47 protein-coding genes and 7 pseudogenes are annotated in these 53,319 nt (G+C 38.3%); 31 read left to right on the forward strand and 23 right to left on the reverse strand.

All coding sequences use genetic code 11. From position 1 onward, the window contains the following. The first annotated feature begins 190 nt into the window (after positions 1-190). The 3 genes from DKZ56_RS02515 to rlmH all read left to right on the forward strand — a co-directional run bounded on the left by DKZ56_RS02515 (position 191) and on the right by rlmH (position 2,395). The gene (locus DKZ56_RS02515) at positions 191-1,459 is read left to right on the forward strand and encodes a S1C family serine protease (protein ID WP_208651167.1); all 1,269 of its coding nucleotides are present in this window, start codon (positions 191-193) and stop codon (positions 1,457-1,459) included. Positions 1,460-1,624: 165 nt separating this feature from the next. Continuing rightward, positions 1,625-1,789 carry a CxxH/CxxC protein gene (locus tag DKZ56_RS02520; protein WP_208651169.1) on the forward strand — a complete coding sequence of 55 codons (165 nt, stop codon included), beginning with the start codon at positions 1,625-1,627 and terminating at the stop codon, positions 1,787-1,789. 126 nt (positions 1,790-1,915) lie between these two features. Beyond that, a complete protein-coding gene (rlmH, locus tag DKZ56_RS02525; protein ID WP_208651171.1) occupies positions 1,916-2,395 on the forward strand; it encodes a 23S rRNA (pseudouridine(1915)-N(3))-methyltransferase RlmH in 480 nt (159 codons plus the stop codon). Between the two features lie 642 nt (positions 2,396-3,037). On the opposite strand, the pseudogene DKZ56_RS15455 reads toward rlmH, so the two are convergent. Beyond that, positions 3,038-4,045: pseudogene (locus DKZ56_RS15455) on the reverse strand (recombinase family protein); the annotation flags it as partial. A 337-nt stretch (positions 4,046-4,382) separates the two neighbouring features. On the opposite strand from DKZ56_RS15455, the gene DKZ56_RS02535 reads away from it, so the two are divergent. After that, on the forward strand, positions 4,383-5,351 hold the full coding sequence (locus tag DKZ56_RS02535) for a serine hydrolase domain-containing protein (protein WP_096550003.1): 969 nt from the start codon (positions 4,383-4,385) through the stop codon (positions 5,349-5,351). 557 nt (positions 5,352-5,908) lie between these two features. On the opposite strand, the pseudogene DKZ56_RS02540 reads toward DKZ56_RS02535, so the two are convergent. Then, a pseudogene (locus DKZ56_RS02540) lies at positions 5,909-6,298 on the reverse strand (ATP-binding protein); the annotation flags it as partial. A gap of 82 nt (positions 6,299-6,380) precedes the next feature. On the opposite strand from DKZ56_RS02540, the pseudogene DKZ56_RS15460 reads away from it, so the two are divergent. After that, positions 6,381-6,574 (forward strand): annotated as a pseudogene (locus DKZ56_RS15460) (DDE-type integrase/transposase/recombinase); the annotation flags it as partial. Between the two features lie 36 nt (positions 6,575-6,610). Here the strand turns inward: DKZ56_RS15460 and DKZ56_RS02545 are convergent. Further along, complete coding sequence (locus DKZ56_RS02545; protein WP_208651173.1) at positions 6,611-7,525, reverse strand: tyrosine-type recombinase/integrase; 915 nt, start codon at positions 7,523-7,525, stop codon at positions 6,611-6,613. 735 nt (positions 7,526-8,260) lie between these two features. Here DKZ56_RS02545 and DKZ56_RS02550 point away from each other — a divergent pair. The 4 genes and pseudogenes from DKZ56_RS02550 to DKZ56_RS02565 all read left to right on the forward strand — a co-directional run bounded on the left by DKZ56_RS02550 (position 8,261) and on the right by DKZ56_RS02565 (position 11,513). After that, positions 8,261-8,989 (forward strand): YqcI/YcgG family protein, encoded by a 729-nt coding sequence (locus DKZ56_RS02550; protein WP_425471037.1) that lies wholly within the window; start codon positions 8,261-8,263, stop codon positions 8,987-8,989. Between the two features lie 57 nt (positions 8,990-9,046). Beyond that, complete coding sequence (locus DKZ56_RS02555; RefSeq protein ID WP_016839582.1) at positions 9,047-9,679, forward strand: LysE family translocator; 633 nt, start codon at positions 9,047-9,049, stop codon at positions 9,677-9,679. A 344-nt stretch (positions 9,680-10,023) separates the two neighbouring features. Then, positions 10,024-10,369, forward strand: a pseudogene (locus tag DKZ56_RS02560) (transposase); the annotation flags it as partial. Positions 10,370-10,636: 267 nt separating this feature from the next. Beyond that, a pseudogene (locus DKZ56_RS02565) lies at positions 10,637-11,513 on the forward strand (IS982 family transposase). Between the two features lie 171 nt (positions 11,514-11,684). Here DKZ56_RS02565 and DKZ56_RS15895 read toward each other — a convergent pair. The 7 genes and pseudogenes from DKZ56_RS15895 to DKZ56_RS02600 all read right to left on the reverse strand — a co-directional run bounded on the left by DKZ56_RS15895 (position 11,685) and on the right by DKZ56_RS02600 (position 16,279). Then, positions 11,685-11,960: a diguanylate cyclase domain-containing protein gene (locus DKZ56_RS15895; protein WP_208652138.1), complete on the reverse strand. Its 276-nt coding sequence runs from the start codon at positions 11,958-11,960 to the stop codon at positions 11,685-11,687. Between the two features lie 14 nt (positions 11,961-11,974). After that, positions 11,975-12,181 (reverse strand): antibiotic biosynthesis monooxygenase, encoded by a 207-nt coding sequence (locus tag DKZ56_RS15900; RefSeq protein WP_425471045.1) that lies wholly within the window; start codon positions 12,179-12,181, stop codon positions 11,975-11,977. A 129-nt stretch (positions 12,182-12,310) separates the two neighbouring features. Next, a pseudogene (locus DKZ56_RS02580) lies at positions 12,311-12,406 on the reverse strand (NAD(P)H-binding protein); the annotation flags it as partial. Between the two features lie 150 nt (positions 12,407-12,556). Further along, positions 12,557-13,264 carry a LutC/YkgG family protein gene (locus tag DKZ56_RS02585; RefSeq protein WP_208651176.1) on the reverse strand — a complete coding sequence of 236 codons (708 nt, stop codon included), beginning with the start codon at positions 13,262-13,264 and terminating at the stop codon, positions 12,557-12,559. After that, on the reverse strand, positions 13,261-14,685 hold the full coding sequence (locus tag DKZ56_RS02590) for a LutB/LldF family L-lactate oxidation iron-sulfur protein (protein ID WP_208652139.1): 1,425 nt from the start codon (positions 14,683-14,685) through the stop codon (positions 13,261-13,263). The genes DKZ56_RS02585 and DKZ56_RS02590 overlap by 4 nt, the downstream gene beginning before the upstream one ends. A 13-nt stretch (positions 14,686-14,698) precedes the next feature. Continuing rightward, positions 14,699-15,415 carry a (Fe-S)-binding protein gene (locus DKZ56_RS02595; RefSeq protein ID WP_208651178.1) on the reverse strand — a complete coding sequence of 239 codons (717 nt, stop codon included), beginning with the start codon at positions 15,413-15,415 and terminating at the stop codon, positions 14,699-14,701. A gap of 144 nt (positions 15,416-15,559) precedes the next feature. Beyond that, positions 15,560-16,279 carry a FadR/GntR family transcriptional regulator gene (locus DKZ56_RS02600; RefSeq protein ID WP_208651180.1) on the reverse strand — a complete coding sequence of 240 codons (720 nt, stop codon included), beginning with the start codon at positions 16,277-16,279 and terminating at the stop codon, positions 15,560-15,562. A 207-nt stretch (positions 16,280-16,486) separates the two neighbouring features. Between DKZ56_RS02600 and DKZ56_RS02605 the strand changes: the two genes are divergently transcribed. The 6 genes from DKZ56_RS02605 (at position 16,487) to DKZ56_RS02630 (ending at position 25,090) form a co-directional block, all read left to right on the forward strand. Then, complete coding sequence (locus DKZ56_RS02605; RefSeq protein WP_208651182.1) at positions 16,487-18,154, forward strand: L-lactate permease; 1,668 nt, start codon at positions 16,487-16,489, stop codon at positions 18,152-18,154. Positions 18,155-18,227: 73 nt separating this feature from the next. Further along, positions 18,228-21,656 (forward strand): pyruvate carboxylase, encoded by a 3,429-nt coding sequence (gene pyc / locus DKZ56_RS02610; RefSeq protein ID WP_208651184.1) that lies wholly within the window; start codon positions 18,228-18,230, stop codon positions 21,654-21,656. Positions 21,657-22,078: 422 nt separating this feature from the next. Further along, positions 22,079-22,402: a DUF378 domain-containing protein gene (locus tag DKZ56_RS02615; RefSeq protein WP_208651186.1), complete on the forward strand. Its 324-nt coding sequence runs from the start codon at positions 22,079-22,081 to the stop codon at positions 22,400-22,402. A gap of 130 nt (positions 22,403-22,532) precedes the next feature. Beyond that, positions 22,533-22,745: a YuzF family protein gene (locus tag DKZ56_RS02620; protein WP_208651188.1), complete on the forward strand. Its 213-nt coding sequence runs from the start codon at positions 22,533-22,535 to the stop codon at positions 22,743-22,745. Positions 22,746-22,808: 63 nt separating this feature from the next. Further along, positions 22,809-23,699 carry a manganese catalase family protein gene (locus tag DKZ56_RS02625; RefSeq protein ID WP_208651190.1) on the forward strand — a complete coding sequence of 297 codons (891 nt, stop codon included), beginning with the start codon at positions 22,809-22,811 and terminating at the stop codon, positions 23,697-23,699. A gap of 227 nt (positions 23,700-23,926) precedes the next feature. Beyond that, positions 23,927-25,090, forward strand: a complete 1,164-nt coding sequence (locus tag DKZ56_RS02630; protein WP_208651192.1) for a DUF418 domain-containing protein — start codon at positions 23,927-23,929, stop codon at positions 25,088-25,090. Between the two features lie 180 nt (positions 25,091-25,270). On the opposite strand, the gene DKZ56_RS02635 is transcribed toward DKZ56_RS02630, so the two are convergent. Both DKZ56_RS02635 and DKZ56_RS02640 read right to left on the reverse strand, forming a co-directional pair. Further along, a complete protein-coding gene (locus DKZ56_RS02635; protein ID WP_208651194.1) occupies positions 25,271-25,573 on the reverse strand; it encodes an AzlD domain-containing protein in 303 nt (100 codons plus the stop codon). After that, positions 25,570-26,280: an AzlC family ABC transporter permease gene (locus tag DKZ56_RS02640; protein WP_208651196.1), complete on the reverse strand. Its 711-nt coding sequence runs from the start codon at positions 26,278-26,280 to the stop codon at positions 25,570-25,572. Before DKZ56_RS02640 ends, DKZ56_RS02635 begins: the two co-directional genes overlap by 4 nt. A 118-nt stretch (positions 26,281-26,398) precedes the next feature. On the opposite strand from DKZ56_RS02640, the gene DKZ56_RS02645 reads away from it, so the two are divergent. Both DKZ56_RS02645 and DKZ56_RS02650 read left to right on the forward strand, forming a co-directional pair. Then, complete coding sequence (locus tag DKZ56_RS02645; RefSeq protein ID WP_208651197.1) at positions 26,399-27,268, forward strand: LysR family transcriptional regulator; 870 nt, start codon at positions 26,399-26,401, stop codon at positions 27,266-27,268. Between the two features lie 15 nt (positions 27,269-27,283). Continuing rightward, positions 27,284-27,781: an LURP-one-related/scramblase family protein gene (locus DKZ56_RS02650; RefSeq protein ID WP_208651198.1), complete on the forward strand. Its 498-nt coding sequence runs from the start codon at positions 27,284-27,286 to the stop codon at positions 27,779-27,781. Between the two features lie 190 nt (positions 27,782-27,971). Here the strand turns inward: DKZ56_RS02650 and DKZ56_RS02655 are convergent, their stop codons facing one another. The 3 genes from DKZ56_RS02655 to ahpC form a co-directional block, all read right to left on the reverse strand. Continuing rightward, entirely contained in the window at positions 27,972-28,298 is a 327-nt protein-coding gene (locus DKZ56_RS02655; protein ID WP_208651199.1) for a winged helix-turn-helix transcriptional regulator, read from the reverse strand. A gap of 175 nt (positions 28,299-28,473) precedes the next feature. After that, positions 28,474-30,006: an alkyl hydroperoxide reductase subunit F gene (gene ahpF, locus DKZ56_RS02660; RefSeq protein WP_208651200.1), complete on the reverse strand. Its 1,533-nt coding sequence runs from the start codon at positions 30,004-30,006 to the stop codon at positions 28,474-28,476. Between the two features lie 14 nt (positions 30,007-30,020). Beyond that, positions 30,021-30,584, reverse strand: a complete 564-nt coding sequence (gene ahpC / locus DKZ56_RS02665) for an alkyl hydroperoxide reductase subunit C (RefSeq protein WP_208651201.1) — start codon at positions 30,582-30,584, stop codon at positions 30,021-30,023. 303 nt (positions 30,585-30,887) lie between these two features. On the opposite strand from ahpC, the gene DKZ56_RS02670 reads away from it, so the two are divergent. The 7 genes and pseudogenes from DKZ56_RS02670 to DKZ56_RS02705 all read left to right on the forward strand — a co-directional run bounded on the left by DKZ56_RS02670 (position 30,888) and on the right by DKZ56_RS02705 (position 37,277). Continuing rightward, positions 30,888-31,511 (forward strand): NUDIX hydrolase, encoded by a 624-nt coding sequence (locus DKZ56_RS02670; RefSeq protein WP_208651202.1) that lies wholly within the window; start codon positions 30,888-30,890, stop codon positions 31,509-31,511. A gap of 432 nt (positions 31,512-31,943) precedes the next feature. Then, complete coding sequence (locus DKZ56_RS02675) at positions 31,944-33,464, forward strand: malate:quinone oxidoreductase (protein ID WP_208651203.1); 1,521 nt, start codon at positions 31,944-31,946, stop codon at positions 33,462-33,464. Between the two features lie 100 nt (positions 33,465-33,564). Then, positions 33,565-34,254 carry a DNA/RNA nuclease SfsA gene (sfsA, locus tag DKZ56_RS02680; protein WP_208651204.1) on the forward strand — a complete coding sequence of 230 codons (690 nt, stop codon included), beginning with the start codon at positions 33,565-33,567 and terminating at the stop codon, positions 34,252-34,254. A gap of 90 nt (positions 34,255-34,344) precedes the next feature. After that, positions 34,345-34,524 carry a hypothetical protein gene (locus DKZ56_RS02685; protein WP_208651205.1) on the forward strand — a complete coding sequence of 60 codons (180 nt, stop codon included), beginning with the start codon at positions 34,345-34,347 and terminating at the stop codon, positions 34,522-34,524. A 587-nt stretch (positions 34,525-35,111) separates the two neighbouring features. Beyond that, positions 35,112-35,873 (forward strand): annotated as a pseudogene (locus DKZ56_RS02695) (ABC transporter substrate-binding protein); the annotation flags it as partial. Positions 35,874-36,179: 306 nt separating this feature from the next. Continuing rightward, the gene (locus DKZ56_RS02700) at positions 36,180-36,392 is read left to right on the forward strand and encodes a DUF1540 domain-containing protein (RefSeq protein ID WP_208651207.1); all 213 of its coding nucleotides are present in this window, start codon (positions 36,180-36,182) and stop codon (positions 36,390-36,392) included. 87 nt (positions 36,393-36,479) lie between these two features. Then, entirely contained in the window at positions 36,480-37,277 is a 798-nt protein-coding gene (locus DKZ56_RS02705) for a nucleotidyltransferase domain-containing protein (protein WP_208651208.1), read from the forward strand. Here the strand turns inward: DKZ56_RS02705 and DKZ56_RS15910 are convergent. The 7 genes from DKZ56_RS15910 to DKZ56_RS02735 all read right to left on the reverse strand — a co-directional run bounded on the left by DKZ56_RS15910 (position 37,274) and on the right by DKZ56_RS02735 (position 44,355). Beyond that, entirely contained in the window at positions 37,274-37,609 is a 336-nt protein-coding gene (locus DKZ56_RS15910; RefSeq protein ID WP_222837134.1) for a DUF5658 family protein, read from the reverse strand. The genes DKZ56_RS02705 and DKZ56_RS15910 overlap by 4 nt on opposite strands. A 120-nt stretch (positions 37,610-37,729) precedes the next feature. Then, on the reverse strand, positions 37,730-37,897 hold the full coding sequence (locus tag DKZ56_RS02710) for a YfhD family protein (protein WP_016838500.1): 168 nt from the start codon (positions 37,895-37,897) through the stop codon (positions 37,730-37,732). Positions 37,898-38,079: 182 nt separating this feature from the next. Continuing rightward, positions 38,080-39,222 (reverse strand): alanine/ornithine racemase family PLP-dependent enzyme, encoded by a 1,143-nt coding sequence (locus DKZ56_RS02715; RefSeq protein WP_208651209.1) that lies wholly within the window; start codon positions 39,220-39,222, stop codon positions 38,080-38,082. Beyond that, entirely contained in the window at positions 39,219-40,307 is a 1,089-nt protein-coding gene (locus tag DKZ56_RS02720) for an N-acetyltransferase DgcN family protein (RefSeq protein ID WP_208651210.1), read from the reverse strand. The genes DKZ56_RS02715 and DKZ56_RS02720 overlap by 4 nt, the downstream gene beginning before the upstream one ends. Before the next feature lie 329 nt (positions 40,308-40,636). After that, positions 40,637-42,046 (reverse strand): glycoside hydrolase family 18 protein, encoded by a 1,410-nt coding sequence (locus DKZ56_RS02725; RefSeq protein WP_208652140.1) that lies wholly within the window; start codon positions 42,044-42,046, stop codon positions 40,637-40,639. A gap of 158 nt (positions 42,047-42,204) precedes the next feature. Further along, positions 42,205-42,966 (reverse strand): peptidoglycan editing factor PgeF, encoded by a 762-nt coding sequence (gene pgeF, locus DKZ56_RS02730; protein WP_208651211.1) that lies wholly within the window; start codon positions 42,964-42,966, stop codon positions 42,205-42,207. Positions 42,967-43,104: 138 nt separating this feature from the next. Continuing rightward, positions 43,105-44,355, reverse strand: coding sequence for a PLL family lectin (locus tag DKZ56_RS02735; protein ID WP_208651212.1), 1,251 nt, complete (start codon positions 44,353-44,355; stop codon positions 43,105-43,107). A 459-nt stretch (positions 44,356-44,814) separates the two neighbouring features. On the opposite strand from DKZ56_RS02735, the gene DKZ56_RS02740 reads away from it, so the two are divergent. The 5 genes from DKZ56_RS02740 (at position 44,815) to DKZ56_RS02760 (ending at position 49,469) form a co-directional block, all read left to right on the forward strand. Then, complete coding sequence (locus DKZ56_RS02740; protein WP_208652141.1) at positions 44,815-46,035, forward strand: ABC transporter substrate-binding protein; 1,221 nt, start codon at positions 44,815-44,817, stop codon at positions 46,033-46,035. A 127-nt stretch (positions 46,036-46,162) separates the two neighbouring features. After that, positions 46,163-47,038 (forward strand): branched-chain amino acid ABC transporter permease, encoded by an 876-nt coding sequence (locus tag DKZ56_RS02745; RefSeq protein ID WP_208651213.1) that lies wholly within the window; start codon positions 46,163-46,165, stop codon positions 47,036-47,038. 12 nt (positions 47,039-47,050) lie between these two features. After that, positions 47,051-47,989, forward strand: a complete 939-nt coding sequence (locus DKZ56_RS02750; RefSeq protein WP_208651214.1) for a branched-chain amino acid ABC transporter permease — start codon at positions 47,051-47,053, stop codon at positions 47,987-47,989. Continuing rightward, positions 47,986-48,762, forward strand: coding sequence for an ABC transporter ATP-binding protein (locus DKZ56_RS02755; protein WP_208651215.1), 777 nt, complete (start codon positions 47,986-47,988; stop codon positions 48,760-48,762). The genes DKZ56_RS02750 and DKZ56_RS02755 overlap by 4 nt, the downstream gene beginning before the upstream one ends. After that, complete coding sequence (locus tag DKZ56_RS02760) at positions 48,762-49,469, forward strand: ABC transporter ATP-binding protein (RefSeq protein WP_208651216.1); 708 nt, start codon at positions 48,762-48,764, stop codon at positions 49,467-49,469. Before DKZ56_RS02755 ends, DKZ56_RS02760 begins: the two co-directional genes overlap by 1 nt. Positions 49,470-49,540: 71 nt before the next feature. Here DKZ56_RS02760 and DKZ56_RS02765 read toward each other — a convergent pair whose 3' ends face one another. Next, entirely contained in the window at positions 49,541-50,260 is a 720-nt protein-coding gene (locus tag DKZ56_RS02765) for a DUF6904 family protein (RefSeq protein ID WP_208651217.1), read from the reverse strand. Between the two features lie 361 nt (positions 50,261-50,621). Between DKZ56_RS02765 and adh the strand changes: the two genes are divergently transcribed. Both adh and DKZ56_RS02775 read left to right on the forward strand, forming a co-directional pair. Further along, positions 50,622-52,157 (forward strand): aldehyde dehydrogenase, encoded by a 1,536-nt coding sequence (gene adh, locus DKZ56_RS02770; protein ID WP_208651218.1) that lies wholly within the window; start codon positions 50,622-50,624, stop codon positions 52,155-52,157. A gap of 26 nt (positions 52,158-52,183) precedes the next feature. Then, positions 52,184-52,546, forward strand: a complete 363-nt coding sequence (locus DKZ56_RS02775; protein ID WP_208651219.1) for a DUF779 domain-containing protein — start codon at positions 52,184-52,186, stop codon at positions 52,544-52,546. The last annotated feature ends 773 nt before the right edge of the window (positions 52,547-53,319 follow it).

The raw sequence follows: 53,319 nt of genomic DNA on the forward strand, positions 1-53,319 counted from the left end.
GGAAAGCGTCCCCGGAACGGAAATCAATTTTAATAACATATCAAAAAAACATCATTTTCTCCTTGGAGAAAATGATGTTTTTTTAGATTTGTCCCAACTTTTTTTTATCAAATTTTTAAGTGCATATTCATGTAATTTGTTTAAAATAGTTGTATCATAATATCGATGAGTGATAGAAAGGAGAAAGACTATGAGTTTTTATCAAAATAATAATGATTCAGATAAGGATTTCTCGTACTCTCCTTTACAAGAACAATTAAAACGCGAAGAAGAGGAAAAGAAAAATCGGCATCATCATAAAAAAGGAAAAAGCGCTTTCGGCTACTTTTTCAGTGGCTTTTTAGGCGTCGTGGTAGGGGCACTGCTCGTTTGGTTTTTAGTTTCTCCTTCAGAAGGTGAAGAGATAAGTACTTCTATCAAAAATAGCAGTGAATCGCCAAAAATTACACAAACGGCAACAGAGGTCACGACGGATGTAACGCAAGCCGTTGAGAAAGTATCGAAAGCAGTTGTCGGCATTACCAATATTCAAGAAGTATCAAACTTTTGGACTCGCCAATCCCAAGAAACAGAAGCGGGAAGCGGTTCAGGGGTTATTTATAAAGTGGATGGAAATAAAGCTTATATCGTAACAAATAACCATGTAGTTGAAAATGCTAAACAATTAGAAGTTACTTTAGCAGATGGAACAAAAGAAAAAGCGGAACTAGTGGGAAGCGATATTTGGACAGACTTAGCGGTTGTAACGATTCCAAGCAAAAATGTAGAAGCAGTTGCCCAATTCGGAGACTCTGACGTATTAAAACAAGGCGAAACGGTAATTGCTATTGGAAACCCATTAGGATTAGATTTCTATGGTTCAGTCACAACAGGAGTAATTTCCGGAAAAGACCGCTCCGTTCCGGTTGATTTAAACGGCGATGGATATGAAGATTGGGAAACAGAAGTATTGCAAACCGATGCCGCAATTAACCCTGGAAACAGCGGTGGGGCTTTAGTGAACATTGCCGGTGAATTAGTCGGCATTAACTCCATGAAAATCGCAGAGTCAGCTGTGGAAGGTTTAGGCTTTGCCATTCCAATCAATACAGTCATTCCGATTATTGAAGAACTTGAGAAAAATGGAGAAGTGAAACGCCCAACAATGGGAATTGGATTGCTTGATTTAACGGAAGTGCCTGCTTTCTATCAAAAAGAAACATTAAGATTGCCTGATAATGTAACAACAGGGGTAGTAGTGACAGAAGTGGTGCCTGGTTCTCCAGCAGATAGTGCAGGCATTGAAAAATACGACGTCATTGTCGAAATGGATGGCAAACCAATCGAAAACGCCATCGATTTGCGCCAGCATTTATACAATGAAACGAAAATCGGCGATACGGTAAAAGTGAAAATTTACCGCCAAGGAAAAACGATGGAATTGCAAGTGAAATTATTAACAGATGGCACCAAATTATAATTGTGGATAAATTCAAGTTATCCACATGATTTGTTCACAAAGGAGCAGGAAGGAAAAAGCCCAATATTTCCTGCTCTTTTTTTATTTGCTACAATGTTTTGTGGATAAAATAAGAAAAATGTGAATAAGTCTGTGGAAAAATAACTTTGAAAGGAGGAAAGGCTGATGAAAAAATATTGCTGCGAAATGCACGTAAATCATGCATTAGACGTAGTTGTTGCTGAAACCAAGGAATATCCGCTCTTAGAAAAATTAGAGGAAGAAGCAAAGTTATCCACAAAGTGCGACTACTGTGAAAATGAAGCAAAATATATTGTATCAAGAAAATAACTTTACACAAAATATAGATTTGATTTGTGGATATGTGTAAAACTTTTGTGGATAACTTGTTTATAAATAGGAAGTAGATGTGGATTTTCTGTGAATTTGTGAAAAGGATCATTAAAGGTGGAGAAAATGAATATTTCAATCATTTCAGTAGGAAAGTTAAAAGAAAAGTATTTAAAAATGGGAATAGATGAATATGCAAAACGCCTTTCGAACTATGCAAAAATCGATTTAATTGAAGTGGCCGATGAAAAAGCGCCTGAAGAATTGAGCGAGGCGGAAATGGAGTTGGTGAAAAAGAAGGAAGGAGAAAGGATTTTATCTAAAATTCCAGATGGTACATATGTGTACGCCCTTGCCATCGAAGGAAAAATGAAAACATCCGAAGAATTTGCAGAAGGCTTGGAAAAACTGATGACCTATGGTACAAGCAAAATCGCCTTTGTCATCGGCGGCTCCCTCGGTTTACATAAAGATGTATTCAATCGGGCAAATGAAAAAATCAGCTTCGGCCGCATGACCTTTCCCCATCAACTCATGCGGCTTATCTTGCTGGAGCAAATCTACCGCGGTTTTCGGATTATGAAGGGAGAACCGTACCATAAATAGAGGCAAAAATTGTTGTAGGTAAGTTGGTAATTCTTTATCGGAAGCGGGTATTGAAAAGGTGTGTTCATTATCCGTTTCGCGATATAACAAGTGGATTAGTGTAAAAGTTTTCGATATATTCATTTCAGTAAAATCAAATTCAAGTTCTATATTTTTTATGGTTCTGGTTCTATCTTTTTGCTTGATTGTTATATTTTCAATTAACAGCTGGAGTAGCTGTTTTTGATTTTCCCTAGATGTCTTCTTGTAAACAGATAGGAATTTTATAAGTAAATTTTCGATCAACTCTGGTTGGATTACTTTTGAATCGATAGAACCTAATTGTATTATAATTTCATTTTTCTTTAGTTCTAACTCTCTCTTTTCATTGGAGACCTTTTGTAATCTTTCTTGCAGTATATCCACAGGGAGAGTGTTTTTCTCAAAGGCTTCCATATACTTTGTTTGTAACTGTTCAATTTCCTTTAATCGCCTTTCAATCCCTACTAGTTCTTTATTAAGTTGGCTTATTAAATTAGCAGAACTAGAACTAATGTCTAGGAGAGTCTTATACAACTTTTTCTTATTAGAACTGAATTGTTCAATTTTCTTGATAACTGTATCTTCTGCTTCATATGCCTTAATGGAATTTGCTTTACAAGCAGCGGATCCTTTATTATGAAAATCGCTACAGACGTAATAACGGTGTTTTCGTTTCGTTCCATCTCTTCTTGTATGTGTTGTAATGGATGGAACCATTCCTTGACCACAATCAGGACAGCGTAAAAGGCCACTAAGTAAAAATGGTTCGTTTGATTGACGCTGCTTAAATGATTTACTTTTTCTCCTTGCTCGTACAACGTTCCATAGTTCGTCCGAAATTATAGCTTCGTGTTTTCCTTCAACTAGGATGGGGTTTGGATTTTTCCCTTTTCTCCGTTTGGTGTCCCAATTCTCAACTTTTAGCCAACTGATTTTACCGTTATATACAACATTGTCTAGGATTTGTGCTACACCGTTAATAGAAAAATGCCGGTTTCGCTTCGTTCTAAATCCTGCTTTATTTAAGTAGTTAGAAATTGCTCTTAGGCCTTTCCCATTTGCATACATATGATAGATTAGCTGTATTATCTTAGCTTCCTCTTCATTGATAACAAGCTCTTTCTTAACAGTGTCATATCCAAATACAACTCCGCCGTTCCATCGACCTTCTAATGCTCGTTGTTTCATTCCTAGTTTTACATTTTCGGATAAAGTATTACGCTCCATTTCAGCAATAGAAGCCATAATTTGAAGTACTAGGCGACCTATTGGACTACTGGTATCAAAGTTCTCCGAATAGGATATAAATTTCACGTTGTATTTTTCAAACTTATCTAGAATCATGAGTGTGTCTAACATATTTCTAGAGAGTCGAGATATTTTCCATACTATAACGGCATCAAATCTCTCATTTTCAACATCTTTAATTAGCCTCTGCATTTCAGGACGTCCATTTACCGATTTACCGCTAATTCCTTCATCGACATACTCATCGACTACTTCCCATTTATAAACTTGAGCATATTGCCGAAGTGTTTGAAGTTGTGCTGCTATACTGAAACCTTCTTTTGCTTGTTCTTCTGTACTAACGCGGGCGTAGATTGCTACTCTTTTTATTTCTGGTGTCATATTTATCCTCCTTTGCCTTTATAATACTATGAAAATATTGGAAAGGGAAAAAGGATTCAAGTTTCTATTTGTTTATAGCAAACCTAGTAAAAATAAATTGTAACCAAAAAAATAGATATGTTTAAGGAATTATTAATATGATGTTGAGTAAAAACGGAGTTGTAGAAAGCAAACTTATAATAACAGGAAGGATAGGTTGTTGAGAAAAGTTCAAAAAAAGAATTGAGAATAATTTTATAATAGATTATTCTTTATTACATCAATATTGATCAATCACTTTAATGAAAGGAATGTATTGATATATTTGACGTCAATGTATTAATACGAAAAGGTAAGTATGAATAATAATCCAATTACTAATTTTACGTATTTAATAGAAAATGATTATTCAAATATAGCAGGCATTGCTATTTCAAAAAATGGAAGTATGGTTTTTGAGCAATATTTTCATGAGTATACCAAGGATGATGCATTGCATGTGGCTTCTGTAACAAAAAGTATAGTATCAGCTCTTATTGGCATTGCAGTAGATAAAGGATATGTTAAAAATATAGAACAGAAAGTATTAGAGTTTTTCCCGGATTATACGATTAAGCGTGGCGAAAAAACAATACAAAATGTCACTATTAAAAATTTATTGACGATGACTGCACCATTTAAATACAAGTCGGAGCCGTATACAAAGGTCTATTCGAGTGATGATTGGGTAAAAGCCGCATTAGATTTACTAGGGGGAAAAAGCGATATTGGGGAGTTTAAATATACTACCGTTGGAATTAATATTTTGTCCGGTATTCTTACAAACGCAACTGGTCAGTCAGTGATTAATTTCGCTACAGAAAACTTGTTTAAACCTCTTGGAATAAAGGAGCCAAATAATGCATTTATACAAAACAAAGAAGATTATTTAGCTTTTCTCAAGGATAAATATGTAACTGGTTGGATGGCAGACCCTAAAGGTGTAAATACCGCCGGTTGGGGGCTTACTTTAACGCTAAGGGATATGATGAAGATAGGTCAGTTATATTTAAATGGTGGTTTATGGGACGGTAAGCAAATTTTATCTTCCAAATGGATAGATGACAGCACAAGTGAAAAGAGCCGATGGGGAGAGTTGTCATATGGTTACTTGTGGTGGATTGTTGATGATGGCTATGCAGCTTTGGGTGATGGCGGAAATATAATTTTCATAAATCCTAAAAAGAAAATAGTAGTTACTATTGCTTCTCGCTTTATGCCACGTGCCAAGGATAGAATTGAATTGATTAGAAAGCATATTATGCCATTGTTCGATCGAATAGTGTAAAGAGATTATGAAGTTTTCTTCTTAAACTATCAGGTGAGTTTGAGGATTATATTCAGAAACCAATAGACTTAGTTATACTAAATGATATTAAACCTGCTTTAAAGCCAACTATTCTAACGACTATTACATTTTCAGAACAGGATAAATAACTGGAGTATTAATTAGCAGTCTATTCGTTAAAAATAGACTGCTAATTAGCTTCAGACTAAGAAAGAATACAAATTTAACAGTAAAATGCCAACAAGTTGTTAAATAAGTTCATGACTTATCTCCTCAAATAAATCTTCATCAAACTCGTAAACTATTCTCTTGATCGTTCGATCTTTAGGTTTTTCTCCATTATTTACTTGAATTTCTTTAATAAGAAATCGGAGTAATTCTTTTTTATCATAATCGTCTAATAGGTTATAAAATGAATTAAAATCATTAGCAATGTGGTTAATTAATGGTAATAAGTCACTGCTATTCTTTAATTCTATCTGCTTTGTTAATAGTTGTATTTTGCAATAGAAAAGTGCAGAGAAATGCAATTAAAAATGCAGAGGTTTGCCACCCATTTAATTCCTTTTCGACAATGCGTGGGACAGTCTATAGCTCTCGCCGTGAAAAGAGATGATATGGGCGTGATGAATTAGCCTGTCCTCTAACGCTGCTGTTAAACGAGAATCTGTAAAGATCCGGTTCCATTGACTAAATTCTAAGTTAGATGTAATAATTACGCTTTTCTGTTCATAAAACTCCGATATAATTTGGAATAATAATTCAGCTCCTTCTTTACTAAATGGTAAGTATCCCATTTCATCTAAAATGACCAAATCAACCTTCTCCATCCGTTTTCTAAATGCTGATAAACGGTTGTTACGTAAAGCTTGCTCTAATTCCTCAACTAGGTGGGCAACACGGTAAAAACGAACCTCATAACCTAGTTCACAAGCTTTTCTCCCTAGTCCGTTTCGTCTTTGCAAAATCGTTATCCAAACACCTTCTGAACTGCTTGTTCCGGTTCTGGTGCAAAAATTTCAAGACAATTATCATGCAGCCGATTCGGATGGGAACACTATTGACTTTTTCCTTAGTAAAACGACAAATCAGCCAAGCGCTTCTTGAAAAAAGCCTTGGCTTTTTCACATGTATCCGCTCCGCGTGTCATTGCTGTAGATAATATCCAGTAGCAATGGAAGAGTTAAAGGAAGAAAAAAGGGATGCCAGAAAGCATCCAAATTTGATTCATCCGATGACGGATTGGTTCATCCATTCCTTCAGAATTTCGGCAACGCCTCCACGGCATCCGCCAAATCGCTGTAACTGTCTTTCAAGTATCTTGATGTCGTGGCGATATTGCTGTGGCCGGCGAGACGCCGCACTTTTTCGATGTCGTTGTTCGTCGCTTTTAACATCCACTTGCAAAACGTATGGCGAAACATATGGGGCGTCAGTTTTTTATTCGGCAGGCTGTAGCTTTCGATCATTCGCTGAATGCCTCTTACAGAAAACTTCGGAGAACGCTGGCTGTAAAAGACGTATGGCGATTCGGCCACATGCGGTTTCTTTTTCGCCATTTCCGCACGAAACTTAAGCCAATCCTCGAGTTCTGTCAGCAAGATATTCGAAATCGGTACCGTTCTTACCTTCATCCCTTTTCCCACGATCCGAATTCGTCTCATCTCTAAATCTAAGTCCGTTAATTTTAAATTTGATAACTCTTCCACTCGCAATCCCGCATAGGTAAGCAAATACACTACCGCACGGTCCCGACGATATTTCTCCTCGGGATCAACTCCCCGGCTTTGCACCGGTTTTTTCCGCATTCGATGCAACAAGTCCTCAAATTCTTCTTCCGTGAGCCACATAATCTTTTCGTTCTCTTCATCGGCCGATTTTAAATCCTGGATGTCTTTCATTGGGTTCTGTTCGATCTTATGATGTTCGACCGCCCACGCATAAAAGCTTCGCAGCGAATTGAGCCGGCGGTTGATCGTAGAGATGGCCAACGGTTTTCCCTCGGACGGGTTCAACATTTGCTGGATCCATTTGCGGATGTCAGCCGGCGTGACGTAATCGCCCGGACGGATATGTAAATCGTTGAAAAAGATATTCAAATCATTTGTATAGGAGATGATCGTGTTTGGGGAAGCACCTTTTTCCTGAAGGTATGTAACATACTCATTTAGCATCTTTTCCACCCTTTCACTTATACGACGAGTTTAAATAGATTCAAAGAGTGAATAATCGCTTTAAAAAATAACATTATATGACGAGTATATCATAAAAAAGAATAGATTGTTAGACATATAATGTAGATTATATGACTAGTTTGGATGATGTATAAAATTTTGTGTAACGCATTTTGTTAGAAGAAAAAGGTAGGATATTCTCTGATTTGGCTAAAAACAACATTCCAGAGAAAGGAGAACCCTACCTACGTCTAAAAGTATACCGAATTTATGAGGATTTGCCGAAGCACAGGAAGCCCTTCAACGAATGTTTGAAGAACGTTATCGTTAACCAAATATTGTGAATAAACAAAATAAGAGGATTCTCCCTTTCCACACAAAAGACTGAATATTAAGTCCTTTGTGTGGAAGAAATAGCCCCCACTCTATTCTAAATCCATTTCAGAGTACCCTATCTATCTTACATTACACAAAATTCTGTCTGTTCCAATATACGGTAGATTATACAGTATTTTTATAAAAACAACTTCATATACGGCGAATTATACGGTAATATATTATGGTGTAAAGATAATTCGTATTATTAATACGTTAAATATCTGTATTTAATCACGTATACAATTAATTGAAGGGTGAAAAATATTATGGAATTATTTGCTATGGATTAAAGATTTTGTGCTATACTTTTTATTAGGAAAAATAGAAAATAAATGTAGAATTTTGACAAGGAATTGAGTGGAGTTGAGTAGAAAAGTGTTGCAACGAGCCATTTCAATGTTAACCAAATCAGATCTCAAATATGGTAATAATATACCAGAATGGCTAAAAGATGAATATTCTTATTGGGAAAAAGTTGTTTCTGATAAGAATTTCCCTTGCCACTTTGGAACTATCGCTGAGAAAAAAGGCGATTTAAGATATTTTTATATAGAAAATCATGATTTAAGCCCTCTACCGAATGTATTAAGAGAGTTTTTGAAATTATCAAGAGAAAATGAGCATAATAAACATGCTTTGGTTGTTTTTGTGCAACCTGAAATTCCAGAACAGTCATTTGATTACTATGAAAATTATTTTTGGAATATTTTAAAATATCTACATGAGAATGATGAAAAAGAATGGAATGCAAATATTCCAACTGATCCAGATGATCCACTTTGGGAATTTTGTTTTGATGGAGAACCTATTTTTGTATCAGCTAATATGCCAGCATATAAACATAGAATTACTAGGAACATGGGAAAAAGCCTTATATTGATCTTTCAACCTAGAAGAATTTTTGCTGATATTACTCCAAAGGCTATTGATTTAATTCGATCAAAAGTAGAGTCGATAGAAAATCTCCCAATCCATCCGGATCTAGGAAGATATGGAGACGAAAGCAACAGAGAATGGAAACAGTATATAATCACTGATGACAATAATCCAAGAAAAGGGGTATGTCCATTCCATCCTAAATCTTGATAATCAGAATTACTGATTTGTACATCATACTAAGTTTATAAAGGTGTGTGGGGTTTTATGGCATTGTATCTTACTTATGTTATTGTGGGCCTTTCTATTGCCATGCCAATTGGAGCCATTTCTGTAGAAATGATCAAGCAAGGTCTCAAGAATGGCTTTTGGCATGGTTGGGCTGTTGGATTAGGAGGTATGACGATTGATTTAGCTTTAATCGCAGCATTTTATTTCGGATTAGCCTCCATTTTGAAGCAACCGTTTATTCAAATCCCGATGTGGATTGTTGGTGCAGTATTTTTGTTTTTAATTGGTTATGATTCTATTAAAAATGCGGATCATGATATCACATTATCAGGTGAAAAGCCAACAAAATCTTGGTTTTCTTCATATAGAAATGGTTTTCTTGTTGCGATATCTCCAGGGAATATAGTGTTTTGGCTAAGCGTATTCGGGTCGGTTCTTACCAACTCATATGATATGGCGAATCCAATTAAATTTATCACCATTGGGACGGGTGTGTTAACCGGAATTTTACTACATGACATTGGCTTATTAACCATTGTTTCTACTACAAGAAAGTTAATGAGCCGTTCGATGATAAAAGTAAGTTCTATTATTGCTGGTATAGTGTTAATTGGTTTTTCGGGTTATTTTGTTTATGAAGCTATTTCTGCAGTTAAACAATTGATTTAAATTATTTGGTGTTTGTCGACGGTAAATCTGACAGAATGAAGGTTGACGAGTTACCACATTTATGGTTTCTCATGTAAGAGCATAAGGAATTTTTGCCCTCACTGAAGGTGTGGAATCAGGCAGGGCCTGATAAAACGTAACAAAGAGGCTGTCCCAAAAGATCGGTAAAACGACCTTTTTGAGGACAGCCTCCTGCTTTTTCTTTTACATTATTTGGATATTTTTTGTTCTCTCAAAGGATCTGCTTCTTCTCATCCCCGTATGTTCTCCCTTTTTCTTTTTATTGGGTGGACGGTGGCCGCCCACTTTTTCAAATTGTGTGCAACACAAATCCCCCCCATTCCATGGTAATTTCTTTAGGGCAATGGGATATTGAGTTTGTGTTAGGCGATGCCGCGTATGGCAGCGAAAAGATTCGACAAACAGCCGAACAAGCAGGAATCTTATTCCTTTCTCCCATCAACCGCCGAAAATAGCGAGGAACGGAAAGATGCCTATGGCCGGGTTCTTCCTGTCTTTTTGAAAACGAGGTTTGGCCAATGGCTGTTTGGGCTTCGCCGCGGGATTGAACGGGTATTTAACGAGCGAAAGAGTGATGGGGTGGAACAGCCACGATGGTATGGATTTCATCGATATTTACTACATGTGTTATGCTGCATCCTTATGCATAACTTCGAGTTTTTACTCTAGTTTTGCAACACCATCATCAATTTGATGAACGGGGATATTTTATAATTCTAGATACATTTGAGTTCCGATAATCTTGATTATGTTGCATCTCAAATTTCTCAATGAAATGAGGATGTCCCAAAAGTGTTCGCATAGCGTTCGCTTTTGGGACATCCTCATTTTAAATAAATAAATTCTAATTAATAAAATCAGATAAGCATAAAAATAGCCCTTGCATGAGATCTTCTTAAAATGAAAGTGCGACCAAACATCAAAAGGAGAATCCCCATGCAAGAGCACTTTCATCTTACAACAGATCGAGCCAAACTTCAAAAACAATATGCAGCGATTTTATTCTTTGTATCCGCTCAACTGTCGAGCATCCAGATTCATCTTCAACGTCGAAATCGTCATTGGTTGAAACAGAAAGACGAAGTCATCATCACCATCCATGTCCTTGGAAAGTTGCTGGGCTTCACTTCCGAACGGGCTTGGCACCAGTTTGTGATCGGGAATTTGTTTCCCAAGGCCTTGTTCCCTGAACGTTCTCGGTACAACCATCGCTACCGAGCGCTTGGCTTTGCGACCAAGTGGATACGGCACCAGCTGGCCAAACGCGGGCAGACCATGCGTATGCGGTCGTGGACAGCTTGCCGATCGATCGGTGTCATTCATCCCGAATGTATCGTGCCAAACGGTTTCGTGGAATTGCCGATATTGGCTATTGTGCTTCGAAAAAGATCGCTTTCTATGGGTTGAAACTTCATCTGCAGGTCACCGACCAAGGGCTTCCGATGGGATATGTCGTCACTGAAGCGTCTTGTCATGATCGGATGGCTGCGGAGACCGTCATGACACAAATTCCACATCCGTATAACCTAGGTGACAAAGGGTATATCAGCCAAAAGCTGCAAAAGAAGCTGTACGAAGAGCATCGAATCGCTTTTTGGACGCCCGTTCGAAAAAATCAGCGAATTCGCCAATCGGACGCATGGAAACAGTGGATGAAGCGAAAACGTAAAGTGGTGGAAACCGTGTTTTCGATTTTAGTCGATTCGTATCGGATCACCGAGATTCGAGCAAACTCGGTTTCTGGATTTGAAACGGCACTGGATGGTATTTTACTGGCTTACTCCTTGTTGTTCTTGGGCTAGTTGAGCGTTAAGACTCAACTAGCACCACGGGTATCAAATATATCTATCTAAAACAATAAAATTTTAAAAAAAAGACCAGCACTTAGAATATGTGCCAGGCATTTTTTTTATAGTTCAAAGAGTTTGCGCCATATTTCTTTCTTTTTTCTTTGCCATATACAAAGCTTGATCAGCACGTTTGATTAAAGTTTTGGGAACGTCATATGACCTGCAAAGCGGAATAAATGGTTTTCAATGATATTTCTCAGCTTTTCTGCTGCCAGCTCTGTCGCTTCAAGCAAGGTTTTATCCTTTAAGATGATTATGAATTCTTCTCCTCCCCAATGTCCAAATAAGTCGTCAGGCTGAAGAAAATTTTTTACTAAAGAGGTTAGAGAGGTTGGTGATAAGGCATATAGTAAGGAGAAAAAATGGGTACAATTTAAGCCTGAGAAAAACCTAATAAGGGAATTTCTCAGGCTTTAGAATTTTATTACGCTCTTTCTAAAATAGAGGCAATCTCTGAAATAATGATCTCACTTCCAAAAATAGGAGAGTGTTCTTTGGAATTTTCAGGAGGATTATGGGCTTCTTTAAAAAGGTCGCTGCTTCTCCAACGTGTGAAGTCTTCAATGGATTCCCAATACATATTGACGTTCATTTCATCATAATCTGCAAGATTTTTTGTAATTAGTCTTATTTTTTAAATCCTTCGAACTATCCATTTGTTTTTCTAATCAATGAGGCGTTTAAAGAAATTGAAAAAATTAAACCGGATACATCTTATGAAAAAGAATGGATTAAAAAACAATAAAAATAAGAGACCATTGCGGACAAAGGCTGTGACTTCAAACCCTTTTTCTAATGCTTGTTTTACGACATGACGTCCCACAGCGCCAGTTGCTCCAAAGACAATAATTTTCATAGCGCTCCCCCCTTCCGTTCGACGGTAAATCTCCCTTGTGAATCAATAGAATTGAGAGATTTGAAACGCTAGCAAGCTGCCTAGTTTGGAGCACTAAAAAAGCGGCAAAATGTTGTGCAATCAACATCCTGCCGTTTTCATAGAAAATGTTTATTGATCTTCAATGACAATATAAGTTGCTTTCACGGGGCCATGCACACCGACAATTAGTACCGATTCAATATCTGCTGAATTGCTTGGGCCAGACATAAATAAAATGCAAGAAGGTATCGGTTGTCCCTTTTCAATTTGCTGATGGATTTTTTGAGCAGCTTGCGTCATTCTTGGAACAATTGAACTTTTTGGAATCAGCACGATGATATTTTGCGGCAAAAAGTTCATGGTGCGTCCCCGGTTCGGATGGCTATAGAGCATGGCCGTTGCTGATTCAGCTAAAGTCATTTCGCTGATGGTGATGGCGATGTTTGCCTTTTCCGCTTGGCGGATGTTTTCTTCAGGCGTATCTGGATTCCACTCGTAAAGTTTTATACCTGTTTCGGGCCAACACTCCATCAATTTGTTCATTCCAAACTTTTCAAATCGCTCGTCCTTCCATGTGATAACCGATTCACCGCCATAATCGGTTACAACTTGCTGAAGGGTATTGGCCAAATTCGCCGTATCCGTTTGTACGAAGGTTGTATGAATGTTCTTGCATTGTTGTTTTAAAACTTCCACTAATTCATCTTGAGAAGCATTTTTCAATACCTCCAGTTGAGGGGAATGCTTCCAAACCGGACGTTCCACTTTTGTTCGAACAGGGCGGCCGAGGCTTTTGGCAATTTGATTTAGGAATTCATCGCGATTTTGAATCGTCATGATTTCTCTCCTTTCTGACGCTGCTTCATCCAATGGCGGAAGCTTTCTTTATTCGGTGCAGGAAAATCCCGCACTTCCGTCCAAGCTTTTAATGGCCCTGGCCCGTGTGTGATTTTGTCATCTTTTACAAAAGGAGACATGACGGGTGAAGCGACTTTGGTTGCCATATTAAAGAGCGGTGAAGTGGATGCGCCCAGTCCAAAGGCTTTCATGATCAGACGTTCGGAAATTGGTGCCTTGCCTTCCTGTTCCACTATTTTTTGGCGATGCAAATGTAATAATTGATGCAAAGGGATTTTTACAGGGCATACTTCTGTACATGCACCGCAAAGGCTTGATGCATACGGCAATTCTTTGAAGTCGTCATATCCTCCAAGCAGCGGCGATAAAACGGCGCCGATTGGGCCAGAATAAATTGACCCGTAAGTGTGGCCGCCTACATGGCGATACACTGGACAAACATTGACACATGCTGCACAGCGGATGCATTGTAGTATAGGCTGGAATTCCGTGCCTAAAATTTTCGAGCGTCCATTATCTACAATGACTAAGTGGAATTCTTCCGGACCGTCTGTTTCGTTTTCTCCTTTTGGGCCTGTCAGCAATGTGACATAGCTTGTTAATCGTTGGCCGACCGAGCTGCGAGTTAATAGGCTGACGAGAACTTCCATTTCCTCAAAGGTTGGTACAATTCTTTCCATCCCCATTACCACGATTTGAGTTTTTGGCAGAGCTGAGACAAGGTCTGCATTTCCTTCATTTGTCACTAAAGTCACTGTGCCGCTTTCGGCAATGGCAAAGTTGCATCCTGTAATGCCGATGTCTGCTGTTAAATATTCCTCGCGCAGCTTTTTGCGGGCAAACAGCGCCATTTCTTCAGGTTGTTCTGATTTGTCGTAGCCAACTTTTGCAAAGATTTCCCGTATTTGATGGCGGTTTTTATGCAATGATGGCACAATGATGTGTGAAGGTGGTTCATGGTCATTTAATTGTAAAATGAACTCTGCCAGATCGGTTTCCACCACTTTGCAGCCGGCTTCTTCCAACGCTGCGTTTAGATTGATTTCTTCTGTCACCATCGATTTAGATTTAACAATTTTTTTCGCTTCTTTTTGAATGGCGATGTTTTTTATATAGTTCGATGCGTCTTCTTTTGTTTTCGCGAAAAATACATGGCCGCCTCGTTTGGCCACATTTTCGCTCAACTCATAAAGATATGCATCTAAATTTTCTAAAACGTGTTTTCGAATTTCTTCTCCATGAGCTCTCCATTCTTCCCAATTTCCTAATTCCTCCACGCGAGCTTGACGGCGGGTTTGAAATCGGGCTTGGGCAGCGGAGATAGCGCCTCGCATAAAGGCATCGTTTAAGTTCGTCTCCACGCGTTCTTTAAATTGTTCATCACTTGTTTTCATAGCCATCATGAATCCCCCCTTAGCGACTATTTAACACTTCTGCAATATGCATAACGCGAATCGGCTTTCCAGTGCGGCTGATTCTTCCTCCAATATTAATAAGGCATCCGGCATCTGCACCAACTAAAATATCCGCTCCTGTTTCTTCGATATTGCGAACTTTTTCATCCACCATTTCTCCAGAAATATTTCCCATTTTCACAGAGAATGTACCGCCAAATCCACAGCAGCGCTCGTTTCCTGGAAGTTCAACATATTCCAGTCCTTCAACATTTTGAAGTAATCGGATGGGTGCATCTTTTACTCCTAAAAGTCTCGTCATATGACAAGATGTATGATAAGTAGCTTTGCCTTTTAACCGGGCTCCGACATTTTCAATTTTTAAAACGTTTACAATAAAGTCGGTTAATTCATAGGTTTTATCTGCTAAACGTTGCGCTCTTTGTTCCCATTCCGGATCCCCTTTAAAAATATGCGGATACTCTTTGAACATATATGCGCAAGAACCTGATGGCGTAACAACATATTCTGCATGTTCAAATGCTTTAATCATGTTTTTCATGGAACCTTTTGATTCTTCTACATATCCGCTGTTATAAGCCGGCTGTCCGCAGCAAACTTGTGATGTAGGAAAATCGATTTCACAACCAAGCCGTTCAAGAAGTTCAACAGTCGCTTTTCCTACATTCCCTTGAAACATATCGACAAGGCATGTCACAAATAATGAGACTTTCATTATGAATCCCCCTATAATCCTACGTGAATCGACAGGTCATCAGATGACTTAAATAGTAACACGTTTTTTTAAATTCTACTATAATTTTTTGAAAATACAAAACATAAAAAAGTGCAGAAGCTGATTAAACTTCTACACTTTTCCTTATTCAGCCACATCGAAATATTTCATTAAAATTTCTTCTACGTTATTTAAATGGGAATACATGGCGAGTTCTGCTAGTTCGGGATTTTGTTGTTTGATAGCTAAATAAATTTGCATATGTTCATCATATAATTGTTCAATCGTGGTTTGTTTAGAAAATAACCAAATGCGCCTTGTTTCTCGCATTAATTCAATCGTAAGCCCAGATACTTGGTTTAGTAAATTAGGTAGCAGAGGGTTGTGGGAAGCATTTGCAATGGCCTTATGGAATTCGAAATCCGCTTTTTCACCAAGCTCTTCATCCCCTTCTACGTTTTTCATTTCCTCAAGGATTCCTTCTAAAATGACAAGATCTTCTTTTGTTCTGTTTTTCGCTGCGCTTCTTGCCGTCCCAACTTCAAGAATTTTTCTTAATTCAAGCAAATGAGGGACGTATTCTCTGTATGTAATAATGGCCGTAGAAAGAGGAAATTCCAGTTTTTGTTTAGGGAAGTTTTTCACAAATGTGCCAGAGCCTTGTTTTATTTCAATCAGCCCCATTGCTTTTAAGGCTGATAATGCTTCACGGACAGCGGATCTACTGACTTGTAATTGCTCTGCTAAATATTCAACAGAATCTAAACGGTCACCTGGTTTTAGTTCGCCTGTACGGATCTTTTCATAAAGAATTTCACAAACTTCTTCGTAAATTTTTTTCGTTTTTACTTTTGCAAGTTTCAAATAGTCCACCTCGTTTTTCAAGCAAAATCGGTAAATTAATTATACATTATACCGAAAGTACAATGAAAAATCTTCTCGTTCAGAGAAGATAAAAGTGTAACTCAAGTAAAACAACATTGAATTTTAAAAAAATTCAATTTATAATCTAAGTCATAAGGTCATCAGATGACTTGATAGGGGATATTTTGAAACATTGGGGGAAAGAGCATGACATTTACTCAAAATTTTACAGCAGTTGGAAACAGTTTAGGGTGGACAGCCCTGGTTGCAACAATTCCTATTTTATATTTTTTCTGGGCGCTTGCTATTAAAAAAATGAAAGGGTATATGGCGGGGCTAACCACTTTAATTATAGCTATCGTCATTGCAGTTTTAGCATTTAAGGTGCCCGTTTTGACAGCAGTAGCATCTGCTTCGCAAGGGGCTGTATATGGAATCATTCCAATTGGCTGGATTATCATTACGTCCGTATTTTTATATAACTTGACGGTAAAAACCGGACACTTTGATGTTATTCGTTCATCGGTGTTATCTATTACTGAAGATCGTCGTATTCAGGCTCTATTGATAGCCTTTTCTTTTGGGGCATTTTTGGAAGGGGCAGCAGGATTTGGCGCTCCGGTTGCCATTACAGCGGCGTTGCTAGTAGGGTTGGGTTTTAAACCGTTGCAAGCGGCGGGCCTTTGTTTAATTGCAAACACAGCTCCTGTAGCTTTCGGGGCTATTGGGGTACCGATTACCGTAATGGAAGGGATTACAGGGATTCCTGCTTTAGAAATTTCAAAAATGGTAGGCCGTCAATTGCCTATTATTGCCGTATTTATTCCATTTGTTTTAGTGGTGATTATGGTCGGTTTTAAACGGGCTTTTGAAGTGCTGCCTGCAATTTTAGTATCCGGTATTTCGTTTGCAGTGGCGCAATTTTTAAGTTCCAATTATTTGGGCGCCGAATTGCCGGATATTATTTCATCCTTAGTATCCTTAGTAGCTTTAGCGATTTTCTTGCGCTTTTGGCAGCCAAAACATATTTATCGTTTTGAAACGGATGGCCAAATGGAGGATACAAAAAATCATTATACTAGTGGACAAATTTTAAGGGCTTGGTCTCCGTTTATTGTATTAACGCTATTTATTTCTGCCTGGGGAATTCCATCCTTCAAAAAGGCGTTATTAGGTACATATGAAGGCGGGAACGCATTTTTAACCTTTGTGAATAACATTGGTGGTGCGCTCACGTTCTATCCGGAAGTACCGTTTTTACATAATCAAGTGATTGATGGTTCAACAGGCAAAGAAATTGCGGCAGTGTATAAATTCGAATTATTAGGTGCTGCGGGAACAGCCATTTTATTTGCTGCTATAGTATCTAAGTTTCTATTGAAAGTTTCTTGGGGTAAATGGGTAAAAACTTTTGGTGAAACCATCAACGAAATTAAATTCCCGCTTTTAACTATTTGCTGCGTTGTTGGTTATGCTTATGTGGCAAACACAGCCGGCATGATGACGACTTTAGGTTTAGTATTGGCAAAAACAGGAGCTTTATTCCCGTTCTTCTCGCCGGTGCTTGGCTGGATTGGTGTGTTTGTTACAGGTTCGGATACATCTTCCAACGTATTGTTTGCCAAGTTGCAGCAAGTTACGTCTGAATCCATCGGCATGGATCCGGTTCTTGCGTTGGCTGCCAACACATCGGGAGGCGTGACTGGAAAAATGATTTCGCCGCAAACATTAGCTGTAGCTGCTGCAGCGGTGGGATTAATTGGAAGAGAATCAGAGTTGTTAAAATTTGCCTTAAAATATAGTCTCATTTTACTTCTCTGCATATGTATCATTACATTTTTGCAAAGCACGGTACTTACATGGATGATTCCATAAGTTCTGAAATCTTAGCAGTATTGTCTGTTATAGATGATGCTGCTAACAATTTTGAGTAATGGGGGGAAAACTTATGAAAAAAATTGAAAAAGTCTTAGTAGCAAACCGCGGCGAAATTGCCATCCGCATTTTCCGCGCATGTACTGAATTGAAAATAAAAACCGTTGCAATTTATTCCCATGAGGATAGCGGTGCCATTCATCGTTTTAAAGCGGATGAATCCTATTTAGTAGGAAATGGAAAAAAACCGATTGATGCTTATTTAGATATTGAAGGAATTTTAAAAATAGCAAAAGAAGCAAATGTGGATGCTATTCACCCGGGATATGGCTTTTTATCAGAGAATGTAGAGTTTGCTCGCCGTTGCGAAGAAGAAGGAATCATCTTCATTGGACCAAAATCAAAACATTTAAGCATATTTGGGGATAAAGTAAAGGCTCGCGAACAAGCCATCGCTGCTGGAATTCCTGTCATTCCAGGTACAGATAGGCCAGTAAAAAGTTTGGAAGAAGTTGAACAGTTTGCAGATACATACGGCTACCCCATTATGATTAAAGCTGCACTTGGCGGTGGAGGCAGAGGAATGCGCCTTGTGGAAAAGGCAAGCGATTTAAAAGAGGCTTTTGAACGGGCCAAATCCGAAGCAAAAGCGGCTTTTGGTTCGGATGAGGTTTACGTGGAAAAAGCCATTGTTAAACCAAAACATATAGAGGTTCAAATTTTAGGGGATGAAGCCGGCAATATCGTGCATTTATATGAACGGGATTGCTCAATTCAACGCCGCCATCAAAAAGTGGTAGAGATTGCGCCATCTATCTCAATTTCAGAAGAGTTGCGCCGCCGCATTTGCGAAGCAGCTGTAAAATTGATGAAAAATGTGCAGTATGTGAATGCAGGGACAGTGGAGTTTTTAGTAACGGGCGATAATTTTTACTTTATTGAGGTAAACCCGCGCATTCAAGTGGAACATACCATTACCGAAATGATTACAGGAGTTGATATTGTTCAGGCGCAAATTAAAATTGCGGAAGGTCATGGACTACACAGTAAAGCAATTCGGATTCCTGAGCAAGAAAAGATTCCTTTATTTGGCTATGCCATTCAATCACGGATTACAACGGAAGATCCAAAAAACCATTTTATGCCGGATACAGGAAAAATTATGGTGTATCGCTCATCCGGCGGTTTTGGTGTCCGTTTAGATGCAGGGAACGGTTTCCAAGGCGCAGTTGTTACTCCTCACTATGATTCGTTGCTTGTGAAACTATCGACTTGGGGAAGAACCTTTGAAGAAGCAGCGCAAAAAATGGATCGCAATTTGCGGGAGTTCCGTATTCGAGGTGTGAAAACCAATATTCCGTTTTTAGAAAATGTCGTAAACCATGAGAAATTTTTAAGCGGCCAATTCGATACAAGCTTTATTGATACAACACCGGAATTATTTGAATTTAAAGAACGGAAAGACCGTGCGACAAAGCTGTTAAACTATATCGGCAATGTGACATTAAATGGCTTCCCTGGAATCGAAAAGCGGCCAAAACCAATCTTTGTTCAGCCTCATATTCCGACTGTACCTGAAAAAAAGGTAACTGGTACAAAACAAATTTTAGATGAAGAAGGCGTGGCTGGACTTATCCAATGGATTAAAGCCCAAGATGATGTACTGCTTACCGATACAACATTCCGGGATGCCCATCAATCGCTCCTTGCCACACGCGTTCGTTCGAAAGATATGTTTGAAATTGCCGATGCTACAAGCCAATTGATGAACGATTTCTTCTCCCTTGAAATGTGGGGAGGTGCAACTTTCGATGTAGCGTATCGCTTTTTAAAAGAAGACCCTTGGGATCGATTGGAAACATTGCGCAAAAAAATTCCAAATATCTTGTTCCAAATGTTATTTAGAGGAAGCAATGCGGTAGGGTATTCCAACTATCCGGATAACGTCATCCGCGAGTTTATAAAATTATCAGCTCAGTCCGGTATTGATGTATTCCGCATTTTCGATTCATTGAACTGGGTAAAAGCGATGGAAGTGGCCATTGACGAAGTTCGCCTCAACGGAAAAGTGGCAGAAGCGGCAATCTGCTATACGGGCGATATTTTAGATGATGGAAGAGCAAAATATACGGTGCAATATTACAAGGAAATGGCAAAACAATTAGAACAGGCCGGCGCGCATATTTTAGCCATTAAAGATATGGCAGGGCTGCTTAAACCAAATGCAGCTTATCGTTTAATTTCCGAATTGAAGGAAACAACAGATTTGCCAATTCATCTTCATACCCATGATACAAGCGGAAATGGGATTTTCGTTTATGCAAAAGCCATTGAAGCTGGAGTGGACATTATTGATACGGCATTAGGTTCCATGGCTGGCTTAACATCTCAGCCAAGCGCCAATTCGCTCTACTATGCTTTAAGCGGCGAAAAACGGCAAGTTAGAGCGGATATAGAATCCCTTGAAAAACTATCTTACTATTGGGCGGATGTGCGAAAATATTATGTGGATTTCGAAAGCGGCATGAATGCCCCTCATTCAGAAGTGTATGTACACGAAATGCCTGGCGGACAATACAGCAACTTGCAGCAACAAGCGAAAGCAGTAGGGCTTGGGGACCGCTGGGAGCAAGTAAAGAAAATGTATTCCCGCGTCAATTTAATGTTTGGCGATATTGTAAAAGTAACGCCATCATCAAAAGTTGTTGGCGATATGGCGCTTTTTATGGTGCAAAATGATTTAGATGAAGAAAATATTTTTGAGCGCGGGAAAACGCTTGACTTCCCTGATTCCGTCATTGAATTTTTCCAAGGTTATCTAGGACAGCCTTATGGCGGATTCCCGAAAAAACTGCAAAAGCTTATACTAAAAGACCGCAAGCCAATTACGGTGCGCCCTGGTGAACTGCTTGAGCCGGTTGATTTTAGTAAACTTGCTGTTGAGCTGGAAGAAAAAGTCGGATTCAAACCGACTGAGAAAGACTTAATCTCCTATGCACTATATCCAAAAGTATTTGAAGAATACGCTAAAGTGCGTGCCCAATATGGTGACATTTCTGTATTAGATACTCCAACATTCTTATATGGTTTGCGCCTGGGCGAAGAAATTGAAGTGGAAATTGAAAAAGGAAAAACATTGATTATTAAATTAGTGTCCATTGGCGAGCCTCAACATGATGGTACACGGGTAATTTACTTTGAAATTAACGGCCAACCTCGGGAAATTGTCGTACAAGATATGACGGTGGAGGCAACGGGTAATAAAGCCGTCAAAGCGGACCCATCCAATCCAAATCAAATCGGTGCAACGATGCCGGGTACAATTTTGAAAGTGGTAGTATCTAAAGGCAGTCCGATCAAGCGGGGCGACCATTTATTAATTACGGAAGCCATGAAGATGGAAACAACTGTGCAGGCGCCAAAAGACGGTGTGGTAAAAGAAATTTACGTCAAAGAGGGCGATTCTATTTCTACAGGCGACCTATTAATCGAAATCGAATAAATAAGAGGTTGGGACAAATCTAAAAAAACATCATTTTCTCCAAAGAGAAAATGATGTTTTTTTGATATGTTATTAAAATTGATTTCCGTTCCGGGGACGCTTTCCGCGGGCCCTCCTCTGAGTCATTCCTTCGCTCCTCGTGGTCTCGAGAGGGCTCGTCTCAGGAAAGCTTTGAATTTACTTCCTTGAACTTTCTCCGCTTTGCGACTAAGCGTGCGCGACAGAAACTCGCCCCGTCACTACAATCAATTTTTCGTTAGTTCAATTTTTTATCAAAACTCTTTCAACTGCCCTTTCATTTTTTGTTTATGTCCCAGCCTCTAAATTGTTTATGGAAGAATTTGGTTTTTTAAAGAATCCCCATATACCTTGTATGAAATCCTCCTTTAAATGAAAAGATAAAAATATAAGGAGGTATGATAATGAAAGTTTTGCAAAGAATTGCTCTTGTACTGGCGATCATTGGAGCCATCAATTGGGGACTTATTGGATTTTTTAATTTTGATTTAGTTGCTACTTTGTTTGGAGGGCAAGATTCCGTTGTTTCACGCATTATTTATGGCTTGGTAGGATTGAGCGGTTTATTTTGCTTAACGCTCCTGTTTGAGCCTTGGGAAGAATTGAAACGGGAAGAGACAACGAGTTCTGTCAGCCAGCCAAATCAAGGCCAGATGAGCTACAGAACAGAATTTGGGGAAGAAGAAGAACTCTCCTCATTAAAGAAATCAAAAGAGAATGAACAGTGAATTTCCTCGGTGCAGTACTTGGAAGAGTGCTGCACTATTTTTTATGCAACTTCCAAAAAAATATACAATGGCACATTTTTCGCGAACATTGCATATATTGCAATGGACTTGTGAAAAGGGGTGTTGCAGTATGAATGGAAATTGGAAGCTCAGCGATCCGTATGTATATGAATCATTAAAAAGCCTACAAAATCAATCTATCGCTGTTCAAACAATTCGAGGCAGTTTACGCGGCACATTAAAAACAGTGATGCCAGACCATATTGTTGTTGAAATGGGCGGATCACCGTTTTATGTAAGAACAGAGCAAATTATTTGGATTCAACCAATAAAAGAGTCATAATCCAATCTCCATCCAACATAAGATACAATTGGTTAAAATTTATGGATGGAGGCTTACTCAATTATGTTTAAACGAGAAAATAAAATTCTTATTGAATTGCCGATTCCGAAGCATGGTGATATGAATGCAGCAGCTGCTGTTCAAGAATTGCTTGGCGGAAAATATGGTGAAATGTCTACGTTAAACAATTATATGTTTCAATCCTTTAATTTCCGAGGCAAGAAAAAGCTTAAACCTTTTTATGATTTAGTAGCAAGTATTACGGCAGAGGAAATTGGCCATGTTGAATTAGTATCGACGGCCATCAATCTTCTCTCCACAGGAAATACTGTTCCAACAGGACCTGACACAGCCCCGCTGCAAAATGGAAAAGATGCTCGTTATTCCCTCCACTTTACTTCAACTGCTCAAACTGCTTATCCAGGAGATTCAATGGGAAGACCATGGACTGGTGAATTTGTTACAAATACAGGCAACCTCGTAGCAGATCTTCTTTTCAATTATATGTTGGAAATCGGTGCAAGAACCCATAAAATGCGGGTTTATGAGATGACGACACATCCGACGGCACTCACAATGATTGGATACTTGCTCGTTCGAGGCGGCACGCACATTATTGCTTATGCCAAAGCCATTGAAATGGCAACGGGAGTCGATGTTTCAAAAATGCTCCCAGTTCCGAGCTTAGACAACAGCAAATTTGATTACGCCAAACCATTTATGGAACAAGGATTATCTAATGTTTTATACACATGGGGAGAAGAAGACTACCGCGATATTAATCAAATTTGGAAAGGGAAAAACCCTGAAACTGGCGAAGAGTTGAGAGTGATTCACGGAACTCCGGAAGGGGCGCCGGTTCCAGATCTTCCGGAACTTCCGGAAGAATTTGCTCCTGGAATTGACCGTGACGATTATTTACGGATTTTAAAACGACTTCAAAGCAATTTGTAATCGAATATGTTGGAAAAAGAGCCGTTCCACACTTTAATTATTGTGGAACGGTTTATTTATATAAAAAGAAAAAACATTTATTTTCGAAAAAAAGAAACTAAAAAGAGTGCAGAATCGTACGGATAAATTGGAATTTAGTTTTAGAAAGGGATTCCAGTAAAAATAATGGAAATATTTCAAGGGATTCTTGTAAGAAATGATTTTCTATATGGTAAGGGGGACTGTTGGTGGAAAAAAGAATCCAAGCATTAGATGTAGCTAGGGGATTGGCCATTATTGGTACACTGGGTACAAATATTTGGATTTTTAGCAAACTGGGAAACTATGATTTCATGCTTGGTTTTGGATTGAATGACTATTCACTCGATTCTGTAATAGAGGCAATAATGTTATTTTTAACCAATGGAAAATTTTTAGGAATGTTAACTATTTTATTTGGCATGGGACTGGAATTGAAGCGTCAATCCTTTATTAAGCGAAATCAAGAACATATATGGTTATGGGTATATATTTGGAGCATGCTACTGTTATTAGCAGATGGATTTCTCCATTTTTTATTCGTCTTTGAATATGATATTTTGATGAGCTATGCAGTAACAGGCATTATTGTAGCTCTGCTCGTTCGATGCAAGCCCAAGATATTAAAAATTTTAGCTATTTTATTGGGGATTTTTTATACGGTCGGTGTATTGCTAGTTTCTTTTGCTTTGGAAGCTGGCATGAGGCTTTCTGAGGTGCGGAATGATTTCATTTTCTCCCTAAATGAGATTGCAGACGTCTATTCTAAAGGCTCTTATATTGAACAAATACTATTTCGGCTAGATGGAATCATTCAAATGCGGTTGGAGGCTATTGCAGTAATCCCGATGAATATATTGTTATTTTTGTTCGGTATATATCTAGTGCGGGCGAAGATTTTCCAAAAAACAGAGAAAAGTGCAGAGCTAAGAAAAAAATTTCTTTTCTGGGGATTAGCAGCAGGCATTCCACTTAACGCACTCGCATTTTTGCCATTCTTTTCTATGGTATCCCTTGTTCGTTACTTATTTGCACCGTTAATGGCCATAGGGTATCTCATGGCCATTCATTGGATATTAGAGCGTAAAGGAAATCACTTTCTTTTTCAAAGGCTTTCAGAAGTGGGAAGAACTGCCCTTAGCTGCTACCTATTGCAAAATATTGCAGCATCCATCTTGTTTTATGGCTGGGGATTTGCACTTGGAGGAAAGTTTAATTCCATTGGAACGATTGGCGTGTTTATGTTCATTTCTTTAGTAATGATGATGTTTGCCCATCTATGGCTAAAAAAGTACAATCGAGGGCCGTTCGAAATGATTTGGAGATGGCTTACGAATGCACCTTTTGCGCGATTAATGAAAACAACCGCTTAAATAAAAGTGGCTGGGGCTGTCCAGAAAGTCGAACACTTTCTGAACAGACTTACTTCTTATAGTAATATTCTCTTAAAAACTTTTCCTGCGGTGGTTACAAAACGCGCCTTGTCGCAATTTATCTGCGGCGAAGCACTAGCGACAGCCGAAAAGGGAGCGCTTCATACGCCATCTTTTCTACTATAAAAATAATTCCACAACAAACACGGCCACGCATGTAACTAGCGCCACCGTGATCACATTTCCTCCTAAATAAGCAGAAAGAATGGCAACAACAAAACCGACAAACGCGGACCAAGGAGAAGCAGTAGAATCTAAAATTCCCGGAAAAATCATCACGGCTAATGTCACATAAGGAACATAGTACAAAAAGGAGCGTATATAAATATTTTTTATTTCTTTTCTCACAAGGGTCAGAGGAAGCACGCGGATGAGATATGTAACGGCCGCCATGATAAGAATATAAAAAACCGTTTGATTCATGCTTCCTCCTCCTTTATAGGAAAGAAGAATGCAGCACAGCCCGCAACCACTACAGAAATCAAAATAATTTTGACTGCAGATGAAATGGTTTGAAGTGCAGGAATCATAGCAAAAATGGAGCTCAATAGCATCGATATAACGATTACACCAGCAACAATTTTATGATGTTTGGCTGGCGGAATAATCACTGCAAGGAGCATCCCATAAAGGGCAATGCTTAGAGCGCTTGTGATTCGTGCAGGAAAAATATTGCCGGAGATGACGCCGAAAAGAGTCCCTAATGACCATCCAGGAACGGCTACGGTCATCACGCCATACATAAAATAAGGATTTAATTTTCCCGGCTGTGCAATAGAAACGCCGAATAGTTCATCTGTAATTCCATAGGACATCAACAATCGGTGGTAAATCGGTGTATCTGCAGAAATTTTTTGAGATAAAGAAAAAGACATTAACAAATACCGTGAATTAATGATTAACTGTGCGATGGCAATTTCAATAATGGTTGCCATGGCCGTAATCATCGAAAGCCCTGCAAATTGTCCTGCGGAAGTTAAATTCGTTGCCGACATTAAAACAGCTTCAAAGGGATTGAGTGCTGCCTGTTTACAAAGAATCCCGAAGGAAAAAGAAACCGCAAAATATCCCAATGCAATTGGAATGCCTGTTTTGATTCCCTTTTTCCATGCTGCTACATTGGTCTTCATCTTTGATCCTCCATTAAATCTTCAATGACTTTGTTAAATTTTAACAAAGTCATTATCATTAGTAAAATTAATGTTTATAATTATTACATAAGATTATGTAATAAAGGATGTCTGAAAATTGAAACAATACTATGCTTTTTTAAAGGTCATTGAACGGGGCAGTTTTACAAAAGCAGCAGAAGAACTTGGCTATACCCAGTCTGCCATCAGCCAAATGATTCAAGCCCTTGAAGAAGAATTGGGGACAACCTTGATTTACCGTTCACGAAAAGGAATTACGCTCACAGCGGATGGAGAGGAGTTTTTGCCGTTTATAAAAAGGGTGGCCTATTCTCATGCGGAACTCATGGAAAAAGCGAAGGAGATGAAAGGATTAGCCAGTGGAAATATTCGCATTGGCACCTTTACGAGCGTTTCAAGCAATTGGCTGCCAAGTTTAATGCAAGATTTTAAAAAGCTTTATCCATTTGTTCAATTTCACTTGCAGCAAGGAGAATACACAAGTATCGTCAAATATATAAAAGAAGGAAGTGTTGATTTCGGATTTGTGAATCCTGATGCGGCAGAGGATTTAGAGACCATTGCTTTAAAAGAAGACAATATGCTCGCCATTTTGCCGGAAGATCATCCCCTTGTTTCCTGTCCGGTTGTTTCATTAGAAGATTTAGCAAAGGAGCCTTTTATTCTGCTCGAAGAAGGGGAAATAAATGAACCTTTGGAAGCTTTTAAGAAACAAGGGTTGGAGCCAAATATTCAATATCGGGTAATTGATGATTACACCATTATGTCCATGGTGGAGAGCGGGCTGGGCGTTTCCGTTCTTTCGGAGATGGTTATGAATAAAGTTCGCTATCGTTTTGTCATAAAAAAGGTGGATCCACCGATTACAAGAACGATTGGCATCGTTTACAAAAATAAAAAAACATTGCCGATTGCAAGCCGATATTTTATCGATTTCATGATTCAAAAATTGTCGGCAGCTCGGTGAAAGGGAGTGACGCTGATGAAACAGCTTTATATTAAACAGAAGTTATTAAGTTTGGCCGAACAATTTAAAGTGAAAGATGCACACGGCAATGATGTGTATTATGTGGAAGGCAGCTTTTTTAAAATCCCCAAAACCTTTACGATTTATAACATGCAAGATGAAGAGATAGCGCGGATTACGAAAAAAGTCTTTGCTTTTTTGCCAAAGTTTATTGTTGAAATGGATGGAAAGCAGGTTATCACGATCAAAAAGGATTTCACTTTCTTTCGCTCCCGCTATACGATTGATGCGGCTGGCGTTGAAGTGCGCGGCAACTGGTGGGATATGAGCTTTCAAGTGTTTCAGCATGGAGAGAAAATCGGCCAAGTGAGCAAAGAGTGGTTTACTTGGGGAGACAGTTACAAAGTGGAAATTTTAAAGGATGAAATGGAAACATTAATCATCGCCCTTGTTATTGCAATAGACTGTGTGAAAGAAGCCCAAAACACGGCTGCTGCAGCAGGGTCAGTTTAAAAAAAGGGCAGTCCAGAAAGTCGAACACTTTCGGAAACAGCCTTACTTCTTATAGTAATACGCTCTTAAAAACTTTCCCTGCGGTGGTTACAAAACGCGCCTCCTCGTCGCAATTTATCTGCGGCGAAACTCTAGCGACAGCCGCAAAGGAGGCGTCTTGAAATGACTTTTCAGACGCCCCCTTTCCTATTTATGATTCAGCAGAGTCAATGGTAATCCACTGCTGCGACCATTCTTCAATGGATTTTAATATTGGCTCCATTGACCGCCCTTTTTCTGTTAATGAATATTCGATAATGACGGGTGTGGCGGGTATTACTTTGCGACGAACAATTTTCATTTGTTCCAGCTCTTTTAAGCGATCGGATAATACTTTTCCGCTGATGCCGATGGACGACTGGATTTCGCTAAAACGTTTAGGGCCAGAAAGCAATTGATAGATGACTAACGCAGTCCATCTTTGGCTGATGATCGAAATGGCTTTTTCAAATTTTGGGCATATCGTAGACTGATTCATCCATAAAACACCTCTCTTTATGTATTTTATCAAAAACTTAATGGTCAAAACAAAATAAGTGTAAAAAGGAAACATCATATGATTTAAATACATTGTTACAATTTGTAACTCAAAGAGGTGTTTTAAAATAAAAACAGCCCTGATGGATTTCAGGACTGTTTGAGAATGGGTAAAATTAGTTGCGAATGAGATAGTCGAATGCGCTTAATGCAGCAATTGCTCCAGATCCCATGGAGATGATGATTTGGTTGTATGGACTATCTGTGCAGTCCCCTGCTGCAAATACACCAGGGATTGAAGTAGCACCTTTTTTATCTACAATGATTTCGCCAATTTTATTGAGTTCAAGTGTGCCTTCTAGCCAATCTGTATTTGGAACAAGACCAATTTGAACGAATACACCAGCTAATTCAATGTGTTTTTCTTCGCCTGTAGCGCGGTCTACATATGTAAGACCATTTACTTTGTCTGTACCAGTGATTTCTTTTGTAGCCGCATTTGTGATAACCGTAACATTTGGTAAGCTACGAAGGCGATTTTGTAAAATTTCGTCTGCTTTTAGATGGTCATTGAATTCAAGTACTGTCACATGGTTAACGATACCAGCGAGGTCAATGGCTGCTTCCACACCGGAGTTGCCTCCACCAATTACCGCAACGTCTTTTCCTGCGAATAATGGTCCGTCGCAGTGAGGGCAGTATGCAACACCTTTATTTTTGAATTCTTGTTCTCCAGGGACATTGATGTTGCGCCAACGTGCACCTGTTGCAATAATCACTGTTTTACTTTTTAGAACGGCGCCGTTTTCAAGTTCTACTTCAATTAGGTTGCCATTCTTTTCAAGGTGTTTTACACGTTGGAGATTCATAATGTCAACTGGATATTCTTTCACGTGTTCTTCAAGAGCTTTTGCTAATTTTGGCCCTTCTGTTTCTTTTACGCTAATGAAGTTTTCAATTGTTAATGTATCTAGAATTTGTCCTCCAAAGCGTTCTGCTACAATGCCAGTGCGAATTCCTTTGCGGGCTGCATAAATGGCCGCACTCGCTCCAGCAGGACCTCCACCGATGATTAATACATCAAATGGTTCTTTATTGGACAATTCTTCAACATCAGAGCCTTTACCGAGTTTATCAAGGATTTCTTCAATTGTCATACGGCCGCTTGCAAAAGGCTCACCATTTAAGTAAACAGTTGGCACAGCTAAAATGTCTTTGCTTTCCACTTCTTCTTTGTATGCAGCACCATCAATCATCGTATGCGTAATGTTTGGATTTAATACGCTCATGATGTTAAGTGCTTGCACAACTTCAGGGCAATTGTGGCAAGTTAAGCTGACATATGTTTCGAAGTTATATTCTTCTTTGATGGATTTAATTTGATTGATGATTTTTTCATCCACTTTTGGAGGACGGCCGCTTACTTGCAATAATGCCAATACTAATGAAGTGAATTCATGACCTAATGGAACACCTGCAAAAGTAATGCCAGTGTCTTCGCCGACACGGTTTACGCTGAAGCTTGGTGTTCTTTTTAGTTCAGCTTTTTCTACTTTAATTTTTGGGGTCATAGATGCTAGCTCATCAATTAAAGCTAGCATCTCTTGAGAAACCTCGTCAGTACCAGCGCTTACTTTCAACACGATGTCATTTTCAAGCAATTGCAAGTACTGATTTAGTTGGGCTTTAATTTCTGCATCTAATGCCATGATGAATCGTCTCCTTAGATTTTACCAACTAGGTCAAGACTTGGTTTTAAAGTTTTTCCAGTTTCTTTCCATTTTGCAGGGCAAACTTCACCTGGATTGTTGCGAACATATTGTGCTGCTTTGATTTTGTCGATTAATGTGCTAGCGTCACGGCCGATACCGTCAGCGTTGATTTCAACTGCTTGGATTACGCCGTCTGGGTCGATGATGAATGTACCGCGGTCAGCAACCCCTTCGCCTTCTCTTAATACTTCAAATTGTTTTGAAAGAACGTGAGCTGGGTCACCGATCATTGTATAAGTAATTTTGCTGATTGCTTCTGAAGTGTCATGCCATGCTTTATGAGTGAAGTGAGTGTCTGTTGATACAGAGTAGACTTCAACACCAAGTTCTTTTAATTTTGGATATTGTTCTTGAAGATCTTCTAATTCTGTTGGGCAAACGAATGTGAAGTCAGCTGGATAGAAGCATACAACAGACCATTTTCCTTTGAAATCTTGTTCTGTAACTGTAACGAATTCACCGTTTCTGTATGCTTGAGCTGTGAATGGTTGAACTTGCTTACCAATTAATGACATATTCATTACCTCCAAAATTTAATTTTTGTTTTTTTGTAATTATTCTTACCTAGAACAAATTATTATATACATATCGTTATTTGTCAAACAGAAACCATAAAATATTTCATGTATAGTCTACATTTTTGACAAAATTGTATACGTAAAAATGCCAAATATATTACATTACTATAAAAGAATAAAGATTCCAATATCTATTTTAGAGGAAATAATTAGGTAATACAAGAAACAAGCACCATCTTCAATCATCGTTTATGATTAGAAAGAAAGCAGGTTTTATATATATGAAGAGAGGGAGATTTCATGTTTCTGGAACAGTTAAAGAGTAAGTTGGAAGAACAACGATTCCGGTTTATCGGCGAAGAACAGGCCTTCCGTTCGGCTGTATTGATTCCCCTCGTACAAATTGATGGAGACTGGCATATTCTTTTTGAAGTTCGTTCATTTCATTTAAGGAAGCAGCCTGGGGACATCAGTTTTCCCGGCGGTCGAGTAGATGCGGAGGAATCCCCGTTGCAGGCGGCGTTAAGGGAGACCCGGGAAGAGTTGGGAATTGATCCGTCAAAAATCGAAGTAATAGGGGAATTGAGTCCACTGGTGACTTCTCCTTCTTTTGTCATTTATCCGTATGTCGCGACCATCGATTATGACGTTCTTCGACCTTCTTATAATAGGGAGGAAGTAGAAGAAGTTTTTACAATTCCAATCAAGTGGTTTCTCAATTATAAGCCTTATTCTCATTTAGTCCAACTAAAAATCGTTCCGCCACCCGATTTTCCTTTTGAAAAAATTGTAAATGGAAAGGAATACCAATGGAGAACGAGGGAAATGGAAGAATGGTTTTTTGATTATGAACAGTATACAATTTGGGGGTTAACGGCCAAAATTTTAAAACATTTTATTGAAATACTTAAAAATATAAAATGAAACCAACTTGCTCTCATATTCGGTTGTGAAAATCAAGTTTGAAAATGTGCTTCTTAAAATATCCATATCCTTTATTTTCGATGTTGTTTTCTATGTGATACAAAGGGAATAAATGGATAAAATATTATTTTGATATAACGAAAATAATAAATTTCCAAATATTTCGTTATTTTTTTACATATACTTTATTCCTTTCAGTCAATAATATCATTAATATAAAGAAAGTTATTTCATAGCAGGAGCATTTGTTGATGAAAAAAGTTGTCAACATGTTCAGATTTTCGCTTTGCAAAGCATATATATAATATTTAAATCTCAAATTAAAAGTGTTATACTATAATAAGGTTAAAATGTATGTTCAAAAAGTTGCTGGCTATGTGAAATAGTCCACATACTTTTTGAAAAAATAGGGGAGATAAGGATGGTTATAAAATGAGTAGCAGTCAAAGCAAAAAAAATGTCGTTTTAATCGGTGCCGGAATCATGAGTGCAACTTTGGGAACGTTACTAAAAGAGTTAGCTCCGGACTGGAATATTACGATTTATGAGAAATTGGATAAGCCAGGCGAAGAAAGTTCCAATGAATGGAACAATGCGGGTACAGGCCATGCTGCATTGTGTGAGTTGAACTACACAGTAGAAAAACCAGATGGATCCATCGACATTTCAAAAGCGATCAATGTTAATGAGCAATTCCAAATTTCTAAACAATTTTGGGCTTACCTTGTCAAAAATAATTTGATTCAAAACCCTCAAGAATTTATTATGCCATTGCCTCATATGAGCTTTGTGACAGGCGAAAAAAATGTCAACTTCTTAAGAAAACGCTTTGAAGCGCTTTCAAAACTGCATTTATTTGAAGGAATGGAATTTACGGATGATCCGGGAAAATTAAAAGAATGGATTCCATTAATGATGGAAGACCGCGTTATTACAGAACCAATCGCAGCTACAAAAATCGATTCTGGTACAGACGTAAACTTCGGTGCTTTAACACGTACATTAGTGCAACATTTACAAAACCAAGGTGTTCCAGTGCACTATAAACATATGGTGGAAGGCATTAAACGCACAAAAGACAATCGTTGGGAATTAAAAGTGCATGATTTGGACAGCGTAAAAATGAAATATGTTACTGCTGATTTCGTATTCATCGGAGCAGGCGGTGGAAGCTTACACTTGCTTCAAGATACAGGTATTCCTGAAAGCAAACATATCGGCGGTTTCCCTGTAAGCGGTTTATTCTTAGTATGTAAAAATCCTGAAATCATTAAAAAACACCATGCAAAAGTTTACGGTAAAGCAAAAGTTGGTGCACCACCAATGTCCGTTCCTCACTTAGATACTCGTTATATTGATGGACAAAAATCCTTATTGTTCGGACCATTTGCAGGATTCTCGCCAAAATTCTTAAAAACAGGTTCTTACATGGATTTATTCGCATCCATTAAAGCCAATAACATTGTAACATTGCTTGCTTGCGGTGCGAAAAATATACCGTTAACAAAATACTTAATTGGACAACTTATGTTAACGAAAGAACAACGCATTGAAGAATTGCGCGAATTCGTTCCAAACGCAAAAAGCGAAGATTGGGAAATCGTTATCGCGGGTCAACGCGTGCAAGTTATTAAAGATACTAAAACTGGCGGCAAAGGTACATTGCAATTCGGTACAGAAGTTATTACTTCAGCTGACGGTTCTGTTGCTGCATTATTAGGTGCTTCTCCAGGCGCTTCTACAGCAGTAAAAGTAATGCTTGACGTAATTTCTCGCTGCTTCCCAGATGAAATGAAAAAATGGGAAGGAAAAATTAAAGAAATGATCCCATCCTATGGTCAAAAATTACTAGACAACCCAGATTTATTCAAAGAAATACAAGCTTCTACTGATGAAATTTTAGGTTTAGGAAAAGAAAATATAGAGAAAGAATTAGAAACAATTCAATCATGAAGGCTCTCTACATAGCCGTCCTAACATACCAGATCTCCATAAAGGGAATCTGGTATGTTTTTTATTACTTGCAAAATAACAGGATATGGATGTGAAATAAATGAGATACATCAATATGGTTAGGGGAATCTTTTATCAACGATTGAACCGCTTTGTTGCTGAAGTTTATATCGATGGTCAAAAAGAAAAAGTCCATGTTAAAAACACTGGTCGCCTAAAGGAATTGTTGATACAAAATGTAGAAGTGTTACTAGAAGAAAGTAATGATCCGAACAGAAAAACAAAATATTCGCTCATTGCTGTGAAAAAAGGCGAACGGTGGGTAAATATCGATTCCCAGGCACCAAATACTGTTGCTTATGAAGCGATATTAGATGGGAAAATTGCTGAAATTGGAACCGTCCAAAAATTAAAAAAAGAAGTGACATATGGAGATTCCCGATTTGATTTATACTTTGAAACGCAAGAAGAAAAAGGGTTTATTGAAGTTAAGGGCGTAACGTTAGAGAAAGATGGAGTAGCAGTGTTTCCTGATGCACCCACTTCTAGGGGGACAAAACATGTTTTAGAACTAATGAAAGCGGTGGAGGAAGGTTATAAAGGAATCGTATTATTTATTATTCAAATGGAGGGTTGCCGCTTTTTTGTACCTAATCATGAAACAGACCCGTCCTTTTCAAATGCGTTACGCCAAGCTTCAAAACAAGGAGTGCAAATTTTAGCTTACGAAACAAGTGTAAGTGAACAATGTATGGTAATCAGTAATCGAATTCCTGTTGAATTAATATGAAAAAGGATGGTTACATAAAAAGAAGAATTTAGGACAATTTTATAATGAACAAATTAGATTTGTTCAATTTGCTCAATAAGGAGGATGGTTATGTCGATTGAGGATAATAAACATAAAGGCGAGTTCCAACGCAAAAATAAGCTTCGATTTCACCAATCCCCTAATCAAAAATCAACAGAATTTGCTTCTGATATGGCAATTGAAACAACCTCCCAGAAGGAAAAAGGGCGTATACAACAACCAATCAGCGAAAGAACAGCATGGCATTAAGACTGACCATTTGAATTATTGAGTATTTATAAGCTATGGATACTTTTCCATAGCTCTTTTTAAGTGATAGTCATAAAAAAACGCTTTACTTCAATTGTAAAGCGTATAATCGATCACTCTATTAAATGTTTTTTAAATGATTTTGTTTCCATCTTTCTAGAAATGCAAGGACATGTTTTGCATCGCTTCATACTATCAAGGAGATAGTTGTAACAACATGTTTTTCTAATTCTGAGCTCTGCTCCATTATCTACAAATAATTTCTTACCATAATATTTTCGCAGTGGATTTCCTTTATGATGATAACCAAATAATGACCCATCTGCTTCAAAAATGATGTAGTGAAAGTCATCAATGGCTTGTTGATGATTCTCCTTTAACTCCAATCCATTAATTGATAAACATTGAAAGTATGCATCAATTCGGGATTTAATCTATATTTTTCAATATCTGTAATTCTTTCTCTGTTAATGCATTAACCATGGGAAATAACTACCTCTTATTTTCAATTGTATATTGACAGAGGTGTATAGGTTAATTTATGATTAGCTTTTTGAAATTGATTATTATCTACAATTAGTTAAGGAGGAGTAAAGCCAGTTGGTGCGGTTCAATCTTGGCTTGGTGATCCTTGGTATGAACATATTAGCAAGGATATGGAAGGCGTCGAAGTTGTTGGGACTGAGAGTGAAGTAAATGTGGAGAAAATTGCTTCGTTAAAACCTGATTTAATTATCGGGAACAAGCTTCGCCAAGAAAAAATTTATGATCAATTAAAGGCCATTGCACCTACTGTTTTTTCTGAAACCTTACGTGGTGATTGGAAAGAAAACTTTAAGTTATATGCTAAAGCGCTAAATCTCGAAGAAAAAGGAAATGAGGTATTAGGTCATTACGAACAACACGTTGCCGACGTGAAAGAAAAACTTGGTGACAAAGTGAACAAAGAAATTTCTGTTGTTCGCTTTATGGCTGGAAAATCCCGTATTTATTACACGGATTCATTCTCAGGGGTTATTTTCAATGAATTAGGTTTCAAGCGTGCTGCTCATCAGGAAGAGTTGTTTACTTCAGATAATAAACTTGGCAATTTAGCTGTTGAAGTAGGAAAAGAAGTGATTCCGAAAATGGATGCAGATTACCTATTCTACTTCACTTATGCTCCACAGGGAGATCAAGAGGCATTAAATACAGCAAAGGAATGGACAAGTGATCCTCTATGGCAAAATCTAAATGCCGTTAAAAACGGTAATGCTTTTGAAGTGAGCGATGCAATTTGGAACACTTCCGGCGGTGTAATTTCAGCAAACTTGATGTTAGATGATTTAGAAAAATTATTAACGAATTAATCTGCCATAACATCCCAAGTATAAACTTAGAAGTGGTCGTTTGAAAAAGCCATTTTGAAACGGCACTTTGCGACGAGGATAGTAAAACTTGTTTCAACTAGCTCAAAGAGCAAAGGTTGATTATATAAGAGTGTCTGGAAAGTTTAGACTTTCTAGACACTTTTTTTGCACCTTTTAAATAATGCCCTTCAATTATTTACTTCTTAGTTATTTTTTGATCAAAATAAATGGTTGAAAAAATGAGCAAAATACCATTTGAGAAATAGTCATGCTGTTTCTCATTTTATCTCAATGAGGAGGATTGCTATGCCGAATGTAGAAGTAAACTGTACCGTCTCCAATTGCTATTTCCACAGAAAAGGAAATATCTGTGGTGCGGAGAAAATTTTAATTGATACGGATTCAGATTCCAAAGATAAGTCGTCAGAGTTTGCTTCAGAAGTAGACTTCCGAAAGATTGAGGAAAGGGCTAAATCATCAGAAGAAACTTGCTGTAAAACGTTTAGACCTAAAAAGTAGACTTTCGGAAGTATGGGCAGGCCAATCATTGAGAAATTGCGGGGACTAATCTTTTTAGTCCCTTATTTTTTGAGGAGCTGTAATGTAATGTATGAAGTCATTGTCAATCAACTGAAACAAATTGAACGCAGTCATCATGTAAAAGTATTATTTGCTGTTGAATCTGGTAGTAGAGCATGGGGAATTGCCTCAAAAGAAAGTGATTACGATGTTCGCTTTATTTATATCCATCCAGTAGACTGGTATCTTACAATCGATCCCCAAGGAATTGGAAAAAAACGAGATGTCATCGAGTTACCGATTCACGATCATCTTGATATAAGCGGTTGGGAAGTTACGAAAGCTTTAAGGTTATTCCGAAAATGTAATCCTTCTATTTTAGAATGGATGAGAAGTAGCCCCATTTATTTACAACCATATAGCTTTATTTCTAAGTTGCGCTTATTGGAGGATGAGGTTTTTAATCCGAAATCGATGCTTTCACATTACATACAAATTGCCAAACAAAATTATGCATCTCTCCAAGGAGAGAATGTGAAGGTAAAAAGCTATTTATACGCTTTGCGCTCATTGTTCGCATGTAAATGGATTGAACAGTTCAATGAAATCCCACCGATACATTTTCAGCATTTGCTTTCACAAATGAAGATTGATGGTAAATTGAGAAATGAGATTGAGCAGTTGGTGAAATCTAAAGTTTTCGACAAACGGGAAACCATTCGGCCTATTCCAATATTCAATGATTATATCGAACATGAATTGTATTCATTGCAGGACTATATAAAAAATCTGTATGGAGAAAAGAATGATCCAACTGTCCAGTTAGATAAGCTATTTCGTGAGACATTAAGAGAAGTTTGGAATGAGAAGTTTGATGCATTCTAGAAACTATAATTACTCATCCATAACCAATATAGATGTACGAAAAAAAGTCCAGAATATAAGATTGAAATACCTGTTAAAGCATAAAGATAGAACCGTTGAAATGATTTGATGCATTTTAAAATAACAAGATTAGAAACCATAAATATGAATACGGAAAGACTGAATTTAATTCCTAGAAATAAATATGGATTTGCTTCAAAAAAGAATCTCATCAGAGGATTTATTTCTTTTATGAAATGATTCATTAAACCATAATGTGTGGCTATACCATCAAATATGTTTAAGATTGCAACCAATAAACTCAATATAAAAATTTGCTTGTTTCTTTTCATTCAATACACCTTATAGATTTTTTCAATAGTATAACCATTTAAGCAACTTTCTAAAAAAGTGGAATTCACATAGATAAAAGCAATTCCCTTGCTTTATGATGTGAATTCCACCATACAATGTTATTTATTTTTTTTGTTTCTTTTTCTTTCCAACACTAATTGTTCTAATTGGGATAGTTCACGAGAAAACTCTTCTTGCGCGGCTCTAGCAGAGATTTTTTCTTGTTTTGGTGTTTGTGGCAAAGAACTTGCATTATTGGTTTGGCCTTGTTTATTATCTCTTCCCATATTAGATCTCCTTTCTTGATAGTTAATCTGAATAGGGAAAGATGCGATTTTTTTATCACATTGAAAAGCATTAATTGGAGGAAGGAAAAGAATAAGTTTTATTGAGAGGCTATATTGATGCATAACCATTTGGGGCAATATATTTGGGATGCTTCGTGAATAAGTAGCATCCCAAAAGTCAACTAATGACGTGGTATAATTTTTTGTTTATAAATACTGTATACATTGTTTTGTTTCTCATGTTTACTTCCTTTAAATTCAATATAAGTTTTATGAATGTATGGAGAGGTCATAATGGAAAGTAACGCTCCATAGTTGGGGATAAAAGTTATCTCGTCGCCAGGTTTGAAAAGTATTTTTTTTCCATCTAACACAATGTGATCGCTGGTTGAACCAAGAATTTTCACAGGCATTGTTGGTGTTAAGCCTGAAACAGATACATCTTGCCTTCCTACTCCAACGAGAATATGGTTAATCCAACCTTGTTCATGGAATTTGATTGATTCACCAAAGCCGTTTTTGCCACGATTACCATAAGGGACAGAAGGTTTTTGTTTCGCCTCTATTACTTCTGCAACAAATTTAAATGTATCTTGATAAAGTTTCGGTATGACTTCGCCTTTAGTCGTCTCTCTTCCTAATAGAATCGATTCACCAAGACGAACATCATTGATTACACCAATATTTTTCGTTTCCATTAGCCATTTAATATTTGCAGAGTTTCCGCCTGATACGATAGGGAGTTGTAAAGAGAATTGTTGCCTAATTTGCTGAACAAGAGAAGAGAACTCTCGCATCTTGTCTTCTGTCGGTATGACGCCACCAAAACAAGCAAAATTTGTTGCCAAACCAACAATTTCGATACCTCGGAGTTTTATTACCTCATTAATAAATGCTGGTAGATCTTTTGGCATGACACCTTCACGAAGGTCACCCATTTCTACCATAATCATAATTTTATGGATTTTTCCTTGTTTAATAGCTTCTTCTGATAATGCACGAATGATGGTAAGTTCAGTGTTCATGCTGATGTCCGCATATTTGACGACATTGGGAATCTCAGACATCCCAGGGGTTCGAAGTAAAATAGTGGTTGCATTGATATTTGCCTTTTTTAATTTTTCTAAGTGAATAATTTTCGATACGGCAAGTCTTGTGATACCTGCCTGAATTAATGTATTGACGATTTGTAAATCAGCACAAACGCCTTTGACTACCCCTGTCACTTCCACCCCCTTTGCTTCGCATAATTGTTTTAGAACGATTGCGTTGTGTTGAATTTTATCAAGATTGATTTCAATTCGAGGAACGGGTTTTAGTTTCATAGTGAACTCACGACCTTTTCCTTATTTTTTAAGGATGGGAAGAAGTCAATGATTGCATTGATGATTTTTTCATCACCTTTTTTCAACACATCGCTAACAGGTAAATGGAATTTCTTTTCGTATTCTTCAATCGTTTGATCGATTTCTTCGTCCGTCATATTTTCATGGTTTAATGTGATGGCAATGACTTTTGTATTGCCATAGTGTTCAATTAAGTTAATTTCTTCTTGAACATCCGGCATTGGCATAAATGGAAAATCTCCTAACACTTTTCGTTTTGGCGGATGTTGCAAGATGACTGCTTGTGGTCTTGCACCTCTTAAAATACCGCATGAACTAGCATAGGCTGGGTGGCTCAGCGCACCTTGCCCTTCCACAATGATAATGTCAGGGTTTTCATTTTTGTGGGCACGCAATATTTCCCCTTCCAGTTCGCCAATCAAATATTGCAGTGGAAAGGCATCCATTGCGAATCCATATTCCGCACCTTGAAGCAAGCCGGTCTGTCCAGTAGCGATAAAAACAGGATTGTAACCGCGGCTTCTGAACCCTTTTTCAAGAATTTTGGCGGTCGTTCTTTTTCCGCAGGCACCATCAGTACCAAGAACCGCAATAATTGGTGTATCGATATGCAAAATACCGCCAGTAAATAAATGCCATTCTTTTTTTGGCTTTGGTTTCCGAATGTCCCGTATTGTTACATTATATTTTTTGGCAGCATTCATCATTTCTTCGTCATCTGTTAAAAACTCTTGGAGTGGGTTGACAATATTTAAACCAGCCTTCATCGCTTCAAAAATAACAGCTCTTTCTTCGTCTTTTAAAAAGGCATCACTAGGGGCAAGTCCGAGGATAAAATGTGTTGGCTTTTCATTAGAAATTGATAAAGCTTCTTCGAGGTTTTGGCATAAAGGGATTCCATTTTTGACTCCATCTAGATATTCGCCGGCATCCAAGCCGCTTTTTGTGCTGTCGATAACGGCAACAATATCATAATATCCTGGCTCGCGAACAAGACCATTTGCGGTTTTGCCATCCATAGAGCCAAACTGTCCTTCACAGTAAACAATGGCTTTTTTCTTCATGTTACATCCCTCCAACAACCGAAGAATTTCAACAATTTCTCTAGATTTTGGAAGTGGTAAATTAAGAACAATTTTCATTCATCTGTTTAATTTTTTCATTATTTCGTTAATTTAAATTATATGGATAATCCTTTTTTCTCGCAAAAAATAGAAACAAAATACATGAAAACGTTCTTTTTTAGCTAAAAAACTTTAGAATTTTTGTAACTTTTGTATTATAAATCCTTATAATTTTAAAGATTAAAGAAATAAAAGAGAAGATTCGGGGCAAAAAATAGCAGCACAAACAATTATCCATGTTTGCGCTGCTTCCATTAAAACGCATTATACTAACGTTTGATAATGTCAAAATAATCATTTAATAATGCCCAGTTTTGCGGAAAAGGATAGCCTAAAGCCCAATAACTGATTCCCCGCAGATTGTATTGAATTGCCAATTGGAATTTGGCCGCAGCGCTTCTTGCATCCTCAAACCATACTTCATGAGCTTGCCCAATTTCGTCTGTATAACGGAAAAACGGGGATTGGGCGGTTTCATCATAGAAAATTTCTGCTTTATAACGGACTGCGCGGCGAATGGCTTCCTGTGGGCTGAAAGTTTCAGCGATATTTCCTTGTGTATGGGGAATTTTCCAATCCCTCGCATAAATCTGGAAGCCTAAAAAGATTTTTTCAGGCGGAATAACCGTCAACGCATACTCCACTACACGTCTTATTTGATAAATAGGTGAGATAGCTTGCGGTGGTCCTCCCCTCCATCCCCATTCATACGTCATTAATATAACAAAGTCTACAATGCGTCCGTGGGCTTCATAATCGTGGGCAGTATACAATAAACCTTCCTGCTCTGCACTAGCTTTTGGTGCAAGTGCTGATGAAACGAAATATCCCTTTTCATGAAGGCGATTGACTGCCAGTTCTAAAAATGCATTATAATTTTTCCGATCTTCTGGAAGAACGTTTTCAAAATCAATATTTAGTCCGCGATACCCTTTCTCTTCCATGACTTGCAAACAACAGTCGATGAGTTTTTCTCTTAGTACTTGATTGGATAAAATTGTGTGGGCTAATTCAGAGCCGGTATTGCCTGATGAAAAATTGGAGATGGAAAGCATTGGCACAGCCTGTTGGGATTTTGCTGCATTCAGCATTAATGCATCTTCAAAAGGTTTCAATGTTCCGTCTTCTTTAATCATGTAGGAAAAAGGAGCAAAGTATGTCAGCCAGTTGCCAACTGCATTAACGGATGCTGCTCCATCTGCATCCGGTTGATAAGAATAAGCATTGACTTCTATGGATGGTTTTGGTCTTGGAATGATGAGCATCATGCCGGGGTAGATGTTATCAGGGTGAAGCAGTCCATTTTGTTTTACGATGGATTCGATTGTTGTTCCATAATAAGCAGCAATGATTGATAAGGTTTCACCTGGTTGAACCATATATAGGCGCGCAGGGATGTAGATTGTTGTTCCAGGGATTAAACGATAGGGATTTACTGTAGGGTTTGCTTGCTGAATGGCTTGGACGGAAACACCGTAAGTACCTGCGAGGGACCAAAATGTTTCTCCTGGTTGAATGATATGAGGTGTTGTTGTATCAGGGATTACAATTGCTTGACCAATGAGCAATTCTTGAGGGTTTGGCAGTTGGTTTAATTGGTTGATGGCAATCATGCTTGTATGGTAGATGCTTGCCAACTTCCAAATCGTATCGCCTTGCTGTACGACATGAATGCGCAGATGAAAACCTCCTTTCCTCTTTTCATACTGCAATATATGTTTTGTTATGCTATTTCATATTCATAAAGAAAAAGAAAGTCTCCAACTTTGGAAACTTTCGATTATAAGAGAATCGCTTTTTTATTTGTTATATAAGCGGTTAATAGCGTTTCCAAAACTTATGCTTTTTTCATGATGAACGTTAAATGGCGGCCTGCTTTTTTATTTTCACGATAAGAGAAGCCCTGAGGATTTTTAAAGGTGCAAGTAGCATCAATGGTAATGTGTTCTGATGGAATACCGCTCAATTCACATTGCTTTTTGACAGTTTGTTGGTTGTCGATATGATATTTTCCTGTTTCGGGGTTAAAGTAAATGAATTCATCTGCATATCCCAACTGCTTGAATTTTTTGTATACATCTCCATCGACTTCAAATTTTTCTTGGCTGATTGCTGTGCCAAGATGAACATGAACATCTTTCAAATCGCATTGTTCATTTTTTTGAAGATGTTCAAAAACCTTTCTTGTAATTTCTTTTACGGTTCCTTGCCAGCCGGAATGGATTACTCCAATGATGCCGCTTTTTTCGCTGTAGAAAATAACGGGCACACAATCGGCCGTAAAAGTGCAAAGGACAATATTCGGCTCTTTTGTATAAAGGGCGTCTGTATTTGGAATGGCGGTATCTTTTGATAAAGCTCCGCGTCCGCTGTCTTCTGCTGTTACTTTATAAACGTTGTCGCTGTGGGTTTGATTGGCGCAAACAAACTGCTCGATATCGCAGCCGATATATGCAGCTAGCTTTTTGCGGTTTTGAATAATATCTTCTTCATTTTCGCAAACATGAAGCGCCATGTTATTTTGTTCTAATTCTTTTTCATTTTTTAAGGTAATGCCGGCAATGAAACGATTGTTATTAAAATAAATTTTGGTTGTCATGTTTCCACTCCTAGAATTTGTTCATCAAATTGCATGTTAATTTTAATTATATATACTTCTTACTGTTGAGTCATAGAAGAGTTTTATTTGAACATAAGAAAAGCCCCTCGAAAAGGAGCTTTTCACTCTTTCGTTCTATTACGTTTGTTGATAGCGATGAATTAAATCGTTGTTTTGTCCCCGTGCGAAGACATCCGTCCGATTTGGTCCCCAAGAAACAGCGGCTGGAGCACTTGTAATTTGAGTTGGGCCAAGGCTTACCCAAGGCTCCCAACGGCTGCCGTTCCAAGTGCGTTTATATAAACGATTTCCTACTCCTCTGACAAATACATCGAGATGGTTTGGCCGTTTGGAGGAAACAGTTGGCGCACTTGTCAACGTACCGCCGAGGCTTTCCCAGTCGCTCCATCTTGTGCCGTCCCACCATTTATGGATTAAATTATTATTTACGCCTCTTGCAAACACATCAATTCGGTTTGGCCCCCAAGAGATGGCTGCAGGTTCTGAAGCTAAATTGCCTCCAAGGTCTTCCCATGATTCCCAGTAAGTTCCGTTCCAAGTTCGCTTATAAAGGCGATTTCCTGTTCCACGAACAAATACATCCAATTGATTAACTTGTTGAGAAGAAGCTGCAGGACCGCTTGTTAATGTACCGCCAAGGCTTTCCCAGTTGCTCCATCGAGTGCCATCCCACCATTTGTGATACAACGCATCATCAGTTCCTCGAACAAAAACATCGATGCGGTTTTCGCCCCAAGAAACGGACCCAGGTGCTGAAGTCAATACACCGCCGAGACTTTCCCAGCTGCTCCATCTTGTGCCGTCCCACCAAATGTGATATAACGCATTGTCGCTTCCTCTTGCGAATACGTCCAAGCGGTTTGGCCCCCATGAACTTACGCTAGGAGCGCTTAATAATGTCCCTCCTAAGCTTTCCCAATCAGACCAACCAGCTTCAGGTCTTGGTCCAGGTTCTGGAGCAGGGCTTTCACCGCGTATATAAGCAAGCGCCAATTCAATAGCCCGAATTAAAATACGATTGACTGTATTTTCTGGGAAATTCATGGAGCGAATGAATAATGGGAACCAAGGATTGTCGCGTTGGAATTGATTATAAATTTGTGTAGGAGTGCGATTTAAGTTTTGTTGGCTGTGTACATAGGAGATTGTTAAAAACATGAGGGTATCAATCATTTGAGGATTTACGCCAGCCTGTTCCAGCTGAGTGTATAAATTGCTATGTTCTGTGCGAATGCGCTGAATCAATTGTTGTACGGTTGGTCTGGCGGTTTGTTGAGGTGTTTGTTGGACATACAAAGAATGATTGAATGGATAATAATTAACAGGTACATAAACATAGTAATATGGATAACCATTATACATGTACATTAGCATACCTCCATTTCTCTGAATAGTGTATGCATAAAAAATAAAAATGGGACTCTATCATTATTTCAAAAAGGAATAGTATTTTTATCCCATCATCAGGTATTGGAAACGGGACATATTGCATGTTTTAGGAATAAAAAGTTGTAAATTTTTATAAAAGATTTAATCGAGGTGAAATAAAAAAATTTTGATAATCCAAAAATAAATTTTGATAGATTATCAATAAATTATTAAATAATTTTTTATAATATAAAATTTTTAAATTTACTAAAAAATCTCACTAGACTAAATAGAAAGAATGTTTTAAAATACTAAAAGCTAACATTTTAATTTTTTGAAATAGATATTAGAGGCGGAATCTTATTTCAGAAAATTTAGATTTTAGTTTTCTGAAATAAATGTATTCATTTTCAGAAAAATCTAATATCTATAAATTTATTAATGGGGGGAGTAATGATGATGGAGGAAACAAAAAAACTAAAAAAATATGCCTCTCTCTTTCTAGCGTCTTCGTTAGTCGTAGGAGCTTTAGCTGGCTGTAGTGGAGGTTCCGATGGAGGTGACGATTCTTCTTCAGGAGATAGCGGCTCCTCTGGCGGAGATAGCGATGTAATTAAAATCGGTGCAAACCTTGAATTGACTGGTTCAGTTGCTTCTTATGGTTCATCCATTAAACAAGGGGCAGAACTAGCGATTGAAGAAATCAATGCAAATGGTGGAATTAACGGTAAGCAAATTAAATTAGTTCCGGTAGATAACAAATCAGAGAACGCAGAAGCCGTATCTGCCGCACAACGTTTAGTATCACAAGAAAAAGTAGATGTTATGATTGGGCCAGCAACGAGCGGTAACGTTCTTGCTACTGTACAAATCGCAAATCAAAACAAAATTCCAATGGTTACTGCTTCAGGAACTGCACCAAACGTTACAGAAAATGAAGACGGTTCTATCAATGAATATGTATTCCGTACATGCTTCATTGACCCATTCCAAGGGATCATTGCAGCGAACTTTGCTACTGAAGAGCTTGGCGTAAAAAATGTAGCCATTTTTGCGGATAATTCTTCAGACTATGCAAAAGGTTTAGCGGCTGCATTTAAAGAACAAATCGAAGCAAATGGCGGAAAAGTGGTTGCAGAAGCAGCGTATGTAGCAGATGATACAGATTTCAAAGCATCTTTAACAACACTGAAATCTAAAAATCCAGAGTTTATCTTCATTCCAGGATATTATGAAGAAGTCGGCTTGATTGTTAAACAAGCTCGCGAATTAGGCATTGATGTTCCATTAATGGGTGCTGACGGATGGGATTCTCCAAAATTGGTTGAATTGGCTGGTGCTGAAAACTTAAACAACTCATTCATCATCAACCACTATTCATCTGAAGACCCAGATCAAAAAATTCAAGACTTCGTTAAAGCATTTAATGATAAATATGGCGAATCACCAAATGCATTCCACGCTCTTGGATATGACACAGTTTACTTCATTAAAGATGCGATTGAGCGCGCTGGTTCATTAGATGGAGAGAAAATTAAAGATGCGCTTGCTGCAACAAAAGAGATTTCGCTTGTGTCTGGTACATTCTCAGTGGATGAAAAGCATAATGCTGTCAAATCTGCAACAATCCTTGAGTATGTAGATGGACAACAAAAATTCAAAACAAAAATTGAACCGTAATAGTGAAAGAAAGGGGGGCACACCGCCTCCCTTTTCCCTTTAATAATTACGAATTCCAAATATTAGTTGACCGTTGCTTATTTTCAGTTGACAGAAATACCTATGCTACAAAAAGGAGTGTGACATTATGGATTGGTTGCAGCAACTAATAAACGGTATTTCCTTGGGAAGCATTTACGCCTTAATAGCGTTGGGTTATACAATGGTTTACGGGATTATTAAATTGATTAACTTTGCCCATGGTGATGTGTTCATGCTCGGGGCATTCATCGGATTTTTCGCCATCACTCGATGGGAGATGGGCTTTATACCGGCGTTGATAACAGCAATGATTTTATGTGCAATCATTGGTGTCATTATCGAGCGGGTCGCTTATAAACGATTAAGAACTGCTACCCGGATTGCAGCATTAACGACAGCTATTGGGGTATCGTTTTTAATCGAGTACACAATGATTTTCTTCCGAGGTGCTACACCTGAGGCTTATCCTCAAGTATTGCCAAAAACAACGATTAATATTCTCGGCGCCAACATTAACTCACAAACTATTTTGATTCTTGTAGTCACTATTACGTTAATGATACTTTTACAATTTATTGTTCATAAAACGAAAATCGGTAAAGCGATGCGTGCAGTGTCCCACGATGCGGATGCAGCCAAATTGATGGGCATTAACGTGGATAATACCATTTCTGCAACTTTCGCGATTGGTTCGTCCTTAGCGGGCGCAGCGGGAGTTATTTTCGGTTCCTACTACACAAGAATCGATCCGTTAATGGGGGTTCTTCCTGGATTAAAAGCCTTCATTGCAGCGGTTTTAGGTGGAATCGGCAGCATTCCAGGTGCGATGGTTGGAGGGTTTATTTTAGGAATCATTGAAACGATCGTCAGTGCTATAGGATTCTCGCTATGGCGCGACGCAGCAGCTTTCGTAATTTTGATCTTGATCTTGATTTTAAGACCAGCAGGATTATTTGGTAAAAACATCCGTGAGAAAGTGTAGGTGACTGGGGAAATGAAAAGATCAAAAGCCTTTTGGATTTATTTAGCAATTGCAATAGTGGTCTATGCAGTTGTACAAGTCATGTTTATGAATGGAATGTTGGATATCTATTACCAAAATATGCTCATTACGATATGCATTAACGTTATACTTGCAGTCAGTCTGCATATTGTTATTGGAATCACAGGGCAATTCTCCATTGGTCATGCCGGTTTTATGGCAGTCGGGGCTTATATTAGCGCCATTTGTACGATGAAACTTGGATTGCCATTTATTGTAGGGATTATTTTGGCTGGGATTGTAGCGGCCATTGCCGGCTTGCTTGTTGGTGTGCCTTCCTTGCGATTAAGAGGCGACTACTTGGCCATCTGTACATTAGGTTTTGCTGAGATTATTCGAATTGTTTTCTTAAATGTGGAATATGTCGGAGGAGCTGCCGGGATGGTTGTCAATCATGCAACAACTTGGACATATGCCTTTGTTGCTGTTGTAATTACCATCATGGTTATCTCCAACTTTACAAACTCCCGTCATGGACGCAGTTGTTTAGCAGTACGCGAAGATGAAATTGCTGCCGATGCGATGGGAATTAATATAACTTATTACAAAGTTGTAGCTTTCGTTATTGGTTCATTATTTGCAGGAGTAGCTGGTGCGCTTTACGCCCATAACTTCTACATTATTCAGCCAACAGCTTTCAACTTCCTAAAATCCTTTGAAATTTTAATTTACGTTGTATTAGGTGGTTTAGGAAGCCTTTCCGGTTCTATTATTGCTGCTATTTTCTTAACAGCAGTTTCCCAATACTTGCAGGCGTTCCCGGAAACACGTATGATCATCTACTCCATCGTGTTGATTCTTGTAATGTTGTATCGACCATCAGGACTCATGGGAACGAAAGAATTGAAGGATGTCTTTAAAGTGAAAAAGAGAGGAGGTTCTGAAGCATGACTAATCCTCTTGTAAAGCTTGAGAACGTTGGGATTCAATTTGGCGGATTAAAAGCGGTACAAAAAGTAAATATGTATATCAATAAAGGGGAGCTCGTTGGCCTTATTGGACCGAATGGGGCCGGAAAAACAACAACTTTTAATATGTTAACCGGCGTATATACTCCTACAGAAGGCGAAATTACTTTTGACGGCAAAAGCATTAAAGGTTTTAAACCATATCAAGTTACTCAAAGCGGAATCAGCCGTACATTCCAAAATATTCGCCTCTTTAAAGAATTAACGGTATTAGACAACGTTAAAATTGCAAACCACCACCTTGCAAACCATTCAATCCTTTCTTCCATTTTCCGAATGCCAAGCCATTTTAAAGGTGAATCAAAAATGGAGCAGGAATCGATTGAGTTTTTAAAGATTTTTGGACTTGATGTCTACAAAGATGAATTAGCCAAAAACTTGCCTTACGGAATGCAACGGCGTCTTGAAATTGCCCGCGCGCTCGCTGCTGGTCCAAAACTTTTGCTCTTGGACGAACCGGCAGCAGGTATGAACCCGCAAGAAACGCAAGATTTGATGGAATTAATTGCCTTAATTCGAAAAGAATTTGACTTAACTATTCTTTTAATTGAACACGACATGAGTTTAGTCATGGGGATTTGCGAACGAATTTATGTGTTGGACCATGGTCAATTGATTGCTGAAGGAACACCGGAAGAAATACGTAACAATCCAAAAGTAATAGAAGCTTACCTTGGCGAGGAGGTTGTGAAATAATGCTCAAAGTAAATAATATTGACGTATATTATGGGAATATTCATGCATTGAAAAATGTCTCCTTGGAGGTAAATGAAGGTGAGATTGTTACGTTAATCGGTGCAAACGGTGCAGGAAAGACTACATTATTGAAAACTTTGTCCGGTTTATTAAAACCAAAGCACGGAACCATTTTATATAACAAGCAGCAAATTGGAGGAAAGCCGGCTCAAACCATTGTAAAAAACGGTGTCATTCATGTACCTGAAGGACGCAGAGTATTCGCCAATATGACCGTTGAAGAAAATTTGGATTTAGGTGCGTATCTTCGGAAAGATCGGGATGGCATGAAAAAAGATTTAAATCATGTATTTGAATTGTTCCCGATTTTAAAAGAACGAAGAAAACAATTGGCTGGTACTTTATCCGGCGGGGAACAACAGATGTTGGCGATAGGAAGAGCCATAATGTCCAAACCGAAGCTATTGCTGTTGGATGAACCTTCGATGGGTCTTGCGCCATTAATCGTTCAGCAAATCTTTGAAATCATTCAATCGATTAATAAAGAAGGAACAACGATTTTACTTGTTGAGCAAAATGCCCATATGGCGTTATCGATTGCAGACCGGGCATATGTAATTGAAACAGGAAAAATCGTGTTATCTGGAAAAGCGAAAGAGCTTCAAGAAAGTGAAGAAGTAAAAGCTGCTTATTTAGGAGGCATATAAAGAAAAAGGCTTACCCGGAAAGCGAATGGATCTTTTCGGTAAGCCTTTTTTGGTTTTATAGAATGATATAATTACCATTCAATGTGTTCAGGATATTTCATTCGAATTGGCAATTCATGAATTTCATGTTTTGTCAGATTAGCAGTAGCTAAAATTTCATCTTTTAAAGCAATGTACTCATCATCTTCTACCATCAAACGGATGGCAAAGGCTCCTAAATTTTCTTTTCTTTCTTCAAAGGAAAGCTTCAAATATTCCAAGTTTAAAACATCCACATATTGCGTCGCATATCGGAAGTATTTTGGTGATTTAGTAAACATGAGGTGAATAAAGACATTGAAATGTTCTTCTGGCAACTGTTCTCTTAAACATTCTGTCACGACGGACTGGAACTTTCGAATCGTTGTGATATATGGGTTCCAAGGATTGTTGTCGATATGTTCATTATATAAATCGATAAAGTCATTTAAAGCAAGGGTTGTAAAAATTAATTCCGGCCATAAAATTTCAACGGAAAAATAGACATTTTTTTCAGGTGCTAGAATATCTTTTTGCCGCTCAATTCCTTTATGCATTCCGTTTGCGACAAACTCCACATTACATTCCCCTCTGGTTGCCTTTCTTAATTGAAGACAAACCCCTAAAATACGCTGTCTTGCCCCTTGGAAATCATAATATTTATTCTCGTCGCCAATAACTTCATAAATGGAGTTGATGAGTTCATCCAAATCCCAATAATCTCCGCTGATCCGACCGCCAGTTAAACGTTCTGTGCTCTGAATGGATAACATATTGGATCCCACCTTTTTTGGAATCTACTAAATCTATTGTACAACCTTTTTGAGCGAAATGACTATATATTTCTATTTTGAGAGATGTTAGAGTTTCAACAAAAAGACTGCTTAAAATAGAAAAAAATAAATAAAGCAGATAAAAAATAAAAATATAAATTAAAAAGTAGTTTACGGCTATTGACTTAGGGGTAAAGATAAGAGAACATGAATCCGCTTATAGGAGGTGTCTTAGAAAAATTTACAGGATTAGATATAAATTTGTAATCTTCTGAATAAATATATATTAAATACCTTTTAGTAGACGGATACTTGTGTCTACGGAAAAAGGTATAAAAACTTATAAGGGGGAGTAGTAGAAATGTCAGTTTTAACAGCTGCTTATGCATTTCCAAATACTGAAGGGGCTATTGTTAATTTTAAGGAGAAATACGACAACTATATTGGCGGAAAATGGGTGCCTCCTGTAAACGGGGAATATTTTGACAACATAACGCCTGTAACTGGAAAACCATATACAAAAGTCGCTCGTTCAACAGCAGAAGATATTGAGCTTGCCCTTGATGCCGCTCATCAAGCGAAGGATGCTTGGGGAAGAACTTCTGTTGCAGAAAGAGCCAGAATTTTAAATAAAATTGCTGACCGCATGGAAGAAAATTTGGAAAAGTTGGCCGTTGCGGAAAGCTGGGAAAATGGTAAACCGGTTCGGGAAACATTAAATGCGGACATTCCATTAGCGATTGACCATTTCCGTTACTTTGCGGGGGTTATTCGCGCACAAGAAGGCAGCATCAGCCAAATTGATGAACATACAGTAGCATATCATTTCCATGAACCAATTGGCGTAGTGGGGCAAATTATTCCTTGGAACTTCCCAATTCTAATGGCAGTGTGGAAACTGGCACCAGCTCTTGCAGCAGGAAACTGCGTTGTGTTAAAACCTGCTGAGCAAACACCAACTTCTATTTTAGTATTAATGGAACTTATTGGAGATTTATTGCCGCCGGGTGTAGTTAACATTGTAAACGGTTTCGGTCTAGAAGCCGGAAAACCATTAGCATCCAGTCCGCGCATCGGTAAGGTGGCCTTTACTGGAGAAACAACAACAGGAAGACTGATCATGCAATATGCTTCTCAAAATATTATTCCTGTGACATTGGAGCTAGGCGGCAAATCGCCAAACATCTTCTTTGAAGATATATTTAATGCAGACGACGAATTTTTAGATAAAGCCATAGAAGGATTTGTATTATTTGCCCTTAACCAAGGGGAAATATGTACATGCCCTTCAAGAGCATTAATTCATGAATCCATTTACGATCGATTTATGGAACGCGCCCTTGAACGAGTAAAAGCCATTAAGCAAGGAAACCCGTTAGATCCGACTACAATGATTGGGGCTCAAGCATCTACAGAACAAATGGAGAAAATTTTATCTTATATTGATATCGGCAAACAAGAAGGGGCCGAACTGCTAATTGGAGGAGAACGCAACATTTTAGATGGGGAGCTTGCAGAAGGCTATTACATTCAACCAACTGTATTTAAAGGGCATAATAAAATGCGCATTTTCCAAGAAGAAATTTTCGGTCCGGTTGTGGCAGTCACAACTTTTAAAACAACGGAAGAAGCATTGGAAATTGCCAATGATACAATGTACGGCTTAGGCTCAGGTTTATGGACTCGCGATATGAACACTGCTTATCGGGTAGGGCGCGGCATTCAAGCCGGAAGAGTATGGACAAACTGTTACCATCAATATCCTGCTCATGCTGCATTCGGCGGCTATAAAATGAGCGGCATCGGCCGTGAAAATCATAAAATGATGTTAGAACATTATCAACAAACGAAAAACTTGCTAGTAAGCTATGATCCAAATAAACTTGGCTTCTTCTAATGCTTGATTATGAAGGAGGAATGGCGTTGGTAGAGCGTGTTATTGCGACGGAAGCAGCCTTAGCCCTCATTGAACAGTTAAAGAAAAAACATGGACCAATCATATTCCATCAGTCAGGTGGTTGTTGCGACGGTTCATCACCCATGTGTTATCCGGAAGGCGATTTAATCATTGGCGATAACGATATACTGTTGGGAGAAATTGGTGGAGCCAAATTTTATATGCATAAAACACAATTCGAATATTGGAAGCATACGCAGCTCATCATTGATGTCGTTGATGGTCGAGGGGGAATGTTTAGTTTAGAAAGTGTGGAAGGGAAACGTTTCTTAACAAGGTCGAGAGCGTACACTTCTGAAGAACTTGCGGAATTAAATCAAGTAAGTTGATGCATGGAAGAGGCTGGGATATAAAAAAATTATAGGGGTAGCTGAAAGAGTTTTGATAACTAAAAATTGATTGGAATGACGGGGCGAGTGCTCCTGTCGCGCACGCTTAGTTGCAAAGCAAAGTTTTCCTGCGACGAGCCCTCTCGAGACCACGAGGAGCGAAGGAATGAACTCCGAGGAGGCTCGAGCTGGGCCTGCGGAAAGCGTCCCCGGAACGGAAATCAATTTTAACAACATATCAAAAAAACATCATTTTCTCTTTGGAGAAAATGATGTCAGACTGTCGACAAACCCCAACTCAAATGCTTCATTTGAGTTGGGGTTTGTCTTTTTTTTGCTCATCATTTTCTAAGATTCTTGTCTTATTTAGGCTGGGGGTGACTGGCAAGTCTTTTTTTGTTTATGCACAGAAATTTAGTGCAGGACTCTGCATTTTTCCTTTGCAAAGCTCTGCACTTTTATTTTGCCATACACAGTTTTGGGGTAAATTTTGGGGGAACAAATTCAAAAATAGCTTTCTAACCATTGATATTACTGGAATCGTAGAGCTATAGAGTTTTCCTCTCGTTAATTTCAGTGCTTTTTCCAAAAACCTTGGGACTTTGTTGCAAGTTCCAGGGTTTTTTACTTTTACAGGTTTAAATATTTTGGGGGAAACGCATGAATTTGGGGGCATCCGCACGAATTGGGATTGTATCCGCACCAATTGTGGGGATATACGCACGAATTGGAATTGTATCCGCACGAATTATGGGGGCATCCGCACGAATTGG

Source organism: Ureibacillus thermophilus (genome assembly GCF_004331915.1).
Lineage (GTDB): Bacteria > Bacillota > Bacilli > Bacillales_A > Planococcaceae > Ureibacillus > Ureibacillus thermophilus.

What these genes read in the sequence shown, in the direction of transcription:
- DKZ56_RS02515 (WP_208651167.1), top strand. Translation starts at nt 191, where the DNA reads ATGAGTTTTTATCAAAATAATAATGATTCAGATAAGGATTTCTCGTAC.
- DKZ56_RS02520 (WP_208651169.1), top strand. Translation starts at nt 1,625, where the DNA reads ATGAAAAAATATTGCTGCGAAATGCACGTAAATCATGCATTAGACGTA.
- rlmH (WP_208651171.1), top strand. Translation starts at nt 1,916, where the DNA reads ATGAATATTTCAATCATTTCAGTAGGAAAGTTAAAAGAAAAGTATTTA.
- DKZ56_RS02535 (WP_096550003.1), top strand. Translation starts at nt 4,383, where the DNA reads ATGAATAATAATCCAATTACTAATTTTACGTATTTAATAGAAAATGAT.
- DKZ56_RS02545 (WP_208651173.1), bottom strand. Translation starts at nt 7,525, where the DNA reads ATGCTAAATGAGTATGTTACATACCTTCAGGAAAAAGGTGCTTCCCCA.
- DKZ56_RS02555 (WP_016839582.1), top strand. Translation starts at nt 9,047, where the DNA reads ATGGCATTGTATCTTACTTATGTTATTGTGGGCCTTTCTATTGCCATG.
- DKZ56_RS02585 (WP_208651176.1), bottom strand. Translation starts at nt 13,264, where the DNA reads ATGACGATTCAAAATCGCGATGAATTCCTAAATCAAATTGCCAAAAGC.
- DKZ56_RS02590 (WP_208652139.1), bottom strand. Translation starts at nt 14,685, where the DNA reads ATGGCTATGAAAACAAGTGATGAACAATTTAAAGAACGCGTGGAGACG.
- DKZ56_RS02595 (WP_208651178.1), bottom strand. Translation starts at nt 15,415, where the DNA reads ATGAAAGTCTCATTATTTGTGACATGCCTTGTCGATATGTTTCAAGGG.
- DKZ56_RS02605 (WP_208651182.1), top strand. Translation starts at nt 16,487, where the DNA reads ATGACATTTACTCAAAATTTTACAGCAGTTGGAAACAGTTTAGGGTGG.
- pyc (WP_208651184.1), top strand. Translation starts at nt 18,228, where the DNA reads ATGAAAAAAATTGAAAAAGTCTTAGTAGCAAACCGCGGCGAAATTGCC.
- DKZ56_RS02615 (WP_208651186.1), top strand. Translation starts at nt 22,079, where the DNA reads ATGAAAGTTTTGCAAAGAATTGCTCTTGTACTGGCGATCATTGGAGCC.
- DKZ56_RS02620 (WP_208651188.1), top strand. Translation starts at nt 22,533, where the DNA reads ATGAATGGAAATTGGAAGCTCAGCGATCCGTATGTATATGAATCATTA.
- DKZ56_RS02625 (WP_208651190.1), top strand. Translation starts at nt 22,809, where the DNA reads ATGTTTAAACGAGAAAATAAAATTCTTATTGAATTGCCGATTCCGAAG.
- DKZ56_RS02635 (WP_208651194.1), bottom strand. Translation starts at nt 25,573, where the DNA reads ATGAATCAAACGGTTTTTTATATTCTTATCATGGCGGCCGTTACATAT.
- DKZ56_RS02640 (WP_208651196.1), bottom strand. Translation starts at nt 26,280, where the DNA reads ATGAAGACCAATGTAGCAGCATGGAAAAAGGGAATCAAAACAGGCATT.
- DKZ56_RS02650 (WP_208651198.1), top strand. Translation starts at nt 27,284, where the DNA reads ATGAAACAGCTTTATATTAAACAGAAGTTATTAAGTTTGGCCGAACAA.
- DKZ56_RS02655 (WP_208651199.1), bottom strand. Translation starts at nt 28,298, where the DNA reads ATGAATCAGTCTACGATATGCCCAAAATTTGAAAAAGCCATTTCGATC.
- ahpF (WP_208651200.1), bottom strand. Translation starts at nt 30,006, where the DNA reads ATGGCATTAGATGCAGAAATTAAAGCCCAACTAAATCAGTACTTGCAA.
- ahpC (WP_208651201.1), bottom strand. Translation starts at nt 30,584, where the DNA reads ATGTCATTAATTGGTAAGCAAGTTCAACCATTCACAGCTCAAGCATAC.
- DKZ56_RS02670 (WP_208651202.1), top strand. Translation starts at nt 30,888, where the DNA reads ATGTTTCTGGAACAGTTAAAGAGTAAGTTGGAAGAACAACGATTCCGG.
- DKZ56_RS02675 (WP_208651203.1), top strand. Translation starts at nt 31,944, where the DNA reads ATGAGTAGCAGTCAAAGCAAAAAAAATGTCGTTTTAATCGGTGCCGGA.
- sfsA (WP_208651204.1), top strand. Translation starts at nt 33,565, where the DNA reads ATGAGATACATCAATATGGTTAGGGGAATCTTTTATCAACGATTGAAC.
- DKZ56_RS02685 (WP_208651205.1), top strand. Translation starts at nt 34,345, where the DNA reads ATGTCGATTGAGGATAATAAACATAAAGGCGAGTTCCAACGCAAAAAT.
- DKZ56_RS02700 (WP_208651207.1), top strand. Translation starts at nt 36,180, where the DNA reads ATGCCGAATGTAGAAGTAAACTGTACCGTCTCCAATTGCTATTTCCAC.
- DKZ56_RS02705 (WP_208651208.1), top strand. Translation starts at nt 36,480, where the DNA reads ATGTATGAAGTCATTGTCAATCAACTGAAACAAATTGAACGCAGTCAT.
- DKZ56_RS15910 (WP_222837134.1), bottom strand. Translation starts at nt 37,609, where the DNA reads ATGAAAAGAAACAAGCAAATTTTTATATTGAGTTTATTGGTTGCAATC.
- DKZ56_RS02710 (WP_016838500.1), bottom strand. Translation starts at nt 37,897, where the DNA reads ATGGGAAGAGATAATAAACAAGGCCAAACCAATAATGCAAGTTCTTTG.
- DKZ56_RS02715 (WP_208651209.1), bottom strand. Translation starts at nt 39,222, where the DNA reads ATGAAACTAAAACCCGTTCCTCGAATTGAAATCAATCTTGATAAAATT.
- DKZ56_RS02720 (WP_208651210.1), bottom strand. Translation starts at nt 40,307, where the DNA reads ATGAAGAAAAAAGCCATTGTTTACTGTGAAGGACAGTTTGGCTCTATG.
- pgeF (WP_208651211.1), bottom strand. Translation starts at nt 42,966, where the DNA reads ATGACAACCAAAATTTATTTTAATAACAATCGTTTCATTGCCGGCATT.
- DKZ56_RS02735 (WP_208651212.1), bottom strand. Translation starts at nt 44,355, where the DNA reads ATGTACATGTATAATGGTTATCCATATTACTATGTTTATGTACCTGTT.
- DKZ56_RS02740 (WP_208652141.1), top strand. Translation starts at nt 44,815, where the DNA reads ATGGAGGAAACAAAAAAACTAAAAAAATATGCCTCTCTCTTTCTAGCG.
- DKZ56_RS02745 (WP_208651213.1), top strand. Translation starts at nt 46,163, where the DNA reads ATGGATTGGTTGCAGCAACTAATAAACGGTATTTCCTTGGGAAGCATT.
- DKZ56_RS02750 (WP_208651214.1), top strand. Translation starts at nt 47,051, where the DNA reads ATGAAAAGATCAAAAGCCTTTTGGATTTATTTAGCAATTGCAATAGTG.
- DKZ56_RS02755 (WP_208651215.1), top strand. Translation starts at nt 47,986, where the DNA reads ATGACTAATCCTCTTGTAAAGCTTGAGAACGTTGGGATTCAATTTGGC.
- DKZ56_RS02760 (WP_208651216.1), top strand. Translation starts at nt 48,762, where the DNA reads ATGCTCAAAGTAAATAATATTGACGTATATTATGGGAATATTCATGCA.
- DKZ56_RS02765 (WP_208651217.1), bottom strand. Translation starts at nt 50,260, where the DNA reads ATGTTATCCATTCAGAGCACAGAACGTTTAACTGGCGGTCGGATCAGC.
- adh (WP_208651218.1), top strand. Translation starts at nt 50,622, where the DNA reads ATGTCAGTTTTAACAGCTGCTTATGCATTTCCAAATACTGAAGGGGCT.